Here is a 57,671-nt window from a genome sequence, read left to right on the forward strand (position 1 = left end):
ATGAAATCGAAACGCTCATACCGGCGGAATTGTATTTTCCTAATGCGAAATTCCGCGATGAACCGTATGGAAAACATGTGCTGGTCCTATGGCTCAAGGAACAGGATGCGGGCCCAGAACCGCTCATGTTTCTGGATGATCTTCTCGAATCTCTTGAAAAGGCCTTCGATAAGCACGGATCAAAAATAACATTTACTTATGATGTGCTGGGGCCGCGCAGCTCCGCCACCCTGAGCGCCATGCTGAAGGAATTGCAATCGGTCCAGCCTGACGCTCCAACTTCACCGTTCAACCTTTTGAAGAAGACCCGGTTCTTCTCTCCCTACGCAACGGCGGAGGACACCTTTTTACTGGACTATTCTCCTAATGCACCCCAGCCGTCCGCATCCCACCGAACCGGGAAACAATTGAAAGAGAGCGGAAAAGAGCCGGGAAAAAATAACGAACCGGAGTTCACGAAGGAGACCGCGAAAGAGATCGAAAAAGCGACCGTGAATGGGTTGCTGAGTAAAGCACAAATCAAGCTGATCAGGACGATTAATACCGACGCCGTGCTGGCGGAGCAACTCCTCCGAGAGCTGAAACGCCGCCAGGTGGATCTACAGCCTTGTGCAGACAAACATTGCAATCCACAGGTCGCTCTGATTTCGGAATGGGATACGCTTTACGGACGCGCTTTGCCGCGAACCTTTGCTGCGGTGGCGATGAATAACGGCTCAGGGGAAACCGGCCCCGCGCTAGAGACCGAAATCAATAAATTGCGCAGGGATGCTTGGCCGGGCTGGATTTACCGGCATTCATACCTGGCGGGACTCGACGGCGAATTGCCGGCACGGGGAAGCGATAAGGGCAGTGATAAGGAAAAAGACGGAATTCCCGCCGCGGGGAAAGCATGGTACGGAGGCCTCCCGCAAGGCCCCGAACAGAGCACAGCTCAAAGACCTGAAGGCCGCGGCCAGCTAGACTATGTCATCAGGCTGGCGGCAGCCCTGAAGCAAGAGGAAACCAGGAATGGGGAGGAATTCAAGGCGATCGGGGTACTCGGCAGCGATGTGTATGACAAGCTTCTGATTTTGCAGGCGCTACGCCGTACGTTTCCAAGGGCGGTCTTCTTTACCACCGATTTGAATGCCAGACTGGCCTACCCCGCCGAATGGCATTGGACACACAATCTCATCATTGCTTCGCACTTCGGACTGGAGCTTCAACCGGATCTTCAAACACCGATTCCTCCATTTCGGGACAGCTACCAGACTTCGCTGTTCTATTCCGCTTTATGGGCGTTGGAATACTTTATTTCTGCAGACAACTCGAGTTGTCCGGATTGTTTCCAGTTGAGGAAAAATAAAGAAGATAAGGGGAATAAGGGGGCGAAGAAATTTTCCGCTGACGCGGAACCAAGATTGTACGAGGTCGGGCGCCACGGCGCTTTCGATATCAGCACCGATCTCCATCCACCGCAGCCTGATTATGCAAGCATCCACCCTCCGCGCAGGGATTTGGAGACTTATTTCGACACGGAGCGCAGCCTTAAATGGATTGTGGGGGCGATGGCCACGGCTGCCATACTCGTCCTGGGCATTATGCTGATCAGCAATACGGCGGCGGCCGCCATGCTCAAACTTGCTTCCCTCAAATGGTTCTGGATCACCCTTATTGTCGCAGGTGCGGCAATTTATGGCGCAATTACATGGGCAATGCGGTCGCTGCATGAGGTGGCAAAAAATGAGCCATTGGTACTGACCGAAGGAATCAGCGCATGGCCAACAGCGGCAATCGGCGCCTTCGTGCTGCTTATGAGCCTGGTCTTTCTGTGGTATTCCTGGAGAAGGTTAAAAAATAACGAGATTGCTTTGGCACATGAATTCGGTCTTGAACGACCCGATATGAAAGGAGACGACCCTGAAGGGCAAAGTCGTGAAAGCCAGGGCACCACGCCGGGCGGTAGACTGCCAGACGAACCCCACCGTGCGCTACCGTTCAATGTATTCGGCCGGGCGGCTCGATATTTGATGGGGTTAGAGACTTGGCATCAGCAAGCGCCTGGCCACTTCAGTGCTACGCATCTCTGGTGTGAATACACGACATTGGGTGATCTGAAAAACTTTGCCGCGCGTTGTCTGCCGCAGGTGGCGATCGCTTTATGCTTCACATGGCTCATGATGACATTATTCGGTTTTCCCAACATCCCATGCCGGGGCCAGGCCTGCTTCACAATAAATGATTATGTCATAATACTGAGCCTGGCCGCGATGATGCTCCTTATATTTTATGTGATAGACGTCACCCTGCTGTGTCGGAGGTGGGTCAATTGCATTGCCGTGAACAAAATCGATTGGCCCGATGACACTTTGATAAAAATCGCACGGGAACAAGGCGTGAGTAAAGAAAACCTTGATGAATGGATGGGGATTGAATTGATCGCCGAGCGAACAACAGTCATCGGCAATTTTATTTATTTTCCGTTCATTATCATGTTTCTTCTGGGAATTTCGCGCCATTCCTATCTCGACAATTGGGACTTTCCCGCTGCGTTGGTCATAATCTTTACGCTTAACGCGATACTCATTGTCGGCAACGCTCTGGCATTGCGGCGATCCGCCGAGATGGCCAAACGCGAAGCCATCAAGCGCCTGGAAAGCAGGCTCACCCAGCTATCCAGTCAAACTTCCGGGGAAATAAAGCAGAGGCAACAGATCGAGTGGGCGATTCAAGCAATAAAAAACAATCAGAAAGGCGCTTTCCTCCCTTTTACCCAGCATCCAATATTTGGTGCGGCAATTGCTCTGCCGTCCGGCGGGTATGGCCTCGTGCTCTTGCTCGAATATCTGGCCACGAGTTTCTGATGAAATATTCATGGGAGAACGCGTGATGATCTCGGCTAAACCAGCAATGGATCGAGTGCGCCCAGCGTAACTCATATCAGCGAGATTTTCGACGTATGCACTTACCCATATCGAAAGTCAACCAGTCGTTACCATAGCCCCAGATCGCGGTGAAGCCGGCCCCGCTTTTAATATTTTTACCGCTGGTATCGATCGTCAGGGAGACAATTATCGGCTTATTTCCGGGATGAGCAGTCGGCATCAATTTTCCGATCGCCGTAAGGGTCCTCGAGGACGTATCCTTGAACACTGTTGCCGTGCCCGTGTAGCAATTGGTCCCTAGGCAGGCCGAGATCGTGCGGCTTCCCGGGTTATAGGAAAAGGACCCCGCATGCTGGAAATCGCTGGTGGCTCGTTCGCACTGACCCGTTGAGCACTCATATTTAACGAAAGGCGTGCAGTTGTATTCCTTGGATTGCTGAGTAAACCCCGTCACTGGACGCAATAGCAAGGCTAGCAAAAACGTTAAACCCCCTTGCGGGGCAAATCCTCGCAGCGCGTTCCGTGAGCGCATCCTCCGCTTGAACAGCGTTCGACGCGAATAAAAGAAATAGACCGGGACGAATTGAAGGGATTCTTCGCCCCGGTCAAACTCTGAGTGGACACACGGGTTCACTCGAGAGAGGAGCGTTTAGAACGGGGAGAAAAAGAACACTCCTGTTTGCATATTCCTTCCGGGACCAAAATAGTTCCGTGCGGTTGGACACGTAATAAAGTGCCTCCGAATGAGCCTTCCCCGAGCGTTATCTGTATCGTGCGGAACCGCATTTCATGCCCTGCCGGTCGCGCTAACCTGTATGCCTGTGCGCTATCGAACTGAATACATCAAGTGTTCGGACTAGCATGCTCCGCGAACCAAAAAAACTGTATTTATAATTCTTGAGCAGTGTCTCGAACACATTTCCATAAGTTCAAGGGTGAAACAGGATAAAACAGGGGAAGCATCTTGTATCCCAGGCGAATTACCAATAACGACAATATAATAAATTCGAAAGATCTGCTGGCCCGCATCCATTGGCTGGAAGAGCAGTTGAATTACCGGTGCTCCGATGAGTATTCCGAGGAATTAAAAACGCTGAGAGCGTTTGTGGAAAACATTGAAGCGGTCGCCTCGGTGTTCACTTACGAGCGAGGTTCGGATTTAATTCGCGACAGCTACCTCCAGGAATATATCAAGGCAATGGAAGGATCGGATGCGACGGATGCTTCCGGGCTAGCCCTTAGTCCCGTCGATTTCAATGGGGTGGTTTACTGGCTGCGGGACGCAAGCTGAGACACGCCGATCTGTTTAAACCCTCCAAGACCGGCACTCCCGCCCGTTATGCGTTATCAGTTTTTCCCATATTCCAGCCGATCGGTTTCTTTTTATTCTGAATGCAAATTGACTCCATGAGAAAAAGAGCTATCTTGAAATTGGAGGCGCCGTAACGGCGATGATAGGAGGTACTATGGCAAATCAATTCGAGCTCAGAGGGCACCATATCGAAGTCCATTATACGATCGGCGGCAACCCCGGCTTCACCGCGCTGACGTATAAGGATGAATTTATTTCACGCGCCTTCAAGCCAGGCGATATTCATACTGACCACACGGCGCTGGGCTCGCTGGTCTCGGTCCGCCTAGTGGAGAGATCGACCGACAATTACACTGTTTTTGCTTTTTTGCTACCTGAGATTGAAGTTCCACCCGATCAGACAGGGGACTTCACTACGGTAGGAATACACCAGGAATATAAGGGTAAAGGGTCTGTCTCGATCCCATACAGTCCCCTTAGCATCCCTACAACCTGGCATCCTTTCGTAATGCACGGCACTGCAAAAAACGTAGTCGTCGCGCTGTAGCCGGAAGACATGGCAATGGATGAAAACAAGAACTCTTCCGCGCCTGGCAACGACAAGGAACGGCCCGGCTCCGGCTACCGAAAAAGAGTGATCGTGAAGTTCAAGGATCATGTCCAGTTGCCTCGTGAGGGGGCGGCACGGATGCTGGATACCCTCGGTATCGGGCCTTGGGACGCGCTGGCGGCACGATTCGAAGGGATCACCCTTGAGCCGCTTCTATTCTTCAAGCAGCCCGGGCAGTTTGCAGCGCTAACGGAACGAGCGCGAGCGCTCGACCCTACCTTTCGCCCCGTCAACCTGGATGCCTATTTCGCCATAAACCTGCAGCCCGAGACAAATGCCGAAGATCTGGTCAAAGCGCTCTCCCAATGGGATTCAGTTGCTACGGCTTATGTCGAGCCTCCGCCGGTCGAGCCACCGTTTGTAAATGCCGCGGATGACCCGCGCAGCGGCAATCAAGGGTATCTCGACCCCGCGCCCGACGGCATTGACGCCGAATATGCCTGGAATTTCCCCGGCGGCGATGGCGCAGGCCAAGCCCTGGTAGATTTGGAGTGGGGGTGGACCTTTAATCACGAAGACCTTGCCGCGCACGGCATCACTTTGATTTCTGGCCTGAATCATTCCTTTTTTTTCCATGGCAGTGGCGTGCTCGGAGAAATCGCCGCGGTGGACAATACCGTAGGCTGTATCGGCATCACACCCGAACTGGCTTCCATCCGTTGCGTCGGCCAGCATTTGCCGGGAGGCGGCTACAGCACGGCACAACCGATACTTGATGCGATTGCTGTCATGAGCTTCGGGGATGTGCTGCTGCTTGAAGCGCAAACCAATCTGTTTGGCTACAACCTGGTACCCGTCGAAATTGAACCGGCCGTGTTCGACGTGATCCACCTCGCAACATCACTGGGCATTGTGGTGGTCGAGGCGGCGGGCAATGGCGGCGTCGATCTGGATACGGTCGTCAATCCCGGCGGGCAGCAGATATTCAACCGCACAAGCCCTGATTTTCAGGATTCTGGCGCCATCATAGTAGGCGCGGCGAGTTCCACCGCGCCCCACTCGCGGCTCGGTTTCTCCTGTCACGGCAGCCGCATCGATTGCTATGGCTGGGGCGAGAACGTGGATACGCTTTCTTCCGACTCCACCAATACCGCGACCAATCTGTATACGACGAGTTTCAACGGTACATCCAGTGCCACACCTATTGTGACCGGCGCAGCGCTTGCAGTGCTAGGTCTGGTCCAGGCGGCTTCCGGCGACCGCCTGGCTCCCTGGCAGGTGCGCATGATCCTGGCTGATCCAGCGAACGGAACCCCGTCCCAGAACCCGGCCATGGACAGGGTGGGCGTCATGCCCAACCTACGCGCCATTATCGATGGCAAAATGCTCAACCTGTCGCCCGACGTTTATATCCGCGATTTTGTCGGCGATATGGGCGACCCCCACCTGGGCGCCATCTCATCCAGTCCCGATATCATCCTGCGTCAAACAGTCGTGGCAGATCCCCAGGCCGCATTCGGCGCAGGCAGCGGCACAGAGAATGATATGACGTTGGGGTATGAAGCGAAAGCCGGGCAGGATAATTTTATTTATGTGCGCGTACGCAACCGGGGCGGTTCTACCGCCACTAACGTGGTGGCAACCGTCTATTGGGCTCCGCCTGCCACGCTCCTTACCTCTGATTTGTGGACCCTGCTGGGATCCACCATCCTGCCGACCGTGCCGACTGGGGATCTGTTAACCGTGTCGAATGGCATCACCTGGCCATCCGCCGCGGTTCCAGCGCCTGGGCATTACTGTTTCGTCGGCATACTCGACACGCCCCGAGACCCCGGCCCTGCCCCAGCCGACTTTCTGGACTGGAACAATTTCATTACCTTCATTCGCAGCAATAATAACGTTACCTGGCGTAACTTCAACGTCATCAACAATGTTCCACCCCCGCGCACGGAGCCGCCAGGCTACGTGCCCCTGCCCTTTATGGCGGCAGGCGCGCCAGACAAGGCACGGCGAATGTGGCTGGAGATCGTGCCTCGATTCCCCGCTGGGGCCGAGATCCTGCTCGAACTGCCCGTCGAGTTTGCCGAACTCCTTCACGTGCATCCAAGTTCCGTCCCGTTCAAGTATCCGGACTCGCCGCGCCTGATCCACATCCACATCCATAACTGCGGTTATACCAAATTTCCGGAAGTGGTTTTCCCGGCGAAGGCTCGAATTCCGCTGCGCCTACTGATAAAAATACCGGAAGCCATGCGTCAGCACGAGTTCGAGCTTTTCGCGCGCCAGCTCTATGAAAGGGACGAAGTTGGAAGGGTCACCTGGAGACTGGTGCCGCCGCGTCAACCGCTATAACGGCTGAAATAAGCAATGATCCAATTACCGTAAACTCAGCAAAATTCACGTAATTGGTCTGCATCGACAGCATTGCGCGTATCGAGTGTGCCTCAGCGTACAGACCAGAAGGGCGAGTTCATTTACTCTGCTATCAAAGATGATCTTGCCGTAACCCTTATTTCAGAAGAACAAATAGGAGAACATTTATGAATAACGACGAAATTGTAGACATGCTGAATGGCCTGATCGAAATCTCCCGCGACGGAATGGAAGGCTTCAAGACCTGTGCGGAAGATGTGCGCGATCCCTCGCTCAAGATGTACTTCCAAAATCGTGCGCAAGGTTGCCTGGAAGCCGTTCGTAATTTGACTGCCGAGGTGAGAAAATACGGCGGTGAACCTGATACAAGTGGGAGCGCGGTAGGTGCGCTGCATCGCGCCTGGGTGGATATCAAAACAGCCATTTCAAACCAGGATAATATCGCGGTGCTCGAAGAATGCGAACGAGGCGAAGCTGCGGCCATGATAGCCTATGAAAATGCGCTGAGAGGAGATATGCCGGGCGATCTGCGCGCGCTTCTCGAAAATCAATATGAAGGCGCGAAAAGAAACCATGACCGGGTACGCCAGCTCCGCGACACGGCCCGGCATCATCCCGACCTGGTTTGAATGGCGAGCCGGGCTTCACCCTATTGTTCGGTGCAATATCGAGCAGAGCCCGGCCTGCCTTGGTTGTTCAGGATGGTGGACAGCAGCTCAACCCATTGCGATGGATTACGGTGGTTCTTGGCTTATAGCCTCCCTCATGCTTCCACTCATCCTGCATCTTCAGGTGGTTGGCTTGCCTATTTAACCTATCCACACTTCATCAAAATCCAACAAGACTCATATCTCAACAAATTGGGCTTATTTCGATACCCGGTACAGAGTAAGTGTGCTTTTATCCGTTTTATTCAACGTCGCCGTATTGCCATCCGCACTGATGTCGACCGAGGCCGCGCCATTGTCCGAAAAGCCGGCACAACCGTTCGTGTCATAGGTAAATCCTTTAAATGTCAATGCCTTACTGCCTGTATCATAAGAATATGAGGAAAACTCGATGCCTGGCCCACCGCAGCTTGCATGACCGGCCCCTTCCGCGTCCCCAATTGGATCGACCATCATAAATTTTCCATTGGAAAAGAAAAAATAGGTGGGTGTCTTGATGACAGCCGGATCGGACGCCCATGCTCCAACGATGCCTTTCGGATCATTTTCCATTCTGGAGTAACGGCTCTCCTTGACTTCCGTTTTGATAGGCTCCTTGCTCGAACTGATCTCCAGCGTGCCCGCAATATGGAAGAGCTCGCCGAAAAGGCTGGCCTGCTTCCTTTCTCTTTGAACCGTCACGATATCGGAAGCGATCAAATCGGAACCATCGGTACGAAGCCGCCAGGTTGGCCGCGGATGGGACAATCCAGCCTGTAGATTAGTATCAATTTCCGGTTTGCCAATGAATTTGAATCCGCGGGTATCGAACTCCGATACACTCGCCGCCCCATATTCCACCCCGGCTTTACTGACCAGATTGCCACCGCATACCCGGTTGGCATCGCAGGAATCGTCCGGGGTAGCCTCCCCTTCCAGATACTCACCACCTTTACCGGCTGAAGCGCGGATAACGGAAGCCGCTGCACCGTCGTGTTTCACCCAGATGTTAGTGCTAAGCAGGCTTATCCCTTGCGAAAGAAAGTGGGCATCGGCCTGTGCCTGTGTCTTGGCCGGGCCCGCGACGCCGCCTGCCTCTCTTGCCTTTTGTAACTCGGCAGATGCAGAGAACTCGGCGGGGTCGCTGTCGAGATTGATCGAAGCGCTCACAGCAGCCGCGGCACTCGGCGGAATGGCAATACCATTTTCGGGATTGCCGTCAGCATCCAGAGACTGAAACAGGATAAGCAGGTTATGCAGCCGGGCGCTGCTTTCGCCGGCCAACTCCATGGGCGTTACGATCGCCGCGCCCTTCGGTTTTCCCAGAATGAGGCTACCCAGCTTGAACTCAACCGTGTCTCCATGACTGTATTTGAAAATCCCCTTCTCGTCCGTGGTCCCGGTCGCGCCCGAAGATGCCGCGTATGCCACGCCGCCCACCGCAGTATCCAGCAATCTTCCAGTAGTTGGACCTTTTTCCGCCTTGCCGCCACTACTCGCGCTACTGCTGCTGCCGCCACTCGAGGAGGGGCCCTTGCCATCGCCGCAGGAAGCAAGGCCGAGGACAAATGCCAGGGGCAACAAGGGCGCCCAGTTTATATTTCTTTCCTTCTGACTAAATTTCATTCAGGCGATCCATTCCGTATTTAATTGACGCGTAATGATATCAAACTTTGTCTCTACGGGACTGAAAAGCATCACCTCATCCTCTGCCTGAAAACAATTGCTTGATATGGGTGAGCCCCCGTTGTCTATTGCCGCCGGTGTCAAATGTGGACAATGACATGCAAACCTGGACCACGAATCGTCCTCGTTCGTCCGGAATATCAGGACCTGCGACCAAGAAGTCGTTTGGAGGTCGTTTGAGGTCGTTTGAGGTCGTTTGGAGGTTGTTTTGAATTCGACGTGTTCGCAACTGGGATATAGCCGTAGCGCTACAATTACCCCATGATCAGATTAGGTCATAGGAGCGACATCGCCGCGTAACGGAGGGCCACAACAATAGCGTTATTTCCTTACACCAACCACCGGAGAGACATCGCATGAATAAAAAGAAACTCATTCTGATCATCGCAGCGGCACTATGTGCTGTTCCGGTTGCCCACGCCAGCATCGATCTTATCGCCGTCGGTTCGTTAAATGGCACTTTCTCAGATCTTTCAAGCCAGACATCGGGTCCGTTGGAAAATGGCGTGGCCGGGAATATTCTTGGCGGCCTTGGCTCAGGTTTTGCCTGGGCAGGTGGCAATACCTTTCTTGCCACGCCAGACCGCGGACCCAATGCGACCAGTTACAACTCCCTGGTTGACGATACAACATCTTATATTACGCGCTTTCAAACCCTTCAGATGAACCTGACGGCAACCGCATCAGGGTCGCTGCCATATACGCTCACCCCGACGCTGACCGCCACCACCCTTCTATCCAGTTCGACGCCGTTGACCTATGGTACCGGCGCATTGGGAACAGATGCTACGCATACGCTTGACAGCGGGGTGCCCGCATTGAACGCTGTCAACGGTACGAACTATTTTACCGGCCGCTCCGACGGATTTGGCGCTGGGCCCTCAGGCAACCCGAGCAATGCGCGCTTCGATCCGGAAGGTGTGCGCGTTTCGAACGATGGCAAGAGCGTATTCATCTCCGATGAATACGGTCCCTATGTCTATCAGTTCGACCGCGCTACGGGCCAGCGCATCAAAGCGTTCGAACTGCCCGCGAATCTCACTGTAGCGACACCCGGTCCTACCACCGTTTCGGAGGGCAGCCCGTTTGACACGTCCGGACGGGTAGCCAATAAAGGTATGGAAGGGCTGGCCATCACGCCCGATGGCACCACACTGGTTGGCATCATGCAGGCTCCCCTGCTCCAGGATACAAACAAAAACGTTCGGATCGTTACCATCGATATCGCAAGCGGAGCCACGCACGAGTATGCTTACAAACTGACCACAGGTACGGGTGTCAGCGAAATTGTCGCCCTTAATAATCACCAGTTCCTGGTCGATGAACGCGACGGCAAAGGCCTCGGCGACGGCACCTCAGCCGCGGTCAAGCAATTGTTCAAGATCGATATTGATGGCGCTCAGGATGTTTCAGGCATGAGCGGGGACTTGTCATCCAAGGCAATAAGCAAGACGCTGTTCCTTGATGTCGTGGACAAGCTGCACGGCAACGGTATTGCGTTCGACCAGGTCCCCGCAAAGATGGAAGGTCTGGCCTTTGGCGAAGATGTGGTTATTGATGGGGTCATCAGGCACACGCTGTTTTTTACGAACGATAACGACTTCGTTCCGGGCGTTGCAGGTGACAACAAGTTCTACGTCTTCGCTGTCAGCGACGCCGACCTGGCTACCGTTGGCGCCACCTATACCGCGCAAATGATTTCCCCGGTTCCCGAGCCGGAAACATACGCCCTGATGCTGGCCGGTCTGGGCATGGTGGGTTGGTTGGCGCGCCGCAGGAGGGCTGCCGGAAAATAATTGACTTCTCGAGATTCAAAATGAAGCCTCCGCCAAAAGCGGAGGTTTTGTTTTTTTATCGATGTCTTTTATTCTTTTTGTTGAAAAAATCCGATCCAGGTGGGGTGAAACCGCCGCTCACCTTGACCTCTTCCCCGAACAACCTGTTCTCATGCGCCGCGCAATATTGAACTTGCGGATAAGGCAGGGTTATTCGATAAATCCCTATTGTGTTTGAGGCTATTGAGGTTCAAACTCTTGCATGGTATGCCAAATAATTGCTAAAGATTGGGAGGATCAAAATGAAAAAAAGCCTCTGCTTGATGCTGTGTGGTGTCGCAAACCTGTTTCTGCTGTGTTTTAGTGCCTGGGCGAGCGAAGGGGGTGCTGGCCCCGAGCTTAACGAAGCCCGGCAGGTAGCTCAGTATAACTACGTTATTCATATTCTCGCGATGTTGCTGGTGGGTTTCGGTTTTCTGATGGTGTTTGTCAGGAGATACGGATTCGGGGCCACCACTGGCACATACCTGGTAGTGGCTGTTGGTCTACCCCTCTACATGCTCCTGCGCGCGAACGGAATCTTTGCCCATGAGATCGCGCCAAACACGGTCAAGGCATTGATGTATGCCGAATTCGCGGTAGCGTCCGCATTGATCGCAATGGGCGCCGTACTTGGGCGTTTGCGGGTATTTCAATACGCATTGCTGGCACTGTTCCTCATTCCAGCATATTTGTTGAATGAATGGCTGGTACTGGATAACGGGATGGGCATGACGGCAGGGTTTCAGGACACGGCCGGATCGGTCATTATTCACGCTTTTGGCGCTTATTTTGGTTTGGCACTATCCCTTGTGCTGACTACCGCGCGACAACGCAGCCAACCGATCGAATCGGATGCCACTTCCGATCGTTTTGCAATGCTGGGCTCGATGGTGTTGTGGCTTTTCTGGCCAAGTTTCGCTACCGCCATCGTTCCGTTTGAGGAGATGCCGCAAACGGTCGTCAATACCGTGCTTGCACTGTGCGGAGCCACGCTAGGCACCTATTTCCTGAGCACGTGGTTCCATAAAGGCAAGACCTCGATCGTCGACATGGCCAACGCGGCGCTGGCAGGCGGCGTGGCGATTGGATCGACATGCAATATCGTCTCTCCCACAGGCGCGTTCGGAATCGGTTTGCTCGCTGGGGCTCTCAGCGTCATCGGTTATGTGTTCATTCAGCCGGCATTGGAAAAACGCTTCAAGATCGTGGACACCTGCGGAGTGCACAACCTGCATGGAATGCCCGGGTTGCTGGGTGCGCTGGTCGCCATCTTCGTAGTCCCCGGTATAGCGGGCGCTCAGTTCATCGGTATCGTATTCAGTGTAGTGCTTGCCCTCATAACCGGGACCGTTGCCGGTATGCTGATAAAAGCCACGGGTACAACTCGCCTGGCATATGAGGACGGCGAGGAATTCGCTCATGTCGAAGGTCCGGAAACTGACGATATGGTGAAGCTGGAAGGCGGAACGCATTAGCGCACTGCGCATTAAGGAATGCCTTGCTCAAGTAAGCGGCGGATGCCGCTTACTGTTTACTATTTATCCGCTAAACCAACTCTCGACTCCCAGCAAAGTCGCAAGTGTTGATCGGCGGGTTGTCGGCCTACGCTCCGCCCCGCCCCTGTCCCTCCTCCCCACTGTGACCAAAGCAAGTGACTGCGGGGCAGCCGGCTGCTTCGCCTCTTTAGCGACAACCGCCATTCAAACTTGGTCAGGCGTGACGATTTGTTTACGGGGGCGACGCGCACGTGCGGAAGGTTTGCGCCCTGGGGGATCTAACGTTGAGACTGTAGTTTCAGCTTTTGTTTGAGCGGCTGTTTCCTCCGTTGGTGTTTGGGCAGATGGTTCAGTAGCCGCCTGTGCGTCCACAGCCACGCTAGTTTCTTGTGGCACAACCGCGTTCTTTTGTGCACTCTTGCGTCCCTCGCGCCTTCTGCGAGGTGCCGCATGCTTGCCGCTGTCCTCAGCCGAAGCCGAATCGGTGCGTGTTTCCGGAGGGGTTGGCCCGGCCGCTGTCTCGCCGCCCCCTGTCTCGCCGCCCGTCTTTCCACCAGGACTGCGGTAAACATAGGTGCCCGATTTCTCGTCGCGCCCAAGTTCCAGCAGACCGCGTGCCTGCGCTTCTTCAAGCAAATTGCCGAAGGCGCGGAAACCATAGTAGGACTCGTTGAAATCCGGCTTGCGGCGCTTGATCGCCTGTTTTAGTGTGGACGCCCAAATCTTGCCGCTGTCACCCCGCTCGGATACCAACGCTTCAAAAGTCTCCACCGCGATTTCGATCGCCTTACTCTTGCGTGCTTCCAATTCCTCCTTGCGGCGCCTTTCTTCGTCCGGCGAGCGCTTGGCCGCAGGCTGAGCTTCACGTGTATCGCGTTTGGCCGCCGCGCGCTGGCTCTCGCGCACCAGATCATCGTAAAAAATAAACTCGTCGCAGTTGGCAATCAGCAGGTCGGAGGTCGATTGCTTGACTCCTACGCCGATCACTTGCTTGGCATTCTCGCGCAGCTTGGAAACAAGCGGTGAGAAATCGGAGTCGCCGCTGATAATGACAAAGGTATTGACGTGAGACTTGGTATAGCATAGATCGAGCGCATCCACGACCAGGCGAATGTCGGCAGAGTTCTTGCCCGACTGGCGAATATGCGGAATTTCGATCAGCTCGAAATTAGCCTCATGCATCGTATCCTTGAAGCCCTTGTAACGGTCCCAGTCGCAATAAGCTTTTTTGACCACAATGCTGCCTTTTAGCAAAAGGCGCTCGAGTACTGGCTTGATGTCGAACTTCTCGTACTTTGCGTCGCGCACGCCGAGCGCAACATTCTCGAAGTCGCAGAATACTGCCATGCTGACGTTTTCTTGGGGTGATGCCATATTAAATTTGAGAAGATTCGAATCGTATAGTATGTCCTCGAACCCGGTTACGAGCAATATGTCTCAGCAATGCTGATTACGCAATAGACTTGCTGCTTGCAAAATTTGTGTCAGTTTGTGAGAAAATAGCCTGTTGCAATGGCTATGCGGTAGGAACTTACCGCTTGCTTTTCCTTTAGCCCTCATCCGCGTTACGCTGATAAGGAAATCCATGAAAACGCTTAGGATCGCCTTCTTTTTATCCCTCGTGCTTGGTGTGGCGCAACCTGCTCACGCGCAGGAGCCGACTTCGCGAATGATCACGGAAGAGGCGAAAGCACTTTACGAGAAGGGCGAGTACGGCCGTGCGCTGGTCGCTGCCAAGAAGGCGCTCGCGATGGCGGAAAAAGCGGTTGGGCCTAACCATCCCAATACGGCGACAAGCCTGAACAATCTTGCGGAACTCCACCGGGGTCACGGCCAATACAAGCAAGCGGATCCACTCTACAAGCGAGTGCTGGCGATCCGGGAAAAATACCTGGATTCCAACCATTTGCTTCTGGCGGCGAGCCTGAACGGCTACGCGGAACTCTACCGTGCCCAAGGCCGATACGCGGAGGCAGAGCCGCTCTATAAACGTGCGCTCACAATCCGGGAAAAGTCATTGCGCCCTAGCCATCCCGATCTGGCCCAGACCCTGAACAATCTCGCAGAACTTTATTGTAGCCAAGGCAACTATGCGTGGGCCAAGCCTCTCTACGAACGTTCGCTGCCGATCCGGGAAAAAATGCTAGGGGCCGACCATCCCAGCATGGCAACAGCCCTGAACAATCTGGCAGTGATCTATCACAGTGAAGGCCAATACGCGCAAGCCGACCCGCTCTACAAGCGTGCCCATCGCATCTACGAGAGAACCCTCGGCCCCGACCACGAAAACGTGGCAACAAGCCTGAATAATCTGGCGGTGATCTATCACACCCAAGGACAGTACGCAGAAGCCGCCCCCCTCTACAGGCGCGTACTGGCGGTCCGGGAGAAGATGCTCGGCTTCAACAATCCCGATCTAGCCGAGGTGTTGAGCAATCTTGCCGATCTCTATCAAAAACAGGCTCAATATGAACCAGCCGAACCGCTATACAAGCGCGCGCTGGCAATGCGAGAGAAAGCACTCGGGCCAGACCACCCCGAAGTAGCGAAGGACTTGAGCAGCCTTGCCGAACTCTATCGCGTTCAAGGTCAATACGCACAGGCTGCGCCATTTTATGAGCGGTCACTCGCGATTTTCGAGAAAACGGTAGGTTCTTATCATCTCAACATGGCAGCAAGCTTGAACAATCTCGCGACGATTTATCACACTCAGGGGCAATATGCCCAAGCGGAGCTCTTCTATAAGCGTGCCTTGGGAATCTTCGAGAGATCCCTCGGCCCCGACCATCCTAACGTAAAATTAAGCTTGGACAACCTCGCGAAACTCTATCGCGCAACGGATCAATCCAGTGCAGCCGAGGAACTTGGCCAACAAGTAGCGCGCTTTGAAACCATCCCGCAATGAGAATGTAACGCTCAGGGGTGCGGCGACGTCCTTGGCACCGAATGAATAGCGAATTGCGGTAGAGCGTACGCGGCTGGTTCACGACGTTTAGGCGAGCGCTTAGAAAAGGCGCTTGACCCAACTTCTGGCCACTCATGGCATTGCGGCGTTGCGCAAAACCAAAGCCAACCATAGTGATTCCAAAGAGCGCCAGTGTGCCCGGTTCAGAGACCTTGTTCAGGCGGAATTGGCCGTTAGTTAACGTTGTTTCGAAATTACCTATTCCGGTACAGCCGTCTATTGTCTGACCCGGGAGACAGTTTGAGATTGATCCCCCGCCGAGTTCGGAAATCCCCAACGGGCAGGTTTCCGCTTCTGCCTCGGCTGTAATTGAAGAGATGGCGGTTCCTTGCCCCGTGCCTTGTTCAGGCTTTCTGCCGCTTTTCACCCCCTTTCACCGGTTGCGACGCGTTACTCACCGGCAGTGTATTCATAGATGAGCCCAACCATTTAAAGACCCAAACGCCATGTCATTTCCATTTTTCTGCTCGATGTTCCTGCGGAAAGCCGCCTGAAACTCATCTAACGCCAAATATATGAGTTGGCAATGAACCCCGGGCGGAAAAACATCGCTACGCCGAGAACAGCATAGACTGATCAAATGGAACGGTAGCCGGGATACCTTTGCATCTCCTCACGTATTTTTCAGTCAGCGTATTTCGATAAACCTATTGAAGCGTCAGAGCCTGATGACACAGAACAGTTATATCTCCTATACTCATACTTCGAGCCCAAGATCAATGGGCTGGAGCTCCACCTGTTGCTCAATCCGGCGGCATGTACCCCGGACTATACAATTTATACTGAAATACTGAAGCAAAACCCGACGCATCCTATGCTCGGGGCGATCGAATTAATTCACCGGCACCACCTTAATTTGTATTTTTTCCTTAATTTGTATCTTTAACCATTCGTTCCTGCACCAGAACAAGACTTGGCTAACAGATGACGAGGTTTTGCATGAACCGATTCTCAAAGTGAAATTAAACATCGGGAACCGAACCAAAGGAGGCATCCAATGGAGAGTACAGGCAAGACAAAAAAAGGAACAGCGCTGGCATCGGTGAGAAACTGGCTGGCCACACCGCTGGCTGGAGTGGCCACGCTTCTATATGTTATGTGGCAATTGGTGGTGGAGCAGCAACTTTTCCTGCGCACGTTTCTTGTGGAGCGAATGGGCAAACGCGGTGTAGCGAAACTGCCGCTGGGGTATGGCAACGTGTTGGCGCTGAAGAGCATCATGCTGTGTCAACACCTGTCCCATAAGCCTGACGCGTTACGGGATGTCCGTCGGCGCACGGAGCAGCGAATATTCCGGCGATTGCAAAACCACGGCGTACCGCGCAGGCAAGTTCTGGCAATTTCCGAGTATGGGCCCGGCGAGATTGAGCCGCAGCGGTTTTACCGCGAGCATGTCAAACGGTCCATCCCGTGCGTGCTGCGCGGATTTATAAAAAACGCACCCGCAGACTGGACACTCGCGAGGCTCGCGGAACGATTTCCGAACACTGTCGTACAGGCCTTGGACAAAAACACCAAGAAGATGGTGAATACATCCCTGCGTCAGATCGCTGAGGACCGCCGCCGCAATTTCATCCCGCAGCAATTGCTGCTCGACCAAAACCCGGCTTTTTATAACTATTTTGAAATCCCACGGTCGCATGGATATTTTCCTGTCATGGGCCGGCCGTCGAAACCCGTTCTGAGTTTTCTGATTCTCGGCCTGGGGACGGGATTGAACGCCAACTACCACTGCGAGGAAGGGCCCAATTGGTATCTGGCCGTATCCGGATCCAAACGCTGGACGTTGATCGAGTCGGAATATTCCTGGCTGCTATACCCGGCGGCGCGCGGAAATGGCATGCGACGGTTTGCCGAATTCAGCGCCGATGAAAATGGTGAACCAAGTGATCGCAATGCTTACGCACTCGCGGAATACGCGCCGCGCTATGAGTTCGACCTGCATCCGGGCGATGTTTTGTTTTTTCCGGCATGGATGTGGCACAAGACAATCAACCTGGATGAAGAGGGATTGGGAATTACCTGCCGGTATACCGCGCCAGCGGATGTCTCGAATAGATATTTCCGCGGCTTGCAACTACTCTCGAGCGGTTTCTGGAAAAGCTGCATCGAAGTCATCAGCTGCAGCATACGCGGCAATATTGCCGATTTGGCCGCCGACACCGCCCACAACGAGCAGGAAACCACCTTATACTGAAATGACCTGCCTCTGATGTATGGATAGGACGACTTCGGTTACAGTTTTGGTAGATTGAAACTGGACTCGGGAGTCATTCCGCGTAAAGGATAATTCCCGCAAACTGAAGATATTCGGACATGCCGCCGCACCGGCTGACGTGGCGTTCACGTGCCCGTATTACAGGTTTCAATATTTTACCGATGGAAGCGAGCCTGTAGGTACTCTGTAGTACTGCATTGCACTACTCCTTTTTACTGACGCGCTCAATTGATGGGGACTCGCAACCGATGTTGAATCGGGTAGTCCTGTCTTCAAAAGAGCTGCTGTCCCCTTGATCAACTATAAGTAAATCAACTACAAGTCAATCGAGCTCGACCCGATCGATTATGTCAATAAACCGCAGTTATGCCTCTTTCGGAAACTGGACGCTTGGCCACCCTTTTACGGCGCTGTCAGTTCTGGTTGTGCTCGGTATTCTGGCCGCCCATTACGCAATCGGCCATTTACGCATCGATACCGATACCGGCAAGCTCATTGCTCCCGATGCACCTTTTCAGCAATACCGGCGCCTGTATGAACAAGCTTTTTCACAGGATTTGAGCACGCTGCTGCTGGTGGTTGAGTCGGATACGCCTGAACTGACCAAATCTGCCAGCAGAAGACTGTTGGGTCTGCTCAGCAACAACACGGCTCACTTCAACTCGGCCTACATTCCCGATGACAATGAATTTTTCCGTCAGAACGGCCTGCTTTATCTGGATACGGACGAGTTGCAAACGCTGTCCAACAACCTGTCCGTTGCCCAGCCGTTTATCGGCAGAATCGCACAGGAACCCAATCTGACCGGTTTTTTTTCTATTTTTGAAGACGCGCTGAAGGCCACGGATGAGGCGGCAAAAGACAAGACCCAGGTTGTCCCTGTTGATGTGGCCTCGTTGGCCGACAGGATTTCCCTTGTTTTGCATAAAACGATCAATGGCGAAAATGCCCTGCTCTCCTGGGAATTATTGATTGCCGAGAAGAAAAGACACTCCGGCAAAGAGTTTATCATTGCCTCGCCCAAGCTCGATCATTCGCATATCCGTCCCGCCCAAGGTGCGATCGAGGCTATTCGCAAAGCCGCGACGGATATTCAGGACCCCGGTCTGCCGGCCGTCAAGGTTTGGGTGACGGGCGAGGTCGGCCTTGAAGACGATGAGCTTGCAGGCATGAGCACCGGCACCTTTACCGCCAGTGTGTTCTCCGTTGTCCTGGTGTTATTCATTTTGCTGGTTGCCTACCGATCCATTTTACTCACGGTAGCCACGTTGCTGACCCTGGCCTTGGGCATGATTTTCTGCGGGGCATTCGCAGCCATTGCGGTAACGGAATTAAACCTGATTTCACTGGCTTTTGCAGTATCCAATATCGGCCTGGGCGTGGAATATGCGATTCATTTTTGCTTACGCTATCGGGACAATTTAAAGGATCATGCCGATAAAGAGCTGGCACTACGCAACACTTTCATGACCGTGGGGCCCTCTCTGTTATTGGCCGCCGGCACCACGTCCATCGGCCTTTATGCTTTCATCCCGACTGATTACAAGGGCGTCGCGGAGCTTGGCCTGCTGGCAGGGACCAGCCTGTTTATTTGCCTGTTAATCACGCTGGTTTCCTTGCCGACGCTACTAAAAATCCTGCCGGCGCCGAGGAAGTTCGGGTTGGAGGTAGACCAACATCCGCTCTCAAACCTGTCCAGGAAACTGGCGACCTTACCGCTCCGGTACGCCAAACCGGTTTTCGTTGCCACCCTCGTTTTGGCCCTGATCTCCATCGTATTGGCATTTAATGTGAAAACTGATTTTAATCCGATCGACCTTCGCGACCCTAATACCGAATCGGTGGTCGCGTTCAAAAGATTGATGGCGGACGAGGAAACCACGCCGATGACGTTGAACGTGCTGACCCAGGACAAAAACAGCACCAAAATCCTGCAACAAAAGCTGTCGGCATTAGCTTCGGTTGATAAAACGATCAGTCTTTTTGACCTTCAGCCCACGGACCAGGACGAAAAACTGGCGTTGATTGAAGAACTGGTGCTGATACTTGGCCCGCAGGTACAGCATTTCCCGCAGCTGAAAACGGATGCCGACCCAGCCCCCGGCATCATCCGCCTGATAAAAGCGATTGATACCCTCCTGTCCCAAAAAAGCAGTACCCGGGAGCGGGCATCGTTGACGAATTTAAAAAAGGAATTGCAGGAAATTCTGATCGAGCTTGATGCACGGCTGCAACCCAGCCGAAAGGTTTTCATTGAAAAAATACAGACTGCGCTGCTCGGCACGTTACCCGAAGTCATGCACGAATTATCAGTCAGCCTGGAAGCCAGACAGATCAGTCTGGCCGATCTGCCTCCCGATATTCGGGAACGATGGCTGAGCAATGACGGCTTGTACCGCATCCAGATTTTTCCAAAAAAAAACCTGAACGATCTGACCAACCTGAAAGAATTTATCACCGAAGTCCAATCGGTCGCACCTCAAACAACCGGCCTGCCGATCATATATTGGGAATCGATGAAGGAAGTCGTCCAGGCTTTTGAGGAGGCTATTGTGATTGCGCTGGTTGCCATTGCACTGGTTTTGCTCGCCATCCGGCGCAGTTTTCTGGATACCGCGCTGGTCATGGCAACACTCATACTGGCGGGGCTCTTTACCATGGCAAGCGCGGCGCTCACCAACACTCCCGTTAATTTCGCCAACATCATCGCCCTGCCGCTGTTATTGGGACTGGGGGTTGACAACGGCATACACATGCTCGTAAAGCTGCGCCATTCGCTTTCTGAAGAGGAGAACATCTATGAGTCCAGCACCGCCAGAGCCATTTTTTTTGGAGCTCTGACCACTTCCTCCAGCTTTGGAGGGTTGGCTTTCTCGCCGCATGCCGGTATCTCCAGCATGGGCTTGATCATTACCATAGGCATATTCTGGATCATGGTCTGTACATTTATTATTCTTCCTGCGCTCAGTAAACTGATATTAAGCCATAAGGAAGGTAACCAGCCGCGCTAGGCGGATAAGCCAAGCGGGCACTCGTCCTTGATCGCTTGGCAGGCCAGACTCTAGTCGTTGTCACCAGCGTGCCAGTCCGGCGGAAGCGCAACATGGGGATGGCACAGTCCTGGCATGGTAACGTAAGGACCATCGGACCATCGGCACAACCTATATTCCCGACTTGAAACATAACCATGAGTCGAGGCGGACGTGATTGATCCTGAGTCGATTGATTGTTACTTACCCTTCAGCTTCCTAAAAGCCGCAGCCATAGCGGTATTCGCCACGGGTTCCCGTTTCTGCTCGTGTTTCTGCTCGTTTTTCTGTTGGCGCCGGAATGAATTGTCTTTCCGCTTGCCTTCTTGTTTCGATAAGTCATCGCGCTTGTCCGGTTGCGCTGCGTTATCCGTCAGTCGCATGGTCAGCGTGATTCTTTTGCGCTTTTCGTCGACTTCGAGCACTTTGACTTTGACCACCTGCCCTGCTTTGACGACGCTATGCGGATCTTTCACGAACGTGTCGGCGAGCGCGGAAATATGTACCAGCCCATCCTGGTGCACGCCAATATCGACAAACGCGCCGAACGCAGCGACGTTGGTCACCACGCCTTCCAGCATCATACCGGGATGCAAATCCCTGATCTCGCTCACCCCCTCCTTGAACACCGCGGTTGTGAATTCCGGGCGCGGGTCGCGGCCAGGCTTTTCCAGCTCTCCCAGAATGTCGGTAACGGTCGGTAAGCCAAATTTCGCGTCCGCATACTTGGCCGGGTCCAGCGACTTCAACAGTTTTCCATTGCCGATTACCGTTTTGATGTCCTGGTTTATTTCGGCGAGTATCCTTTCGATCACCGGGTAAGACTCGGGATGCACCGCGGAGGCATCCAGCGGGTTATCGCCGTTTAGAATGCGCAGAAAGCCTGCCGCCTGCTCGAATGTTTTTTCGCCCAGGCGCGGCACGTTGCGCAAGCCGGCGCGCGAGGTGAACATGCCTTTGCTGTCGCGGTAGGCAACGATGCTTTGCGCGGTAGTGCTGCTAAGCCCGGAAACACGCTCCAGCAAAGGCTGCGAGGCCGTGTTGACATCCACCCCCACCGCATTGACGCAGTCCTCGACCACCGCGTCGAGCGAGCGCGCCAATTGGCTCTGGGCAACATCGTGCTGGTATTGACCCACGCCGATGGATTTGGGATCGATCTTCACCAGTTCCGCCAGCGGGTCCTGCAGGCGCCGCGCGATAGAGACCGCGCCGCGCAGCGACACATCCATCTGCGGCAGTTCGCGCGAGGCGAACTCTGACGCCGAATATACCGATGCACCCGCCTCGGATACCACGATTGAAGTCAGCTTGAGCTCGGGGCGCTGCCTGATCAGATCCCTGGCCAGCTTGTCGGTTTCCCGCGACGCGGTGCCGTTGCCGACGGCGATCAGAGACACCCGGTATTTTTCAGCCAGCGTTCCCAGCGCATCAAGCGATCCCTCCCAGTCGTTCCTCGGCTGATGAGGGAAAACCGTAGCAGTCTCCATGACCTTGCCGGTCGCATCCACGACCGCGACCTTCACGCCGGTGCGCAGGCCGGGGTCAAGACCCATGGTGACGCGCGGTCCGGCGGGCGCAGCCAGCAGCAGCGCCTTCAGGTTGCGCGCGAAGATATTGATCGCCTCGGCCTCGGCGCGCTTGCGCAGTGTGCTCATCAGATCGGTTTCGAGATGCGGGAAGATTCTAACGCGCCAGGCCCAGCGCACGGTTTCGCTCAACCACGCGTCAGCGGCCCGGTTCTGGTTACGGATGCCAGCGTGAGCCGCGATACGGGCTTCGCACGGGTTGTATGGGGCATCCCACGTCGGCCTTTCCGCTTCGGAATCCAGCCGTAGCGCGACGTTCAGCACTTCCTCGCGACGGCCGCGGAACAGGGCCAGAGCGCGGTGGGACGGAATCATGCCGATCTTTTCGGAATAGTTGAAATAATCCGCATACTTGGCGCCGGCGTCTTCCTTGCCTTCAATAATCCTGGACTCCACCACGCCATGGTTCAGCAGGTATTCGCGCAGCCACTGCAGCAACGCCGCATCTTCGGCCAGACGTTCCATAGGAATATGGCGCGCACCCTCAAGCGCGGCTTTGGCATCTTGAACGCCGGGATTGTCGCCCTGATTGCTGCTGAAGGCGGGCTTCAGGTATTTTCCTGCCTCTTCCTCAGGTTGCAGCATGGGGTTTGCCAAAAGCGCATCGGCCAAAGGTTCCAGCCCGGCCTCCCGCGCGATTTCCGCCTTGGTGCGGCGCTTTTTCCTGAAAGGCAGATACAGGTCTTCGAGCCGCGTCTTATCTTCCGCATCCGTCAGCAAAGCGAGCAGCGCCGGCGTCATTTTGCCCTGCTCTCCGATGGAAGCAATGATTACGCTGCGCCTGTCTTCCAGTTCGCGCAGATAGCCCAGCCGCTCTTCCAGCAGGCGCAACTGCACATCGTCCAGCCCGCCCGTAGCCTCCTTGCGGTACCGCGCAATGAAAGGCACCGTCGCACCTTCGTCGAGCAAGGCAATCGCGGCGGCCACCTGTGCAGGCTTGGCGGCGAGTTCAAGGGAAATGCGGTGTTCGATGGATGGCAGCATATGAGGATAAATGAGGACAAACCAAGCCACGGCTTTTGCCGTGCGCCCGCGATTATCCCATTTTTGCCAACCCGATTGCCAACCCTGTTACCAACTCGATTGCCAACGCGGCCGGCAAAGGCAGTTGCAGCCCGGCTTTCATCGATAGAAGGGCCAGGCAATTTGTGCGGTCTCTGCACACAAACGCTTCGAACCAAACGATCACCGCGCCAAGGGTACTGGATTTTATGAAAATTCACCTAAAAGAGCCGTGCATGCCCAACGACGGGGCTGATGATTTTCAATGCTCTACTTCTTCTTTGGTGCGTTTTTGGCGTTTTCGCGCATTTTCTGATCCAGCTTGCTCATCTGCTCCGGTGTGAGCACTCCCTCCAGGCTTGCTCGGGTGCCCTGCTGCACCGCTTGCAACTTTTGTCGCTCTTCGTTGAAGATGGCTTCGACTTTACTTTTTTCTGTTTCTAAAATGGCTTCGACCTTGGATCTTTGATCGGCGCTGAGGTCCAGTTCCTTGCTCATGCGGTCGAGTCCCTTCCCGCTATCGGCAGATGCGGTGTCTTTTTGCTGGGTATGGCCGGCGACAGGACTGAGAACAAGTCCGAGTGCCAGCAAAAAACCCGTCAGTTTCTTATTCATCATATTCCCTTATGCTGTAATTATTCCTTACGCTGTAACAAACCGGTCCGCCCGCCGCATTGGGTGGAGCAACGGACTGGGATGGATAAAACCGGGTGATTCCCCTGTGAAGGATATATCTACCCTCCAGACAGAGGGCACGAAAGGTCAGTAAGCGGCTCTGGCTCAAGCCGCTCCTGCGTAAGATCCGGGAAGCCTAGAAAAGACCCGAAATCGAGCGTGTTAATCCATTCGTCAGATCAGCGGCTGCTTCTTCATACTGCAAGTTAACCTTATTGGCCGTGCTGACGACACGCGTACGGTATTTGTTCATGTTACTGACTTTGGTAGAGGTTTGACTTCTTGATCCGCCTATTCCTTGCTTCGCATCCTGCCGACTGTCTTGGCGGACAATTACACCCGCCTCAGCCCGCTCCGCAATTTCAACATCAGTAACAGCCATGTATGTCACGTCCTTCACCGCGGCGCTCGCGACGGTATCCACGAGTCCGAAAGCAGCGACGCCAGCCAGCCCGCCAATCCCGGCAGCACCCCAGCCATCTATCGCAGCCCCGGTCGCAGCCCCTATGGCGGCGCCGGCAGCAGCGCTGCCAGCGGCACCAAAAGCGCCGCCATAACCCGCCCCCAGGGCAGCTTGCGCGGCTGTGGGGCTCGCCTTATCCACACTCAACACGTTCACCTGAAGCCAGTAGTAGGCTTTTTTGGGATCGGGTGTAATGGTATAGCCTTTTCCTTCAAGAACTCTTGCAACGGGTCCGGCAATGTCGAAATTTGCTTTGTCGGAGGTGTTGCGCACATTGAGATAAACAGTCTTCTGGCCGGGTTCAACTGGATCAAGGAAAATGGTATCGCTCATTTTGGTTTGAACGTCCAGATCCTTTTTCGCAATCGACGTGTGAACAGCGGCACAACCACTTAATATCATTGAAAATGCCATGGCGACCGCCAGCGCCATAGTATGTTTACCTTCCCTATAACCCATTTTGTTCCCCTGTTGTTATTAATGATTAAATCGGTTTTGGCGGAGGGTAATAAAAAGTACGTTCACGAGCGTACTCTTGCTCTTATCAGCAACCGCTTGTTCTTCGTATCACGTGCAGTCAATCCATTCGACCTCTGGCAACGTTACCACCAGCCGCCATAAAAAGGACTGTAACCTCCTCCATAATAACCACCGTAATAGGGCCGCATATATCCGCCGGTGTAGCCGAATCCACCCAGCAGTGGAATATTAGGCGCTACATAGCCGCCCGGTGTGCGGGTTGGCGTCCCTCGGTCTGTCGCAGCCTTGAGCGAGGTGGTCAGACTCGCGTCGTCCGGAACGTTGAAAGGCTTGGAAATCGTTTCCTGGTTGAATTGCCTCTGGATCTCCTCCAGATTGGGATCTGCCCATACGGCAGCGCTACTTAAGGAGAGAAACAGCAAAAGTCCGCAGGGAGCATTCTTGTTGCGAGCGGTCATTCAACACCTCCAATAGGGTCAAAACCTGATGGATTCAGGCTCGATTGATTCTCGTTCACTACCGAAACCCGCCAACTCATCCTGGCGCGGTTTGTGTGCCGCTTGTGTGCCACTGCTATCCCAAGTGTACTGCTTATTCGCTAGGTAACGTCAAATTTCCAACCGCTTCGCCTTCCAGTACGCGTACTTCCAATAACTGTCATTTAAGCGGGAAATAATGACCCCTTGCTTCGTCGACGCATGCAGGAACCGGCCGTCCTCCAGATACATGCCTACATGCCGGAGTGTTTTCCCTGTCTTGAAAAATACCAGGTCGCCCGCCTGTAACTGGTCTTTATCCACGTCTATCCCCAGCTCCGCCTGCAGGTCGCTTGATCTCGGCAAGGTCACGCCCAGCTTCGACTTGAATGTCATGTGAACGAAGCCGGAACAATCGATACCGTTCTTGCTTAACCCGCGCAGCTGGTAGCGCGTGCCCCTCCATTCGTCATATTGTGCATAGAGCGCGCTTTTCACGGAGTCCGAATCGCTCAGGTCGAGGTTACCGCCCAGGTCCACACCCACCCGGGGGGCTGATCCTGTCGTATATCCACTCCTCGCCGCACCCCGGTCCGGGGTGCTAGTGCACCCCATGAGCGTTGCAATCGCAACGATTCCAGCCACCCAGAGATTATTTTTCATGAGGTATATTCATCCGTGCACGAGTTCCGGGCTAGTTGATTATATAAGTGCGCTATATCCATTATAGGGAGAGAGCGCGGGCTCTGGGAGGAGTTGCTTTCGCTATCGGTACCCCAACGAGATTAAGATGCTGACATGGGCGATTGCTCGGCCGCGAGGGTGCTCACTCATGCCTGGCCGGCTGCCTTGTAAAAGCTTCTTCGGAGGAAATTCTAAAGACTATGCGCAAGCTCAGCAACAGGAATAATACTTTTTTTCTGCTGCCCATTTAAAATCAGCAGAATCAGCAGAATCTGCATCCTTTTGCCGCGATGGCCTATCTCCCGATCAGCCGGACGAGCCTCGTCTACCTCGTGTGCTGTCCTTTAGCTCATTTCACGAAGTTGAATGCCGGGCGCGGGGACGGCGTATCAGACATGGCGTATAACCGCGCCCCAACACATTATTTGAAATTCAACACTGCGTTGCGGCCGTCATGTCGGATGAGCAGCAACGAAATTCGAATCATACCGAACAATAATGAGAAAGCGCCCGTGCATCGAGATACACGGGCGCTAACGGATAACTGGAGTTCACTTCCCCCGCGAGCAATTCAATTATATGAGCCCGCTAACCAGTACTTACTCCTGCTGTCGTGTCATTCCAGCAGAATTGCGGCATCGGGCGAATTTACTTCCTGGGACATTTCAGGTGGGCAATCGCGGCCAAGCGTTGCCTTCGATTTATCGCTTCCAGGCTGGCTGGTAAACGCATCGGTATTGGGTTCTCCGGCCAACGCAACGGGGGAAGAGAAGCTCGCGGCCACAAGCAGGGTCAGAAACAGCGAATGTACGGTTTTCATTTGAATCTCCTTGATTGCGTGAGTTTAATAAAATGGCCAGCGTCTGGTGATTGAACAACTTTCAAGTGGACAAAACCCGCTCGGCTATCGTGAATCACCTTTTGCTGCACTGGTCGCCATGGTTTATTTATATCACACAAAACCACTTTTTAAAAGTGGTTTTATGCATGGGATGAATAAGAGCGTCTGGCACCCTTAAAAGGTCGTAAATGAGGCTCAAACGAGGCCGGTAGGCGGAATTGTTTCGGTGCCGGGTAGGGAACCGGCATTGAAAATCATACTGAGCCGATCAGGTATGCGCTGTATCGCGGGTAGCTGGCCGGGGGCGCTGCGTCCGACATACAACGTCTGGCGAAGCCTGGCCGCTTCCATGCTCGTCCACCCATTACCCGAAGGGGGGCTAGGGCTTCTGAAAAGGATAGATGGAGCCCAATGACAATATCGTGGCGAGTTCATCCAGAGCGGTGCGGCTCTCGCGCAGCAGGGATGGGTCCGCCAGGTCTCGCGGTGTGATGCGTTCACGATAATTTCTCTCGACCCATGCCTTTAGCTCATCGTAGAGATGCTGATCTAGAATGACGCGGCTGCCCCGTCTGATGGATTCCAATTCCGCTTCGGTAAGAACTACACGAAGTCGAAGGCAGGCCGGTCCGCCGCCATTTCTCATGCTCTGCCGTAAATTTATATAATCGACTCGCTTGATTGGGTTGGCGGTATCCTCCAGGATATGATTGAGAAAGGCCCGCGCCGACACGGACTCCTGGCATTCCGAAGGAGCGAGAAGCATCATTTCCCCGTCGGGCAGACTGATTAACTGGCTGTTGAACAGATAGGTGCTGACCGCCTCGGCGATTGTTATATCCGATTCGCAGGCTCTAATGAAGTGGATGGGTTGATCGGACGCTTCAGCGATTTTTTTCTCGGTTTCGCGCCAATTCTGAAATGCCGCCTCGTGATAGAGGAGGACGTTGCAGTTAGTCACCGCGAGCACATCATTGTGAAAAGCCCCTGCATCGATGGCAACGGGATTCTGCTGTACAAATATTTCTTTCCGGAATTTGACTTGGTGAAGCCGGGCAATGGCTTCACTTGCTTCGAGTGATTGCCGCGCGGGAAATTTCAGTGGCCTGGCGAGCTCTGGATTGGCCGAGCGGCCGAACACAAAAACCTCCAGACCGGTATCCCCATGATCTGAACACAGACGCATATGATTCGCGGCGCCCTCGTCCGCGCAATACAGATTCGGCGGAAGCGGGTCATGGTGCTCGAAATACCGCACATCGCTGAAAACACGCCTTAGAATCGCCGAAGTGGTCGGCGGCTCGATGCTCCGATGAAACTGAGACGGAAGATTGGCCGCAGTCATGTGTACCTTGCCGTCTTCCGTATCGGCACTCGGAGAAACCGTGGCAGCGTTCGCAACCCACATGCTCGATGCCGAGGAGCACGCCCTCAGCAATGCCGGCGCGATCTCGGCCGCCTGACGGATAACCGCGACATCGTCGCCGGAAAAGCCCATCTTCCGAAGCACATCGACCGCCGGTCGGTCTTGCGGGGGCAATATACCCTGCCTGATGCCCAGATCGGACAGATACTTCATCTTCGCCAGCCCCTGGAGAGCGGCTTCGCGCGGGCTTGAGTCGGTTAGCGCGTTCTCGGCCGCCGCAACATTTCCAACTGCGAGCCCGCCGTAATTATGCGTCGGACCGACCAGGCCATCGAAATTGACTTCACGTGCTTTCACTTCATCGCTTTCATAGGTGAACGGTGGCTCCGCCGGGATAAGCTTGAGGCCTTATTGCCCGAAGTACTGATCCGAAGATATGCTGCTCGTGGTCGGTTGGACTGGATTCCGGGTCAGCCTCCGGATGAAGCATCTCACCATATTTTACTCATGGGTAAGTAGTTCTACTTCGTAGTTCTACTTCGGTTCTACGGGAAAGTCTGCTCATGGCCCGTAATTTTGTGCGGAAGGGGAACCGCATTGGCGGCTGCCACTTCAAGTCGCCGGGCTTTCTTCTCCAGGCCCGCAATCACCAGCTTCTGTATGCGCTTGTGCGGAAGGGCCTCACCCGCTGCCCATCGCGAAACGGTGGAGGGTGCGAATTCGAATTCATCGGCGATGGCCCGCCGCGAGACCCCCGCAATGTCGCCGTGCTGAACCAGCCATGAAAATTCGGCCGGGTCGCCGCTCCAGTCCGCGCAATATTGCCTATATTGCTCGATGGTTACCACGATTACCTGTCTCCTTAATCATTGCGGAATGCAAATTCTTATAATATCTATTTCGCTAACTGTCAAGCTGTTACGATCATATATGCAACATCAGGAAGAGAATGGGCTAGGCTATTGAATTTGACCGGATTGCCCTAATATTTGCGGGTTAACCATGGGATAAGCGGGCGAAAACAGGAGGTATAAAGGAATGCCATGAAAAGGCGCCATGAAAAAGGGGTGCCCATTAAAAATGGCAAATGGCGGAATAACGGCTTTCAACCGACGGGAGAGCAGATATGGTGACAACCACCCATGCAACGATCCGAGCCGCGGGCGTGGGCGATATGGCGCGTATTCTGGGCGAGTACAGCGAAGCCATCAAAAATCTTCCGCTGACCGAGTCGGCAAATTTACTGTCGCGCCCCTATAACGAGTTTAAAGCGGCCGTCGAGAATGGACTGTTCTTTGTCATAGAGAATGCGGCCGGCAATTTCATCGCTGGCGCGGGTGCATTCGATCTTGAAGATCCAGCTGCCAAAGAACTTGGGATGTGTTATGTAAAAAAAGAATGGAGAGGCTTTGCGCTGCAAACGCTTCTACTGAATGTCAGGGTTTGCGCTGCCACCTTGGGCCAGGTTCCGGATGCCAGCGCGATCGCTGATTTAAACAAAAGCTATGCGGCACTCATCACCGGGGTGAAACCGGCTAATGAGCGCTCTGCCGTAAACACGACTGAACTTGGGTTCGAATCCCTCGCAGTGCCCCCGCCAGCGCTATTTTCGGCGTGCGCATCCTGCCGGACTCCTCCGGTTTCGGACTCAGGCCGCAAATGCTGTTGTGATTTTTTCTACCTGCCCGATTCCAGGCGCGCGGACGTCATCGAGAAAACCTTGCAAATGACAGACTGGACCAGGTCAAAAAATAACGTCCAGCTAATCGTGTCATTCAGGATCAGGCATTTGCTGGATCCGGATTTCAGGAAAGCCTTGCAAGATATCGTGCCTGAGCTCAGAAGCCGGACAATCTCCGAATAGGTACCGAGGGCCGGTCAGGGCAGGGTGATTTTAATGGCCCTGATCTTGACATGCGTAGTGTTTACATCTTGTAATCCGTCGTCAGCATTTCCAGAAGGTGCCCGGCAGGATCGCGGAAATATACCCCGCGCCCGTCATTGTGATGGTTGATATTCATGTTTTCCGGTTCGAAGGGACCGCTGCCATACGGAATGTTTTCCGCTTTCAGCCGGGTGAATATCTGGTCAAATTCTGGCTCGCTTACCTTGAACGCATAGTGATGAGTTTCATATTTGTCTCGATTATCAAAGTCCAGGGACAGCGTTTCATTCACTCTCACGACAGTGAAATGCGAAAACTCCCCGACATAATCGAAACCGAAGATTCTCGAATAAAACCTGGCGGCCTCAACCTTATTGTGCGCAGGCACAATAGTATGATTCAGTGTGATTGCCATGGCGTCTCCTTCTGTAAGGGCTTATAGGGCTTATAGGGCTTATAGGGCTTATAGAACACATACCTTACCCCCAACCACCGCAACGATCAAGCAAGGTGAAAAACCAAGGAAACGCAACCATGGCCTCGGCTTTCTTCTTCTATCTCTTTCTTGACTCAGCCGAAAAGTAAAATCATCAACTTCGGGTCTTCCGCCGCCTAATCCCGCCTCAGCCTGGCAACATTATCATAGAGCCATGCGACCAACGCCGGCGCATTTGCACCATGATGTATTTCGGAATGGCAACCGGGACAAAGCGCAACAGCATTCGATACCACGTCTGGCCCACCCTCCGCCAATTGCCACACATAATGCAGCTCCAGATAAGGCAGGCCGTCGGCTCCACTAAATAAGGCCGGTTTTTCGCAGCATTCGCACACACCTCCAGCTTGTTGCAGAACCCAGGCCTTAACCGAAGCATCCCGTTGAAAGTGGGTAACCGCCATTCGCCTGGACTTCGGGCTGGGATTACCCTGCGGTCTGCGCAGATTTCTTTGACGGGCCTGCTCTCGTGCCGCGATCTCAAAAGCAACAATGGGTACTCGCCTCTGCCCTTCAATTTGTTCAAGCAGTTTTTCGATCCGGGCCGCGACGCCGGAATCGATGTTTCTTGCCGGTTTGAGACCTGGCAGCCAACCGCGTCCCATAAGCGATAGCACGTAGGAAATGTTTTGCATTCGAAGTTCATAGGCTTTTTCTGTTCGCCCGAACTTTTGCATCAGTTTCCTGTAATACTGCTTTGTTATAAAGAGCCGGCCAGCTCGCTCGTTACGTTGCATCTCGACGTAGGATTCAACCGCGGCTTCCAGCTCTTCCTCGGTCCAGCCGCCGTTCATACAGATAGTGCCCTATACATTATGGATTTCTCGCGGTTATGTATCGCCCTGTTTTAAGGCCTTATTGCAAATTGGCAAACCGCTCAATCTACCGAAATGATCCGCTCGAAGGTTATAACATCGCCCTGGAGTTCATATCTTACACAACTCAGCCTTGAGATTTAAGAGCTAACTAGCCCCTGTGCGCATCGCTTGAGAGCCTTGAACACTCCTCATAGGCTGCACCGAATCAGCTGCCTTCACTAGCAGTCTTGAGAGGGGAAAAACTCTGCAATGAGTGCGTCACCGCACAGAACTTGCCATTCGCCCTTCCTACAATCGGTCCGTATTTGACAGTCATAGGGGTTGTAGGGCTGGGAACGGGCGACCCTGGGCTGGAAGCCAGGGGCTGGGATTTTCCGCGGCATTCCCTTTCCTCCGGGGTATGCGTATGCGTTGGGACGTCCGTCAAATATGGACTAGTAAAGGTTATGAGCGAGAAGAAGAATTTATTCGTCTACTATTTTTCTTATCCTATCGGAGTCTTCCATGAAACCTTATTTCAATTCAAGTACTACCGTATTCAAAATATTGATCGCCCTGACTATTGGCTTAAGTATGGGTTTAACCCAAGCCGTATATGCTCAGGGAGACATGTCTGAAAAATCTCAGTCACAATCAAAATCTTCAACGCCGAAACAACCCTGTGCCGGGCCCAGTGCGATCCAATGCCCAGGCGGGATGAAATGCATAGATGACCCCTCGGACAAGTGTGATCCAACCAAAGAAGGCATCGATTGTCCCGGAATATGCGTGGCGGGAGCACCGGTAAGCAAACTCAAACAGCCCTGTGGCGGCCCAACCGGGATTATGTGTCAAGGCGGCATGATATGTGTCGATGATCCGTCAGACAACTGCGATCCCACCAAAGAGGGGATTAACTGCAAGGGTATATGCATGAGCAAATAGCAGAAGACAGCCAAAGCAACCGCGCTGGCTGCAACACATTCAGGAAGACGGACACCATGCATGGCTGTGCGTCTGGAAAACAGAATGGCTGGATTAATTCACAAAAAAAGGAGCTGAGCAAAATGTCTAAATGCGTCACTTATGTAAGAGATACCGAAGGCAAAATTGAACGTAAGCCGACTGTCATCACCAGCTGTCCGGACGATTCCATGGAGCCGTACAAATATGAGGAACCTCTTGTGGGATTTCCCGAATCAAAAGTGTATTGGGCAAATGAAGTGGGGCCCAGCGTGGGCATAGCGCCAATGACTTCCTGAATCCCTGGTTTTATATAGCGACGGTAACACGAACGGTTACCGTCCGTACGGGGGGCACATCTTTTTGCCAGGGCCGTCTTAAGAAGAACAGCGCCTCGGCCTCCCCTGGTTCCAGCGCGTCGATGATGAAGGTATGTTCCACGCTGGTGGTTTGCAGCGCGGAGGGATGGGCGGCATCAGGTGCATCTGGTGCTTTAGGTGGGCTTTCAGGAAGAACAGGCAAGACGGGGCGGATGGCGATTACGCCTGGGGGTCCGTTTATCTGGAACTCCCAAACGTATCCAGCGCTGCCCAGTCCGCCGAGTACCACCCGATACTCGGCGCCGGGATGCAATACAAGTTCAGACGACGCTTCCAAACACCACTCCTTCGTGCCAGGCCGCACCGTCGCGCCAATAATGCTGAAGCTTGCTGTCGATGCGGAGAACGATGACCTCCAGGTTGAAGCCATAGCTCCCCTCCACCAACGAGACCACGGCCAGGACATTATGTCCGAAAGTCGCGCTCTGGCGCCACAGCATGTCGGACTGGTTCCGCCACCAGTGCTGCACCGCTCCGCCAACAGCCACGCATAATTCAAAGTTACCGACTGCTTTCTCATTGCCTGCCCCATATGAGCCTTCGATCATGCAGGGCGGGCTGCCGATTCCGCTACCGAACTCCGGACCGGCATGCCACACCATCCCACGATCGTTATCGCGCCACCAATGCTGCATCTTGCCGGAACTCAGCACACAAACCAGTTCAAAATTGCCGGGTGCGCCATAATGGCTCTGTATCAGACTCGCACCACTGTAAGCGACATTACTCCCGAATTTGACACCATTATGCCAGCCGCTGCCATCCCTCCACCAATGATTGAGCTTGCTATCCGAGGTGCGCACCACGACCTCAAAATTACCTGGCGCGTTATAGTTGCTCTGGATAAAGCCAGGGATGCCCGCGGCATCGGTGGGGCCGAATAAACCGCCGTCGTGCCAAGGGCCTCCTGGCTGTTGGTACCACCAATGATGGAGACGCCCGTTCGTCGTAAGATGCACGGATTCGAAGTTGCGGTTGAAGGTGGTGGAGATAAAAGTCGGACAGACAGCCGCGTCGTTTCCAAAACTCAGACCTTGATGCCAGAGAAGGCCGGGTGCATTGTTGTCGCGCCACCAATGCTGGATCACGCTGCCGGGTCCTGTGGCCAATAATTCGAAATTACAGTGTGTGGCGCCATTTCCGCTTTCCAACATGCCGCCATTGTGCATGCGTCGTTTCGTCCATGGGTCGGGATTGACATTGGTCAGCCCAATCTTGGCGCTGCTGTCGATATCGACCTCCCCATAGCCGATCTTGACAAAGCCTGAATCACCCCAGCCGGAGCCCCATGAATTCTTGACGATCCAGCAATTCAGGTCATCATCATAACCGACGACCAGCATGACGTGCCCCCCCTCCACCTTGTTGGGATTGCCGCCGACCATGGCCTGTTTGTGGTAGACGCCGGTGCCGTAATAGAAAAAGTCCGTCCATACAGTCATTCCGCATACCAGCGGCCCGACCGTATCCAGCCATTTCTTCTGATCGGACACACTGCCCACATGTGTATAAGCCGGTATTCTTACCGAACGCCCCGAACGATCAGGTGTTGGCGTATAGGCAACCGCGTCATAGGGCCCGCCACCAGTGCCTCCGCAACCCGAGCAACCCGAGGCTGTCACCGGCCAGGCAAAGCATCCGGGATCAGCGGCGCTATTATTCTTTATCCAGTCCAGGGCGTTTTCCGCGTTGCCACACTGGCAACAGGTAGCATGCATGCCCTTGTGGACATCGCCTTCCGAATACCATGGCCATACGCAGTGCTCGATGCGCACCATTGCCTCGACCAGCGCCACGGCGGCGAACAGCCAGCACGCCTCGCAGCCGTTCTGGTCGCGTATGCTCGTAATCCATGGCCAACCCCACCTGTTGCGCCAATCGACGCTTGAAAGTGTGGGTGCGCCCGCCGGGGCCCCGCCTTCCAAGGTAGCTATCCCCCGAATGGAACCGATCAGCGATTCTGGCCTGAGTGGCGCTGCAATGATGTTTTGAGCCACCCGACGTTGAAAAACGAAGGGGTTGCTCGTACGCTCCGCCAGCAGGGCCTTGAAGTCCAGCAGCCTGATACGCTCGGCCGGCATGAATTTGTCCGACAGGCCGCCCAGCCGAAACACGAGCGGCTCGGTGATATTCAGCAGACGATCGTTTACTCTCCAACTTGCATTATTTGCTTCAAGTGTTTCTTCGAGATCCAGAATGATAGACATTTGCCTTCCCTTTTTTGAAAGTATGCCGTACGAAAATCTCCTTACCACGACTGTACAGGCAGGACCTGATGCTTCTGAAAGCATAGTTCATAATCATCGCTTTGCTGGTTAAGTCAACAGCAAGGCAACAACTACCTGGGACATATGGAAAGCCCGGGCATGACTCAAGCCATCAATGACTTTGGGGGGAGGTGGTCAGATGGTCCGGCACAATTGGAGCCACGAATGCTTTTATTACCGGCCCGAGCAGCCTGGGTATGACCGATCTGGGACTCTGGGTGGGAATCTGGGGAAGTGACGGTTACGCTTCCGGCATCCGTGACGCCGGCCAGGGGGGTGGGATCTTCCATGACGGCCACAGGAGCTCATCATGTTTTTACACTGGCCCCTAATGGCGAGGGCATGACTACCTCAACATGTTGCCGAATCTTCCGGCGGCCCTAATTCGATTGGGGCCAGCGCGATGAACAACATGAGCAGTTCATCCATCTAGCTTCGTCGCTTGTATCCTTCCAAACTTCCAGCTTATACGTTGATGGTAACGGGTCTTGCGCCTGCCGGTTTCAGGGGATGTGGAAGCCTGCGATTGGATCGTACAATTCTCGGGTTTACGTTTGCGCTAATTCGCTTACCTGGGCCTGTCGAGCCAGCAGAGCCCCGTTTCAGGCTAAACTCGGTTTACGGTATGGGGAGCTCCAATGGGCCGCTTTAACCCGTGTATAGGATACACGCAGTTCTTTGGGCCGAAACAGCGAAAAGCTGCATGGGTATTGGACGCGCTCCTGTCTTACGAAGCGTTTTCCCATCCATATACCCGGGTTTTCCGCTGATGAAGCAGCGTTCTATGTTGAATCAATATTTTGCGCCTGTTTATTTACGCAACTTGATTGGCTGATTGACCGGCTGATTGAAGGGAAGATCGTCCCGCCGAACGCCGGGCCATTATCAGACCAAATAAGCCAAGACCAAGAAGCGCCAGGGTTGTGGGTTCGGGAACGCTCGACTGCGGCAATTGCTGGGGTGTCGGCACAAATAGCGCTTGATTCGTCAGAGCATTGTTCCCGATGTTTATGTAGCCTGAAGCGGCGAGTTCCGAATATTCGTCATCGTCCCGACCTTTTATGGTCCAGGCTCCACCTTGGATGCTGAGTTCAAAGGATTTTCCGTTAGATGTAAAATCTTCTACAAAAAAGAGGCCATTGAACACGCCGTTTTTAAACTGTATTGATGGACCTCCTAAGACGTGCGGGTCATTGAACTCGAACTCTAGCGGCTTATTTCCGAAGATAATATCGAAGATAACGTCATTGGATGCACCGGTTACCGATCCTAATGGGACGTTAACGAAGCCGGTACCCGATGCTGGGGTGAGACTTTTGTCAAAAAGCAAATGACCACTTACGGAGCCAGCTGCACAACCACTGCAGGTATTTGTTCTTTGTAAGCCAAGTCCGCTACCTAATTCCTTTACCGTCAGGACACCTCCGCTGAATCCGGCTGTGGTATATATCGGTAGTGCTTGGGAAGAAGGTATGCCTGCCAAGACCAACACAAAAGTAATCGCAGCACCAAATAATTTGCTCATCATTTCCCCTTTATTAAACGGCTATTGACCCAGAGCCGCATCGTACCTGATCGTCGAATAATGGCTATTGGACTAAGGTACATACTCGACAGGGTTTAACGATGAGGATGCAGCCGAATATAAAAAACTCGGCGTGGGATTCATTTACAAGACTCCGGATGGAATCCCCTTACAACCTTAAAGGGGCAACAAACAACCAAATCATCCAGAAGGATAAAGATATCGGTGCCGCAAATGACGAGCCTGCCCGCCGGCCCTTCCTTTCAAATGAACAAACGGCTGAGACGCATCATCCCTCAAAGTGTCACCTTTGCTTCTGGCCTTGCGCTGTCACGAGCCCGACATATTCTTATGTGATTATTGTCGCAACGCCTACCCTCTTGAGGCGTCGTTGGTGTCTAATCTTGTGGATACCGCAGCCCGGCAGAGCCTTCTCGCCGGACTTTTTTATTGTTCTCTCCCCTTCCCTGCCGTTGACACCCCATGCTGATTCTCAGGTTTAACGCCCCCGCAGGTATTACTAGACGAGGGAAACGTGGCACTTTACAAGTATGAGCAAAATGTAAAAGCCAGGCGGTGTTACAGGATGACCTTTAATAATCTTGAAAAAATCGTTATCCTTGTGTCGAGAGCCCGTTCCAACTTGTAGAAACCTGTCCATATCGCAGCCATTGGTGGTCGATTATGAAATTAATCAATCCTGAAAATATACCGTTGTCACAGCTAAAGTTGGCTTGGGATTACTCGACTGAAGGCAACATAGAGTTTGATTGGACGCTTATAGAAGAAATTTGCGATGCAAGCGGGATTGAGGTTTCTGAGTTCCACGACGAGCGCGGAGACGATGTCTGCGGTCTAGTCCACCAGTGGTATGCAGAGCATCTAGCTCACGGTGGGGAAAAAGATCCAGTCATGGAAGAGATAATTCTGCAGGCAAAAATCGAAGAATCTCTAAAGTAAAAGCCCCGACCACAAACTGACGGCAACTAATCAGTATTGCCGTCATGCAGTGCCATACCGCTCGCTTGATCAAAAACGCCTTCGAAATCAAGGAATGGCGGCTTGTTAATTGCTGGGTTGAATATTTTCGGCTCGGTACTGGCATCGAAAGACTTCGCGCTATCATGCGTAGCCGTACCCAAGGGCGCTTGGGTCAATCACCTGTCCAACAATCCACGACTCCGTCCAAGGGGATGGCTCGTTTGGTGCGTGAAATATCAACGTAGAATTCAAATCTCGGCCAGAGAAGCCGCTAGCGGGGAGATAGGGGGCTATCGTCGGATGATGCTTTTTCCATCGCTCCCACAGCAAATCCAGAAATGCATGGTGCAGAAAGAAGACCGGATCGTTCGGCGATGACGCATCGGCCATATTTCCGCCAATCCAGCGATGAACAGGGTTATGAAGTACCCCCGACGCAACCAGCACGAAGCAAGAGGGGCCTGCCCAATATGGCGTCCTGGCGATACCGGCGGAGATGTCCGTAGCGACTGGAAGCCAAGAATTTGCGTCCTCCCCGAACTCACGTCTTAGGCCAGGGTCTCCACGATTATCGTCCCAGACGCGAACTTCAAAGCGGCCGGTCGTATACGCAAAAGGACCGATCGTAACCCGACCCCCTTGGGCCCCATCACCATCTCCTCCAAGGAAATCCGGCGTGAACGGGTTGCCCGTACCAGAGAAGTTCCAGTCCCAATACGGCAGCGTGATGGAAGCATCGTTGGCAACAGCCTGAAGAGTCAGTTCAAACTGCCTAAGCAGAACACGATGCCATGGGAAAAAAAGTGAGGTCCCATGAGGCATTGGCTCAAACATGGCGGGTCCAGTCATCGCGTTCTTGTGTACCTCTACGAAGTCGTCATATCGCTTCTGTTTTCCCGGATGCAAAACGCTATCAACATCATTCTTCAGTGCCAGCACAGCATCAACAAACGCCGTTTTTTGCGTAGGGCTCAAGTCCTTATGATTGTGACGGATATCCAAGTGGGGCCTCCAAAGTTAAATAACGTAGAGGTTATTTCGTCTGATTAGGGATGCTGCCGCAAAGATTATTCCCTCTGGCGTAACAGAGGGCAAGGATTATAATTTATCCTGCATATAGTTCGTTGCGTGGCCCGATTAAACTGTATCTCTCCAAATTAATCGACATTTCTTCCATCGCCCCACTCACGATCACATCCAAGTGTCATAGACCTTTTTCCGAATCTCGATTACCGTTTCATCCCGGCACTTCAAATCGTACCGAATAGCGCGGTATCCAATGTTCGCACCGAAATAGCACAACGGTAGCCTGGGCGCCCTCGCTTGCTTAACGAGGTTGACGTCGAAATTACCTGTAATCTTTGTAAGGCGATGTTTTACTATCGGTAGTTTCAATGAGTGACAAGCGCTGATTCATCGACTTAATTGCGTTGAAATCGCTATATTTTGTGATACGATAAAACCACAGGTACGCAGATATTTCCCACAATGATTTGTTAATTCACAATGTTGTGAATGGAGTTAATCATGCCAGACCTAGCGGGCGAACTCAGGCAACTTGCTCTAAATTGTGCGAATGAAATAAAAAAGCAGAGCCCGAGTGATCCTGATAAAGTAGCTAAGATATATAGCCGAGCTAGATCATTCGCTGGGTCCAACTGCCCGATGTGTTGGGCGGTGGACGGGAAACTGATTTCGCTACAAATCACGGCATCTTGCGCAAGTAAGCATACTAATTATTATGAATGTGAAAAGTGTAGGTTCAGTGGGGTTTTTCCAAAACCAACAGTTCTGGAACGTAATTAAGAAGCGGTCATCCATAGCCGTTCATGCTTGATATCTCGCGGGACCAGTCGGGCCGGACATAGCTTTCTGAGCCGTACAACGACGAAGGATGTGTTTTCATGGCTACGTATGCCTGTCGACCGATTTTACTAACGCGCTTCTCCAACTCTTCCGCCATCTACGCCATAGCCCTTCCCCCGATGACATCCAGCGCGCCATATACTTTTCGCCGAATTTTAACCCCTATGGCCCCCCGGCACATTAAATCGTACCGAATTGCGATAGCCGATGTTCGCGCAGAAGTAGCACAGCAGCAGTTTGTATGCCTCGCGCTTGCCATGTACTCATTATTGTTTGCTGAAGCTTATTACACTGGACATCAGATTCAGGAATAGGGATCGGCGATTTCCTTTCAAGTTCATGGGTGAAAGATATCCCAGCGCGCTATGACGTCGCTTGGGTTATATCAGCCTTCGAGGAAAATAACTGGCGAAACAACCTCCGCGCCGCGCTGGACGAATCATGAAAAACATAACGCCGTTATTGCTTGTAGCAGCATTAATCCTAACCATTTATTTTGCTAACCTAACTTTCGGAGGCTTTTTTAAATGAAGGTTTTCTGAATTGCAGGGCGCGCTCTGAACTATTGGGTTGCCATAGCACATCACGACTAGCCGTTATGGTGGCTATCCTATCTTCCTTCCAATGCTCTGCGGTCAACCCATGATTGAACCGACCGGCCGTAACCTTGCTTTCCTTAAGGCGCACGGGCTTACCGCCATATCCGAGCGACAACATATCCGATTGGCCCAGAATGGAGCGCCAGTACGGTTAGCTTCGCTGCTGCTAAATAGCTCATCCATCCGTTTCTCGCAGGCTGCTTTCGTATCTGGGGAGCGGATGAACTTAGCGGCCTCTGAATTGCCCTTCTTGCCTTTCGGGCGCAAATTACCCGTGCTTTGGCCGCGAGCGTTGGGGTCGTGCTGACTGGAACCCGTTTCAGGATTGGCCGCGAATGCGGGCTGTTTTCCAGCGACAGCGGATGCGGGTTCGCTCCATCCCCCAGTGCCCCCACCCCGTTTGCAATATTCCCTACCTTCGCACATCCGCAATGTTCCGAAGGACATTCGTGGCTTTCTGATCAGCCTTCTCGAATGCTTTGCCTTGCAGTGGAACCAACCATTCTCTACGGCGGAATCAGTACGCTTGCCTCCATCGACTTTTGGGCGAGGGATGGCGGACAGTCTTTACCGCCCTGCTTGGCAGCAGCATGGCACTTGATGAGTAATCTACGAGAGGGCGGACGTTCGAGCGCTCGTCAGATTTCGAAGATGCAAAGATTGAGCTTCAGCGTTGGCGGAATCTTCTACCCTTCCGGCGGCTCCAGACTTAGGCCCGACATCATGATGATTTCCAATGACGCGAGATGGCTCAGGTTGGACGCTCTTGCTATGACGTCGTGTTCCTGCATAAGCTGATACTGGAACGCGTCCTCGTAGGTATCCTTCACCAGAAGATTCACGACTCTCTCCGGCCACCCTGTCATCCACCGGTTTGCGATCTCAATCCCGACCCGTCCCGATTGCAAAATCATTTCCAAGACGTGATCCGAGTACATTTCCGTTTTGTATAGTGATTGCACTTTGGCTCTCCTGATTGATTTCAGGCGTTTTACCATACAGTCCCAGTTCTTGCTTGATTAGATGCGCCCCACGCTCAACCATCGCATCCTGAACCGGCCTGATTTCAACGGATCCACTCGGCCCGCCACGGCAGCAGCGGCCTGCAAAACCGCTGCATTGCCGTCGGCCGCCATATCCTGAATGACGGTGCCATTCTGATCACGCGCATTAACTACCTGGCCTTGCTTGGCTCCATACTGCACGCCGTGGCAACCAGGATCACATCCGAGCCTCGCGACAACGGTATCCATGGTTGAAAGATCGGGCCGGGTATCGATGATGGTGATGGTTTCGCCCAACATATTCGCGGTTACCATACTGTTTCCTTTTGGACTCATGGGTGTCTGGATGGGTAGCGCCCCAACCGGGCCGGAAATTGCTCCGGAGACAGAATCATAGTTGGCAATCAGATTGATCGTCTTGAGCACGACGTGATCATTCATGTCGACAATGGTTACCGTACTGTCGAGCAGATTAGCAACATAATATTTGCTCGCATTGGGCATCATCCCAACCGCAATAGGATGACCGAACCGGCTGCCCGATGGCAGATGGAGTCAATCCGGTCAGATGGAAATCAAACTGAGTGGTATCACCGGTAAACACATTTGGAGTTGCCATTTTTTTCCCATAATGGCTCATCCAGTGTGCATGGTGATTCCCCGTCCGATATTGATGCGCCATTCGATCCCCGTTGCGAGCGGCGCCAACACCACCACGGAGTCTGTATCGTATAACCGTTAACGGTAACCTGCACTGAATGAGTCAACCTTCCAATGTGAGCCCGAAAAAAAAAGATTAACTCTGGATGAGGCCATTTTTGCAGCGAAAGGTTGCAAATGCGAATAATACGTATTACTATTTGAAGAACTGTTGGTCTTTCTGTCAGCAATAACCACTCGTCTGTTCGCTTTGAGGCGACTGAGTGGCCGCCCGCGTTGATCTGAGACGCTGACTGACTGCGTCGCGAGTTGCCTTTCGTGAACTGGTGCTACCGGCCACAAGCTGTCGCCCGCCGAATCCCTGTTTTGCCGCTGGTCCGGACGTGCAACTGGAGTAATCTTGAGCAAGCGCGGCTTGAGTTGCCGTGCTCGAAAGGTGCCGGCACGCCAGCCAGGGTAAGGAAGAACTAAGTGCCACCGAGCTTCACTGCTCTTCGCGCGCCCACTTCTCTCGCCGTTCTCGCTCCTTGTCGCTCGGCGCGTCCTGCGCAAAGGATCCAAGCGGGATCTCGCCAGCCATCACATAAGTGCTCATCACCACGCCGGTGGTCGAGTGGTGGCATTGCGTGAGCCGCAACGCTCCCGGCTTGGCCCCGGTTTCGAACAGGCGCTTGCCCGCGCCGAGCAAAACTGGAAAAGTCCAAACGTGATACTCATCGATCAGGCCGGCCGTCTGCAGCGCCTGGATCAGCGCACCACTGCCGATGATTTGAAGGTCTGGTCCATCTTGGGATTTCAATGTAGCGACGGCCGTGCCGACATCACCATTGAGCAGACCCGAGTTCTGCCAGTGCAGCGCCTTCAGCGTGCGCGACGCCACATGTTTGCGCGCTGTGTTCAGGGTTTGCGCCGTCGGGTCGTCGGCTGGCTGGTAGGGCCAATAGGCCTCGAATATCTCGTAGGTCTTGCGCCCAAGGACCAACTCTCGGTCCTTGCCATCGAAGCCCGACATGGGCATGGAATGTCGCATGACTTCGTCCCAATAGTGGAAGATCCAGCCGCCGAGCGAGAACCCGCCGGAAGGATCCTCGGTGGGTCCACCGGGCGCCTGCATGATGCCGTCCAGCGATATAAATGTGGATGCAGTCAGTTTTCTCATGGCGTCTTCTTTGGGTGTTCGTCAGGTACGACGATCGAGAAGTGTCCTCATCGACAAGTGTAGTCCAGCCGCACGGCTTTGAGCTTAGGTATGAACCTCGAGCCAAAGCTGGACTCGAAGCGTGGGGGCTCATGCCAGCACAGCCTACCCGCGCACCGCCGCCTCGATCGTGGCGACGTCGATCTTCCGCATCTCTATCATCGCCGCGAACGCGCGCTTCGCTACATCGCCGCCCCTGGCCATCGCGTCGGTCAGGACGCGCGGGGTGATCTGCCACGACAGGCCCCATTTGTCCTTGCACCAGCCGCACGCGCTCTCCATGCCGCCGTTGCCGACGATCGCATTCCAATAACGGTCGGTCTCCGCCTGGTCGTCGGTGGCGATCTGAAAGGAGAATGCCTCGCTATGCTTGAACATGTTCCCGCCGTTGAGGCCAACGCACGGCACGCCGCACACCGTGAATTCGACCGTCAGGACGTCGCCCGCCTTGCCGCCTGGAAAGTCGGACGGCGCCCGGTGCACCGCCCAGACCGTGCTGTCGGGAAAGGTCTGGGCGTAAAAGCGAGCGGCCTCTGCCGCATCATGGTTGTACCACAGGCAGATCGTGTTCTTCATCATCGTTATTCTCTCCTATTTGCCGCCGACCAGGGAAAAGTCCGCGCCGAGCGGATTGTCGGAGCCTTGATTAGGGCCGGCCCCGTAGCTATCAAGTAAGATGGCGAAGTTGTGAACGCGTAGCTTAGTCATGGAGACTCCTTTCTCAATTGATCGTGGCAACAAAAAGAGGCGATGGTGCGGCACTATTCACCACATAGTCGAATGGAAACCCGGAAATCGACAGCCCGAAACAGCATTATCAGTCGGATCGACGCGGCGCGCAAACGACCGTTTATGCAATGAAGCGAATCGCATCTGAAATAAAGGCATTGCCTGTTGCATAATATATTGCATGATTACAACCATCGGCACCAGGTTTTTGCAATCATCCGTGTCGCGTCTCCTGCAGGGTGTCAAGATTCCTTAATTGGGTTTTACGTTCCAGTGCCCCCTAAACCCCTGATGTTGCCATTGAATCCGATCATTGGTCCACTACTGAAGCTTCATATTCCGTCGGATATCGAGCAGAGTGGTTCAGAAATAATTACTCACGAATTGAAATGTTATGGTATAACATTTCAATTCAATTGACTCCCTTGTAATGAATATCGCGCTAAAATGAGCCGCAATCCTTCAGGGCATAATCATAAAAAATGCATTAATGAAGCATTAAGCATGGCAGGACAGTTGTGCATGACGCGGGGTGTACGCTTGACACCCATTCGCTACCAAGTGCTGGAGTTGATTTGGGGCAGTCACAAAGCCGTCAAGGCCTATGATTTACTGGACCGAATCAAGCCCTTGCAACCGATGGCAAAACCGGCAACGGTTTACCGGGCACTGGATTTTTTGATCGAACAGGGCCTGATTCATCGAGTGGAGAGTCTCAATGCTTTTATTGGTTGTAGTTACTCAGGTCAGCAACATGAGCAGTTGCTGCTTATCTGTAAACTCTGCCACGAGGTAGAGGAGCGGGCTGCCGAGAAGGTCATGAAAACATTGGCCAGGGAGATGAAGCAGCTTGCTTTTGTCGCACATAGCAAATCCATAGAAATTCATGGTATTTGCATAAAATGCGCGCAACCGATGGTCAATCAAACCTGATACTCGTTTCAATTAGCTAATGAGAGTGTGAGAGCGGTTTTCAAAATAATATATGTTACGTTATAATATAACATATACTCGCCAAATGCTTGCCATCATTAAATGCTCGCCATTATTTTTTGCTCTCAATTCCTCATGAAAAAAAGACTTCCCATATTTTTATTGACAAGCGCAATTGGAACCACTGTCAGTGCGGGTGACGCGGTGGACAATAGGACTCGGAAATCAGACCAAACAGTCGCCGGTGAAAATGTAGACAAAAATAATGTTCTCGAATTGGAGGAAATGGTCATTACCGCGCCGTTGCGGAAGAAAGCGGCAGATATCGCATTGCCTGTCACTGTCCTGAAAGGTAATGAATTGATCATGAAAATCGGGCGCAGTATCGGCGAAACTTTAAAAGACGAACCAGGCATTACCAGCCAATCATTCGGCCCCGGCGTAGGCACTCCGGTCATTCGCGGACAGGCGGGGCCGCGCGTACGCGTGTTGAATAATGGTATCGGCAGTAACGATGTGTCGCAATTGAGCCCCGATCATGCCACCAGCGTGGAAGCCATTCTTGTGGACCGTATCGAGGTGCTGCGTGGACCGGCCACGCTGTTGTATGGTAGCGGGGCCATCGGTGGCGTGGTGAATGTCATCGATAACCGCATTCCGGGCAGGCTTTTCAGCAAACTGTTGGGCGGAGCGCTTGAGCAGCGTTTCGATTCGGCGGCCAACGAATCCACCACGGCCATGAAGGTGGAAGGGAGCAAGGGCAGCCTGGCCTATCACCTGGACGGCTTTTTCCGCACCCGCGGCAACCTCAGCATTGGTGGCCACGGCATTGATGTCAATGCCGCTCAGGCTATGGACCCCTCACTCACGGTGGTACAAAATCCAAAAGGGCATATTCCCAACACTTCTGCGCATGCTATCAGCGGTTCGGCCGGAGTTTCACTGGTAGGCGATCCCGGCTTCGCCGGTGTTTCTATCAACCGTCTGGAAAACAACTATGGAATTCCTCCCGACGGCAGTGGCGGGTCTAATACTCGTATCGATCTGAAACAAACCAAATACGACTTCAAGAGTGAGCTGATTGATCCGCTCCCGTTTGTGGAGGCGTTGCGCACACGCTTGGGCTATACCGATTACAAGCACACGGAGCTGACCGGTTTATCGGGAGAGCCATTGGCGCCGGGGACTGCATTCGCCAACAAAACCTACGAAGGCCGTGCGGAATTGACTCACCGGCCAATCGGACCTTTCTACGGCACCATCGGCTTTCAGGCTACTGCCAGCAACTTCGCGGCCTTCAATTTCGAGCTCGGCAATTCCAAAACCATCGTGCCTAAATCCCTGATTAACAGTTACGGCGTATTCGCGGTGGAATCGTTCGACTATGGGCCGGTAAGCTACCAGCTGGGCGGACGCGTGGAGCAGACTTCCATTAATCCGCAAGGACAAAACTCCCTGCCTGGCGCTCCGCTCGCACCCTCCAGCCTTAACTACACCCCCACCAGCGCTTCGGTTTCCGCATTATGGAAGCTAAATGAACGTCATAAAATCAATCTGGGAGGTACCCGTTCACAGCGTGCTCCGCAAGTGCAGGAACTGCTTTCCTTCGGTTTCCATGATGCCACTCGAAGTTTTGATGAAGGTAACGCCTCGCTTAAAATGGAAACGTCATATAATCTGGATGTGGGTTACAAGTTGAATACGGGCTGGATTCGGGCCGAATTTGATTTTTTCAATAACTGGGTCAATAACTACATTTATCAGCAACGGACCGGAACGGACGTGTTTCAGGACGAGGTTTCAGGTGGACCTCTCGCCTGCAATGGGTCGCAACCTGCGGATGCTTCTTGTCAGGCAGTGCTGCAGAGCCGGCAGGCTGATGCCGTTTTTTGGGGATACGAGAGCAAGCTCATTTTCCCATTGTTGAGAAACCTTTACGGACTGGTCGATCTCACGCTGTTCAGCGATTATACTCGAGGCCGATTCTCCAGCGGGGGCGACGTGCCGCGGATGCCGCCATTGCGTTTCGGTTTTCAACTTGACCATACCAGGAATCAATGGACAAGCAACCTGCGGCTGACGCGCGGGGAAGCCCAGAATCATCCCGGTCTCAACGAAACTGCCACCCACGGTTACGTACTGCTTAATCTCAGCACGCAATACAGGATCAAGACCTATCGAGGTGTGGAGATGATGATATTCGCTAAAGCCAACAACCTACTCAACGAAAACATCCGCAATTCTGTCTCGTATCTACGCAACTTTTCGCCGGAACCTGGGCGAAGTGCTCAAGTGGGTATTCGCCTCACCTTCTAAGTCAATCAGAGGGAAACGCCAAATAGGCTTGCGGTTTCCACTGCCTCCATGGAATATTTGTTCGGAGGAAATGCGATGGGCCTAGCCTCTGCCATGAAAGCGTGGGCACATCGCATTGTCGAGGAGCTCCAGGCGCAGACCCACAGCGTCACATCCCAGAAGGTCTGCATAACCATTCGAAAGCAGAAAAATATCGTCAAAAACAGCTGGACTGTAGTAGTTTAGGTTTTGAAATGATAAGCAGAACACAAGTCTGACAGGTTGTTTCGATCGGTGAAGCTCACGCGTTGCAGAATCCAAACCGCCGACGTTCGCGGCTTCCAGATATCTCCTGTTAAGAAGAACTTGCCGATGAGCGAAAACGAAACGCATCTTGCCGCCTCGCCTTCACCCATACCTGCAAAAGAGCTATCTCTCAGCTACCAGCTCTGACAGCCCCATCCGACCCGCCAGCCCCTTTTTTATTGAGGCAATTTGGCGGCGAGTACATCTACATGCTCAATCTGTGGCGACTCTGCTAATAACTCGGCAGCGTTAGCCATGAGCGCCGCCGCAATCGGTCCGGCCAAATGTGCTGACCGTCCTGATTCGTCAGGGAAGGCATCAAAGATGCCGAAAGTCGATGGTCCCAACCGTAACGCGAGCCAGATCGGCGTGGCAGCTTCCTGATTAGCAAGAGGGAGGGCACTTTCGAGGAAACTGGCTACAGCGGCTTCTTTTCCCGGTTTCGCTTGCAAGCGTACTAACAAAGCAACTTTTACCATGGTGATTTACCCTTTTCAAGTTGAACTACGAGAAACAAACTTTAATGATGATGTTGATTCCTGCCAAGTGGCAAGATTGACAATAATGATACTATTATTGCCATTCTTATCTATATCCTGGTACTCGATAAAGTTCTCAATGCCATTCTGTACGTGGCCGAGCACGGCTGCAAATGGCGCGGTCTGCCAAGGCGTTTTGGCAACTGGCATACGATCTATACGCGCATGGAAATCAACGGCTGTGAAAGAGATGGAAGTTAACTGTTAACTGAACTTTGCTAGAACGCCCTTGGCACTGCCGGGGCATCCATCCCTCGAAATCAGATGGGACCAGCTTACCTGCCTTCTCGGCGAGATACAGTATCACCGCCGCGCATTCGGCGACGTGAAACTATCATCATCGATAACTGGCACCTGAGGGAAACAGCTGATCCGGCTATAGGTGGGACCGTCGAGTTCGCCGTCCGTGTGATCAAGGGCGTGGACGCGATAGGGTAACCCTACTTCCTGGAGCGCCCATTGCGCCCTGAGGTCGCGCGTCTCGCCGATCACGGTGATAAACGCGTCCGAAGCGACAGAGTGATCATACTTTCCTCCAACGTTGCTTTAGCTTACGCAACGGGTTCCAGTTTGGACAAGGCGGTGGGGAGATATTCCGCAACTGTCGGATGAATATGCATTGCGCGCTGCACTACCGTATACGGCGCCTTCGCATACATGACGTCCAGCAAAACCTGAATTACTTCATCGCCTCCGGTGCCAAGAATCGCAGCACCCATAATGTGTTTTGTTTCCGCATCAACAGAGATTTTGATGAAACCTTGCGTCTCACCTTTCTCAACGGCGCGGCTCACTCTGCTCATCGGAAGTTTCGTAGCGAGTACAGGGCGCCCAGACTTCCGTATTTCGGCGTCCGTCATGCCGCATCGCCCTAGCGGTGGATCGGTAAACAAAGCGTACGCCTGGATCCGGTCTGACACGCGGCGATGGTCTGAGTTAAGAAGATTATCGGCGACGATCTCATAGTCGTTGTAGGAAGTATGTGTAAAGGCACCGCGGCCGTTGCAGTCACCCAGGGCCCAGATGCCGGGCACGTTTGTTTGCAGTTGATCGTCAACGATGATGTAGCCGCGTTGGTTGGTCGCAACGCCGGCCCGGTCGAGACCCAGGTCGTTCGTGTTGGGAGTACGTCCCACCGCTAGAAGAACATGCGTGCCTACTACTTCCGGCGGACCTTCGTCGCATTCCATTCCAACGGCGATACGACTGTCACGCTTCGCCAGTGATATACATTTCGCATTTGTCCGAATCCCTATCCCCTCCATCTCCAGGATCTCACGCACGGCGTTGGAAACATCTTCGTCTTCTCGTCCAATCAGGCGCGGTCCCATCTCTATGATCGTGACTTCGCTCCCGAAACGGCGATACATCTGACCGAATTCCAACCCGACATAACTTCCGCCGATGATGACAAGATGCTCCGGGAGGAAGTCGATATCCATCATTGAAGAGTTTGTGAGAAATGGTACCTCATGAATCCCCGGCATCGCGGGAACAGAGGCGCGCCCGCCAACGTTGATGAAAACCTTGTCGGCTTGCAGCACCTCATCGTTGACCACGACCGTATGGGACGACTGAAAGCGGGCATGGCCCTGGATGACCGTGCAATTCTTAAGTCCTCGCAACCCTTCCTCGACGCCCTTGTTCGACCGTCCGGAAACTTCATCCTTGCGTGCTTTGACGCGTTTCATATCAACGCGCACATCGCCGTTGCCAGCAAAACCATACTCGGCACCGCGGCGAGCAACATGCGCTGCGTACGCGCTGGCGACGAGCGTCTTAGTCGGGATACATCCCGTATTCACACATGTGCCGCCAAACTTGTGGCGTTCAATAATGGCGACAGTCATGCCCACGGCCGCAAACCGCGCAGCCAAAGACGGGCCTGCCTGGCCGGTCCCGATGATGATTGCATCGAAATGCCGCGACACGAGGCACCTCCTTTAAGGAAGATCCCAGGCCATCTTGGGCCAGCGCACCAATGCAGTGCTCGCCGGAGCGCCGCCGCTGACGACGATTATTTCGTAATCATTCACTGAGGCAGCTCTTTGCCGGACTGCTCGCGCACCATGTACTCGGCGTACCAGTCCGGCCAGTTCTCGTCGGCTTGCCCCGTCCGTGCTTCGTGCTGTCCGTGCGCGGCCGCCGCACGCCGCAGCGCGCTCGCCAGATCGTTCGCCGACGCGAAGGTCGTCGTCGCGGGGTCGACGCGTCCGGGCAGCCGTGTTGTGACCTCCTGGAACAACCAGCCGTTGCCGTCCGGATCGCGAAACGAAGCAAACGAGCGGTAGCTGCGATGATCGGGATCCGGACCACTGACCCGGAGCCGACCAAACAGGTAGGGCTCGTCCGTGCCAGCGTATACGCCGGCGGCGTCGTGGAACACGTCACTGATCTCCACGCCCCGACCGAGCAGCTCGGCGCGGATAGCCGCGATATCGGAGACGATCAGGTACAGACCCTGGGCGGAGCCGGGGGCCGCGGCGGTGACGTTCTTGCCGAAAATGATCGAGCATCCGGAGCCAGGCGGCGTAAATTGGATCACGCGGTAGTCTTTATCGCTGGCAAAGTCGGCGTCGAGCCGCCACCCGAGCCTCCCGTAGAACTCCTTCGCGCGGTCTAAATCCGAGACAGGGATGACGACGATCTCGAACTTCATGTCTACTTTCGCGACGCCGGTCGGGTCGTTACTGCGGATTTCAGTCTGCGCATTTGCCATGTTCTTTCCTCCGCTGTGTTTTAACTAAATCGAAATTCAGATTTGTTCAATTCAAATACCAACACAATCACGTCCCCTTAAGGCGTGGCGTTCGAGGCCTAGCGTTCGAGCCGCTCCATGGACTTGTTGGCATCAGGCTAGTTTTGTCGATTTCATTCTAACGACCGAGGAGTTTGCCGCCATAGCGCGTGGGATGTAGTAGATCAAGAGGTTCAACTTTACGTCGCCTTGGGCTGCTTCGCATCGCTCATTGAATGTACCTTATTGAATGTTCCTTGTTGTCACCTTACTGGCGTGATGGCCTATTGTCAAAATAATAGACATACCGATTGTTACCATCGCTAGTATGGTGGATGCCGCGATCGGGCGCTGATTCGAACACGTGATAGCCCAATTTGGCGAGCGCGGCTGTAGCTGTATCACGCAGACGTCTTCATCTGACAGCTCGCCAGTTGAATGCGCAGCTAGGTGGCTAGGTGGTCAGTGGTCCCTTTGCACTGGAACTCTTTGTCGAGCTTAACGGATTCGATACGAGCGAGCCTGTCCGCTTCTTTTCGGTCTTTGGTTTTAAGGCTGAAAACGATCTGAGAGGAAGGATAAAAGCTGAGGAGGTCTTTAGGGACGCGCCTGCGGAAATAGTAGGTTCCGCTACGGTTAAATACATGAGTTTGAGAAGCCACATCCATTCTCCAAGTGTAACAGTTGTGCGACACTTGGAAACTGAACCTGTTGATTTGCCTGACTGTTGTTTCTTATCAAGCACCTGAGGATGAGCTGGCGTCCCCAAGGGATTCGGCGAAATCCCCACTATTTTTAAACGGAGGAACATTACGATTAAGCCAGCGAAACAGCTTAAGAAACAACGTGCTATACTCGCCTGATGCTCCCACACCAAGTCTTCCTCTTCATCTGCTGGTCGATACTGGCGCTATCGGTTGTCTGGGCGCTGGTCAAGGGACTGTGGCAGACGTTTTTTTCTTGACCTTCTCGTTCAAGGATTTCATTGTCAGGGTTATCAGATCGTCAATTAACCTGACTTGCCCCTTCTCCGCCCCTTTCTCAACGAGATCGCGCTTGCGCTTGCGTAGTTCCTGAACTCTCTTTTCAGCGGCATTGGCCGCACCGATGAGTTCCCATTCCGGATTCTCACGCTTGTACTCGGCAACGTCCTCACGGTTCTTCATCCGCCCTTTGATCTCGGCTTCATGGCCGTTGATCCGCTTCAGGTTGTCGTAGAACTCGTTGCCTTGGGATGACTGCCCCCGGGTATCACCGTAGAACCTTCCTAAAAGTACAGTCTTATGTGGCGGCAAATCTTCCCCGGTAAATGCAGAAGTAACCATCTGCTCGGCTTTTAGATATTCCCGCCCAACTCCGCCCGTTGCTTGCGCAATCAGATAGTCAATCTGATCCGGGGTTGGACTGAACATGCCAGGCTGATACTTCGTTCCACCGCTGATCTTGTTGATCCCTTCGGCCAGCAACTTACTGAACACGCTCGCCGTATCCTTCGCCCGGGTGAATCCGGGAGTCGGGTTCATGGAATTGAAATCTTCCCGGGAAATCGGCTTGCCGGTCCAGTCCTTGTTTTCGGCCAATGCGGCCAGCGGATCTATTGCGGTCGGGGAAATTGTTTGCAGCGACATGCCGGCGTTACCAACGGGATTGAATGCATCGAGAATCGAGTCCATCAGCTGGATAGTGCGTTTCGCCGGATCCTTGAAACCGGACATGGCAAACTCTGTGGTAATGCGCCCTATGTTCGGCAGTACGTTAAAGCCCAGCGGCATGGGAACGGAAAGATACTTCCCGTCACCGATCGGCAGAATCAGGCTGCGCGATTTGACGAACTCAGGCGGTTCTTCGTCATCCCCCATCCCCGACATAGCCAGGAGCATGGCTTGCATACCGCCAAGCAAGATCCCTCCAGTAATTATCTTCTTGCCAGCCGGGCCTTTCATCGTTTCAGCCAGTCTCGCGGTGCCCTGAACGGAAGCGTTGAAGAAGGCGTACAGCGCACCTATCTGGCGACCCGCGGCACCGCGTTTATTGAAGTTGACCGTAAGATTCTTGGCCAGGCTCGCCGCCTGCTGCTTGCTCAATCCCTGCTCGAGGCCGGTCTTATAAGCCGCCAGGCGCACCGCGTTTTCCATGGAATCGTTATAATCCGATAGCCATTCGAACAGCGGCTTGACGGCCTTATCCGCGAGCACCTTCTCCGGCGCGTTCAGGAGGCCCCCGGCAGTGATAACCTTCCCGATGCGGGTGGTTTGCCACCAGTCGGGGTTAAGCCCTTTCTCAAGCGCTTCCGCGCGGTCCTGGGCATTCTTGTACATATCCCGGAAACCAGTTTTCCCGCCTTCCTTCTGGAACTCTTCCCAGAGTTGGGACCATTTATTATTGACCGCATTGCCCTTGCGCACGCCGCGCATGCTTTGGTAAATGGCAAGTAATGCTGGACCGGTGCGGGATAGGACGATTTTCTGCTTGCCAGCCAGCGGCGTCGAAGACAGGTTAAGAGCGGCGCCTTGAACGTCCCGGGTAAGGTTCACTATCCCGAATATCGGGTTGTACTGGGTATTGATCGAGGCAAAGTACCGGGTGACGATCGAAGAGGCATTCAGCACAACGCCTACATCGTCCTGGTCGAGATTCTTCAAAGACAATGCCATGCGTTTCGCTCGAGGGTCATCCTGGAACACAACCGAGCGTTCCTGAATATTCCCCTTGGAGTCGGGTATCCGGGCGACAATCACATCATCACGGCTTTTGTAAGTCGGATCGGTACGCTCTTCCACCAGTCCAGTCGATTTGTTCACGTCGCGAATCGTCGGCGGCACATCCACTTTCCAGAAATCAGGATTGGGATTCTCTTTCGCGAGTCCGACAAGAGCCGTAGCCACGCGATTCTTTTCACCGCGGATAATGTTCTTCTCGCGCTGCTGCGCGATGTTGGCCAGGATGTCCACGACAGGCCGCTTTGATCCAGTTGCGCGTTTCGCTGCATTGCCTTTCACCGAGAAACCCTGCCCGGTCCCGTTGCCGAAAGCATGATCCATATCCTCGCGCATCAGGGGCACATAATGCTTATATGCGCTCTCCCAGGTATCGATGGTTTTCTGCGACTCCAGACCATAATCCACCAGCACTTGACGGGATCTGGCATTGATCGCATCAACACGTTTGGCCAGGGCCTCATACAGCTTCTTCTTGTCGGGATCGAGACTCGCCAGATAGTCACGCGCATCCTGAGTGTCCATGCCTGATCCACCATCCTGCATATCAGGATCAGGATTGATCTTGGCAATTTGCTTGTTGCGCTCTTCCGCGTGCCGGGCCCAGAGGTATTCTTCAAAGTCTGCCAGCTTCACGCCATTGATGCGCATGATCTTGATAAGCGGGTCCAGCTCGGTATCGATGAACTCTTTTACGCGCGTTGCCGAACGGCCATGGAATAGTTCCTCTTGCAAGTACGCATTGATATTGTCCGCTATCTGCTTGCCCGTTGCCTTGATCGCTTCGGTGACGCGCTTGAGGTCGATGTTTTTATCCTGGAGGGCATGCAGGATCGTGTCGAGGCGCGACGGTTCGGGCGCATCCCAAGAGGCGTTATTGCCCGGTGCGGAGCGGGAGAAACGGATGTCGCGATTGTTGGAGTCGAATTCGCCATTATTGCCGGTGGCGGATTTGATTTGGGTTGGTCTGAACACGACATAATTACCGTATTCATCGACAATACCGTCGTGTCCGCCTTCGATCACTTGTTGACGAATTGCCTCAATCTCTGCGAGGTCGGTAAGTTCGGTAGACCATACGCGCAGGGGGTTCTGTATAGATAGAAACACCGGATAGACTGTTGGTGTAGTTTCCTTAAGTGCTACGCGCCATAGTGTTGGCGTACTGCCTGTCCTCGCTGAAGTACACCCCCAGAGATGCGGATTCGTAGGTGCCGCGCGTTCCGGACCTAGACGGATCGAAAACAAAGAATCCGCCCCCCGGGGTGCCGTGATAAACGACCAGCGGTTCCCCGTTCTCATCCACCACCTTGGAATCCTTAAACCATTTGCGGAATGCTGGAGTGTCGGTTTGGGAGTCCCGGCTGAAATGCGGATCATCCTTGACTAAGTCTGTTTCCCCAGATATTCTCCCTTCAAAGCTCCGCGCTTGAGCCAAGCCGGGCAATTGCAGCCCGGAACGTGCCAAGACCGCGGGGCTTTTTTTCGGCCCCTTCCCGCTCTTCACGAATCGCCGCGCCGGGATCAGAAACCGATGAATGATTTCCGCATCCGTCATCTTCATACTGGCCAGAGCGGGAACGTTCTTCCTGAGCCAGGCACGAACGATGGCGATTGCACGTTGCACCATCCCTATCTGGGGATTGGTCTGTGCCAGTTCGGCGAGTACCTCTTCCGCAGCTATCAGCCGATCTTTCTCGACCGCCATGTCCAGCCCGTACTGCACCGCCTTGTCCTCAACCTTCGAGCGCCATCCGACTACGACCTGCTTAAGAATAGGCTTCAATTCCTCGCCAAACGCTCCGCGCAAGCCGAAGTGCCCCAGCGTTTCATGGAACACCACACGAACAATGTCCCTCGGGGCTGCGCATCTCAGAGGCGACGATGTACACCTTGCCGTCATAGAAGAACCCTTCCGGCTGCCCTACCGCGCCTTGGGACATCTGTTGCGAATTTGTTTCGCGCACGGCATCAGGGACAGCCGAATCATTCATGTCGCTGACAACGACCATTTCAGGCGCGTTCTTCCATGCTGAAGAGATGGCATCGACAATGGTCTGAACAGCGGATTTGTGCTCGCCAGAAACGACAAGGCCACCGCTATGGGTGGCCTGTGTCTTCTTGAATGCCGCAGCTTTTAAGCGCTGGCGGATGGCGGAGATTCGTTCGGATTCAGCCTTTCTGGAGAATATGCCTTCGAGCTTGCCCCTTAGTACAAGTGCACTTGACCTGTTGAGAACTTGTTCCAGTATTCCGGGTCTTTCGCTGCCCTCGCTTGATATAAGGGACTGGATGAGTATGCCGCGACGCATTGAAGCCTTACCTGCTCTTGCAGAGCCGCCCAATCCAGTTGCTTCTGCGTGGGTGAACCGGTCAAGCCCAACGGGTCGTCCAAGTCTATCTGTGAACTGTCTGTTTGCGAAGTCATAGCGATAGCTCGTTATCTCTGGAAATTTGTTATGCAATGTTTCGATGAAAGTATGGATCAAAGCGCGCGTCTTTGCAACATCATCCCCGCTCCAATCCAGCGGAGGAACCCCGTTTTTCGGATCACCCGCTATCTGTTGCGGCGCGGCTTCAAGATGCTTGACCGTGCCGAACCGCAGAGCAGAGGACAACATATTGCTGGTGCGCCGGATCAGGGAATCTGCGGTTAATCCGGCAGGGTCGCCGATGAATTTCCGTTTTGTGTTATACGCCCAGTTCGCCACTGCTGCATACACCGCTTGACCGCGTTCGCCAGTCGAAAAATGGCTGACATCGATGAAGACCTCTCCGTTGTCGCGCTCGTAGACATAGAACTGCTTGCCGTTCGGCAACTTGAATACATAGCGGTGATCTGCGCCAGATTCATCCCTTTCATCTTCCCGCGTTCCATCGCCGACATATACAGCATCAGGGTAGACTTCTGAAAATACGCCTTTAAGCGATGTCTTGTGGCTTATCGCGTGCCTGAACAACTCATCAACGTCCGCGAGTTCAACGAGAAAGTCATGGGCGAACGCCACGTCTTCCTTGTTTGGAGTGCGACTGAATTTAGGCGTACGCTTCATTGCTTCAAGGGTACTATGAAAATCTTCATACCGGCGACCTTCCCATCCGAGAAGCTCGCTCCCATAAATGCTGGGATCATCTGCCTCTATTATGCCGCGTTTTGGCATTCCCCGAGATTGCCCTTCCGTAGATTTCGGTTGATCTTCCGTTTTGGGTTGACCGAAAGACTCAAGCTCTTTGTCTTTGGCGGCATCGCGCTCTGCCCGCCTTCTTTCCCATTCCTCAGATTTCTTTTGTTCCTCTGGGTTTCCGGCCAGCGCCTTTTTAGGCTGCCCAAATCCGTGCCGCTCTTTATATGCAGCATTCTTTTCTTTTTGACTTGATCTGACCGTCTCTTCATGCAAGCCAATAAGGTGATCAGCGCTTCCACTCATAATTGCGCGCTGTATATGGCCGAAGTCAATTTTTCCGCTTTCCTTTCTGTACGCTTCGATAACGGCCTTGTTTTTAACCATTGAGGCGCGGAGCTTATGCTGTTCGTTTTTTTTGCGCTTGAGATAGTACACGCCCACCCATCACATCCTGAACCGGCCTAACCTCAGCGGTTACATCCGGCACGGATTTGGCAGCAGAAGCCGCAGTTTGAGGAGGAGCCATCTCTTTGCGTTGATCGGGAATTGCCAATTCTCCCGGCTGCGCATCAGCGCGTGATTCTTTCGCCTTAACCGCCTCCCCGATCTGCCTCAATAACTCAGCAGTTTCAGCGTCCACTTTCTTCATCCCGGTAGCCTGCACCCGGAACCATTTCGATTCTAGAGCAGCATCCGTGCGCTTGCCGTCTATGACTTCTTTGGCGCGAGCAATGGCGTTATGCAGGCCGCGCTCCTTCCCGGACTGCTTCGCCGCAGCCCGGCGCTTGATGAGGGATTCTATGAGGGGGCGGAGGCCATTGTTGCCTTCAGATGTCTCCTGTGATAGACTTATTTCGGGAGTGGGGGCAGGACTAGCCGTGACATTCCTCCCTTCATCGCTGGTAGTGCCAGTCGTAGTATCGGCGCCACTCCTCTTCTCATAGGCTGTCATCAGCCACGTTTTTTGATCCCCATCCCAATCCAGTCGCACTATAGCGCGGTGATCCTTTGATTCAAGAATTACCCTGTTCTTGGAGCGCGTCTTGACATCCATCGCGTCAATCGAGGATTGCAAATCTTTAAGAAGATCGGAGCGCCCTTTGGCAACGAGCTTCGCAATTCCAAAACCATCC

General features: G+C 53.6%; 48 protein-coding genes and 1 pseudogene (2 of these 49 cut by a window edge). 16 read left to right on the forward strand and 33 right to left on the reverse strand.

The window, feature by feature from the left end:
* A protein-coding gene (locus BMX00_RS09785; RefSeq protein ID WP_090828843.1) for a hypothetical protein crosses the window boundary here: on the forward strand, positions 1 to 2,846 show its 3' portion. It extends 520 nt beyond the left edge of the window; the window shows 2,846 of its 3,366 coding nt (coding positions 521-3,366); its start codon lies off the left edge, out of view; its stop codon occupies positions 2,844 to 2,846.
* A 76-nt stretch (positions 2,847 to 2,922) separates the two neighbouring features.
* Here BMX00_RS09785 and BMX00_RS14750 read toward each other — a convergent pair whose 3' ends face one another.
* On the reverse strand, positions 2,923 to 3,087 hold the full coding sequence (locus BMX00_RS14750) for a hypothetical protein (protein WP_218141531.1): 165 nt from the start codon (positions 3,085 to 3,087) through the stop codon (positions 2,923 to 2,925).
* 744 nt (positions 3,088 to 3,831) lie between these two features.
* Between BMX00_RS14750 and BMX00_RS09790 the strand changes: the two genes are divergently transcribed.
* The 4 genes from BMX00_RS09790 to BMX00_RS09805 all read left to right on the forward strand — a co-directional run bounded on the left by BMX00_RS09790 (position 3,832) and on the right by BMX00_RS09805 (position 7,731).
* Positions 3,832 to 4,158, forward strand: coding sequence for a hypothetical protein (locus tag BMX00_RS09790; RefSeq protein WP_090828844.1), 327 nt, complete (start codon positions 3,832 to 3,834; stop codon positions 4,156 to 4,158).
* Between the two features lie 175 nt (positions 4,159 to 4,333).
* Entirely contained in the window at positions 4,334 to 4,726 is a 393-nt protein-coding gene (locus tag BMX00_RS09795) for a hypothetical protein (RefSeq protein WP_090828845.1), read from the forward strand.
* Between the two features lie 15 nt (positions 4,727 to 4,741).
* Positions 4,742 to 7,081: a S8 family peptidase gene (locus tag BMX00_RS09800; protein WP_177171828.1), complete on the forward strand. Its 2,340-nt coding sequence runs from the start codon at positions 4,742 to 4,744 to the stop codon at positions 7,079 to 7,081.
* Between the two features lie 188 nt (positions 7,082 to 7,269).
* Positions 7,270 to 7,731: a ferritin-like domain-containing protein gene (locus tag BMX00_RS09805; RefSeq protein ID WP_090828847.1), complete on the forward strand. Its 462-nt coding sequence runs from the start codon at positions 7,270 to 7,272 to the stop codon at positions 7,729 to 7,731.
* Positions 7,732 to 7,968: 237 nt separating this feature from the next.
* Here BMX00_RS09805 and BMX00_RS09810 read toward each other — a convergent pair whose 3' ends face one another.
* Positions 7,969 to 9,375, reverse strand: coding sequence for an adhesin (locus BMX00_RS09810; RefSeq protein WP_090828848.1), 1,407 nt, complete (start codon positions 9,373 to 9,375; stop codon positions 7,969 to 7,971).
* Between the two features lie 416 nt (positions 9,376 to 9,791).
* Between BMX00_RS09810 and BMX00_RS09815 the strand changes: the two genes are divergently transcribed.
* Together BMX00_RS09815 and BMX00_RS09820 are read left to right on the forward strand one after the other, a co-directional pair.
* Positions 9,792 to 11,231, forward strand: a complete 1,440-nt coding sequence (locus BMX00_RS09815) for an FxDxF family PEP-CTERM protein (protein ID WP_090828849.1) — start codon at positions 9,792 to 9,794, stop codon at positions 11,229 to 11,231.
* A 281-nt stretch (positions 11,232 to 11,512) separates the two neighbouring features.
* Positions 11,513 to 12,727: an ammonium transporter gene (locus BMX00_RS09820; RefSeq protein WP_090828850.1), complete on the forward strand. Its 1,215-nt coding sequence runs from the start codon at positions 11,513 to 11,515 to the stop codon at positions 12,725 to 12,727.
* Between the two features lie 225 nt (positions 12,728 to 12,952).
* Here the strand turns inward: BMX00_RS09820 and BMX00_RS09825 are convergent, their stop codons facing one another.
* The gene (locus BMX00_RS09825) at positions 12,953 to 14,122 is read right to left on the reverse strand and encodes an NYN domain-containing protein (RefSeq protein WP_090828928.1); all 1,170 of its coding nucleotides are present in this window, start codon (positions 14,120 to 14,122) and stop codon (positions 12,953 to 12,955) included.
* Positions 14,123 to 14,333: 211 nt separating this feature from the next.
* On the opposite strand from BMX00_RS09825, the gene BMX00_RS09830 reads away from it, so the two are divergent.
* Complete coding sequence (locus BMX00_RS09830; protein ID WP_090828851.1) at positions 14,334 to 15,653, forward strand: tetratricopeptide repeat protein; 1,320 nt, start codon at positions 14,334 to 14,336, stop codon at positions 15,651 to 15,653.
* Here the strand turns inward: BMX00_RS09830 and BMX00_RS15110 are convergent.
* Positions 15,538 to 16,080, reverse strand: a complete 543-nt coding sequence (locus BMX00_RS15110) for a PEP-CTERM sorting domain-containing protein (RefSeq protein WP_143053079.1) — start codon at positions 16,078 to 16,080, stop codon at positions 15,538 to 15,540. The genes BMX00_RS09830 and BMX00_RS15110 overlap by 116 nt on opposite strands.
* Positions 16,081 to 16,710: 630 nt before the next feature.
* Here BMX00_RS15110 and BMX00_RS09835 point away from each other — a divergent pair.
* The gene (locus tag BMX00_RS09835; RefSeq protein WP_090828852.1) at positions 16,711 to 17,910 is read left to right on the forward strand and encodes a cupin-like domain-containing protein; all 1,200 of its coding nucleotides are present in this window, start codon (positions 16,711 to 16,713) and stop codon (positions 17,908 to 17,910) included.
* A gap of 368 nt (positions 17,911 to 18,278) precedes the next feature.
* Positions 18,279 to 20,942: an MMPL family transporter gene (locus tag BMX00_RS09840; protein ID WP_090828853.1), complete on the forward strand. Its 2,664-nt coding sequence runs from the start codon at positions 18,279 to 18,281 to the stop codon at positions 20,940 to 20,942.
* Between the two features lie 218 nt (positions 20,943 to 21,160).
* On the opposite strand, the gene BMX00_RS09845 is transcribed toward BMX00_RS09840, so the two are convergent.
* The 9 genes from BMX00_RS09845 to BMX00_RS09880 form a co-directional block, all read right to left on the reverse strand.
* On the reverse strand, positions 21,161 to 23,533 hold the full coding sequence (locus tag BMX00_RS09845) for a Tex family protein (protein WP_090828929.1): 2,373 nt from the start codon (positions 23,531 to 23,533) through the stop codon (positions 21,161 to 21,163).
* Between the two features lie 288 nt (positions 23,534 to 23,821).
* Entirely contained in the window at positions 23,822 to 24,169 is a 348-nt protein-coding gene (locus BMX00_RS09850) for a Spy/CpxP family protein refolding chaperone (RefSeq protein WP_143053080.1), read from the reverse strand.
* A 193-nt stretch (positions 24,170 to 24,362) separates the two neighbouring features.
* Positions 24,363 to 25,148 carry a complement resistance protein TraT gene (locus BMX00_RS09855; protein ID WP_090828855.1) on the reverse strand — a complete coding sequence of 262 codons (786 nt, stop codon included), beginning with the start codon at positions 25,146 to 25,148 and terminating at the stop codon, positions 24,363 to 24,365.
* Positions 25,149 to 25,291: 143 nt separating this feature from the next.
* Entirely contained in the window at positions 25,292 to 25,627 is a 336-nt protein-coding gene (locus tag BMX00_RS09860) for a hypothetical protein (protein WP_090828856.1), read from the reverse strand.
* 150 nt (positions 25,628 to 25,777) lie between these two features.
* Positions 25,778 to 26,308 (reverse strand): NlpC/P60 family protein, encoded by a 531-nt coding sequence (locus tag BMX00_RS09865; protein WP_090828857.1) that lies wholly within the window; start codon positions 26,306 to 26,308, stop codon positions 25,778 to 25,780.
* A 637-nt stretch (positions 26,309 to 26,945) separates the two neighbouring features.
* A complete protein-coding gene (locus tag BMX00_RS09870; RefSeq protein ID WP_090828858.1) occupies positions 26,946 to 27,149 on the reverse strand; it encodes a hypothetical protein in 204 nt (67 codons plus the stop codon).
* Positions 27,150 to 27,365: 216 nt separating this feature from the next.
* Positions 27,366 to 27,521 carry a hypothetical protein gene (locus BMX00_RS14575; RefSeq protein ID WP_177171829.1) on the reverse strand — a complete coding sequence of 52 codons (156 nt, stop codon included), beginning with the start codon at positions 27,519 to 27,521 and terminating at the stop codon, positions 27,366 to 27,368.
* 28 nt (positions 27,522 to 27,549) lie between these two features.
* Positions 27,550 to 28,893 (reverse strand): N-succinylarginine dihydrolase, encoded by a 1,344-nt coding sequence (gene astB, locus BMX00_RS09875; protein ID WP_090828859.1) that lies wholly within the window; start codon positions 28,891 to 28,893, stop codon positions 27,550 to 27,552.
* 188 nt (positions 28,894 to 29,081) lie between these two features.
* A complete protein-coding gene (locus tag BMX00_RS09880; protein WP_090828860.1) occupies positions 29,082 to 29,384 on the reverse strand; it encodes a hypothetical protein in 303 nt (100 codons plus the stop codon).
* Positions 29,385 to 29,662: 278 nt separating this feature from the next.
* Between BMX00_RS09880 and BMX00_RS09885 the strand changes: the two genes are divergently transcribed.
* Positions 29,663 to 30,400 carry a hypothetical protein gene (locus tag BMX00_RS09885; protein WP_090828861.1) on the forward strand — a complete coding sequence of 246 codons (738 nt, stop codon included), beginning with the start codon at positions 29,663 to 29,665 and terminating at the stop codon, positions 30,398 to 30,400.
* A gap of 61 nt (positions 30,401 to 30,461) precedes the next feature.
* On the opposite strand, the gene BMX00_RS09890 is transcribed toward BMX00_RS09885, so the two are convergent.
* Together BMX00_RS09890 and BMX00_RS09895 are read right to left on the reverse strand one after the other, a co-directional pair.
* The gene (locus BMX00_RS09890; protein WP_090828862.1) at positions 30,462 to 30,836 is read right to left on the reverse strand and encodes a VOC family protein; all 375 of its coding nucleotides are present in this window, start codon (positions 30,834 to 30,836) and stop codon (positions 30,462 to 30,464) included.
* A 197-nt stretch (positions 30,837 to 31,033) separates the two neighbouring features.
* Positions 31,034 to 31,711: an HNH endonuclease gene (locus tag BMX00_RS09895; protein ID WP_090828863.1), complete on the reverse strand. Its 678-nt coding sequence runs from the start codon at positions 31,709 to 31,711 to the stop codon at positions 31,034 to 31,036.
* Between the two features lie 1,070 nt (positions 31,712 to 32,781).
* Here BMX00_RS09895 and BMX00_RS14380 point away from each other — a divergent pair.
* Positions 32,782 to 32,976, forward strand: a complete 195-nt coding sequence (locus BMX00_RS14380; RefSeq protein WP_143053081.1) for a hypothetical protein — start codon at positions 32,782 to 32,784, stop codon at positions 32,974 to 32,976.
* 10 nt (positions 32,977 to 32,986) lie between these two features.
* On the opposite strand, the gene BMX00_RS09905 is transcribed toward BMX00_RS14380, so the two are convergent.
* From BMX00_RS09905 to BMX00_RS09915, 3 genes are all read right to left on the reverse strand, one after another.
* Entirely contained in the window at positions 32,987 to 33,334 is a 348-nt protein-coding gene (locus BMX00_RS09905) for a protease inhibitor I42 family protein (RefSeq protein WP_177171830.1), read from the reverse strand.
* The gene (locus BMX00_RS09910; protein ID WP_090828866.1) at positions 33,318 to 35,264 is read right to left on the reverse strand and encodes a C1 family peptidase; all 1,947 of its coding nucleotides are present in this window, start codon (positions 35,262 to 35,264) and stop codon (positions 33,318 to 33,320) included. The genes BMX00_RS09905 and BMX00_RS09910 overlap by 17 nt, the downstream gene beginning before the upstream one ends.
* Positions 35,265 to 36,138: 874 nt before the next feature.
* On the reverse strand, positions 36,139 to 36,852 hold the full coding sequence (locus BMX00_RS09915; protein ID WP_245728007.1) for a PEP-CTERM sorting domain-containing protein: 714 nt from the start codon (positions 36,850 to 36,852) through the stop codon (positions 36,139 to 36,141).
* A gap of 681 nt (positions 36,853 to 37,533) precedes the next feature.
* On the opposite strand from BMX00_RS09915, the gene BMX00_RS09920 reads away from it, so the two are divergent.
* Positions 37,534 to 37,809: a hypothetical protein gene (locus tag BMX00_RS09920; RefSeq protein ID WP_090828868.1), complete on the forward strand. Its 276-nt coding sequence runs from the start codon at positions 37,534 to 37,536 to the stop codon at positions 37,807 to 37,809.
* Between the two features lie 162 nt (positions 37,810 to 37,971).
* Here the strand turns inward: BMX00_RS09920 and BMX00_RS09925 are convergent, their stop codons facing one another.
* The 5 genes from BMX00_RS09925 to BMX00_RS09950 form a co-directional block, all read right to left on the reverse strand.
* Positions 37,972 to 38,832 carry a tyrosinase family protein gene (locus tag BMX00_RS09925; RefSeq protein WP_090828869.1) on the reverse strand — a complete coding sequence of 287 codons (861 nt, stop codon included), beginning with the start codon at positions 38,830 to 38,832 and terminating at the stop codon, positions 37,972 to 37,974.
* A 2,149-nt stretch (positions 38,833 to 40,981) separates the two neighbouring features.
* Positions 40,982 to 41,257, reverse strand: a complete 276-nt coding sequence (locus BMX00_RS09935) for a hypothetical protein (protein ID WP_143053082.1) — start codon at positions 41,255 to 41,257, stop codon at positions 40,982 to 40,984.
* A gap of 57 nt (positions 41,258 to 41,314) precedes the next feature.
* Positions 41,315 to 41,806 (reverse strand): YncE family protein, encoded by a 492-nt coding sequence (locus BMX00_RS14580; protein ID WP_177171831.1) that lies wholly within the window; start codon positions 41,804 to 41,806, stop codon positions 41,315 to 41,317.
* A gap of 637 nt (positions 41,807 to 42,443) precedes the next feature.
* Positions 42,444 to 43,118, reverse strand: coding sequence for a dihydrofolate reductase family protein (locus BMX00_RS09945; RefSeq protein WP_090828872.1), 675 nt, complete (start codon positions 43,116 to 43,118; stop codon positions 42,444 to 42,446).
* Between the two features lie 144 nt (positions 43,119 to 43,262).
* Positions 43,263 to 43,736 (reverse strand): VOC family protein, encoded by a 474-nt coding sequence (locus BMX00_RS09950; RefSeq protein ID WP_090828873.1) that lies wholly within the window; start codon positions 43,734 to 43,736, stop codon positions 43,263 to 43,265.
* Between the two features lie 597 nt (positions 43,737 to 44,333).
* Here BMX00_RS09950 and BMX00_RS09955 point away from each other — a divergent pair.
* Complete coding sequence (locus tag BMX00_RS09955; protein WP_090828874.1) at positions 44,334 to 44,819, forward strand: transcriptional repressor; 486 nt, start codon at positions 44,334 to 44,336, stop codon at positions 44,817 to 44,819.
* Between the two features lie 135 nt (positions 44,820 to 44,954).
* Positions 44,955 to 47,135, forward strand: a complete 2,181-nt coding sequence (locus BMX00_RS09960) for a TonB-dependent receptor (RefSeq protein ID WP_090828930.1) — start codon at positions 44,955 to 44,957, stop codon at positions 47,133 to 47,135.
* A gap of 81 nt (positions 47,136 to 47,216) precedes the next feature.
* On the opposite strand, the gene BMX00_RS09965 is transcribed toward BMX00_RS09960, so the two are convergent.
* Positions 47,217 to 47,507, reverse strand: a complete 291-nt coding sequence (locus BMX00_RS09965) for a DUF1826 domain-containing protein (protein WP_090828875.1) — start codon at positions 47,505 to 47,507, stop codon at positions 47,217 to 47,219.
* 89 nt (positions 47,508 to 47,596) lie between these two features.
* Positions 47,597 to 47,899: a putative quinol monooxygenase gene (locus BMX00_RS09970; RefSeq protein WP_090828876.1), complete on the reverse strand. Its 303-nt coding sequence runs from the start codon at positions 47,897 to 47,899 to the stop codon at positions 47,597 to 47,599.
* Positions 47,900 to 48,028: 129 nt separating this feature from the next.
* Between BMX00_RS09970 and BMX00_RS09975 the strand changes: the two are divergent.
* Positions 48,029 to 48,127: pseudogene (locus tag BMX00_RS09975) on the forward strand (transposase); the annotation flags it as partial.
* Between the two features lie 135 nt (positions 48,128 to 48,262).
* On the opposite strand, the gene BMX00_RS15115 reads toward BMX00_RS09975, so the two are convergent.
* The 8 genes from BMX00_RS15115 to BMX00_RS10010 all read right to left on the reverse strand — a co-directional run.
* Positions 48,263 to 48,451 (reverse strand): thioredoxin domain-containing protein, encoded by a 189-nt coding sequence (locus tag BMX00_RS15115; protein ID WP_177171832.1) that lies wholly within the window; start codon positions 48,449 to 48,451, stop codon positions 48,263 to 48,265.
* A gap of 59 nt (positions 48,452 to 48,510) precedes the next feature.
* Complete coding sequence (locus BMX00_RS09980; RefSeq protein ID WP_090828877.1) at positions 48,511 to 49,890, reverse strand: FAD-containing oxidoreductase; 1,380 nt, start codon at positions 49,888 to 49,890, stop codon at positions 48,511 to 48,513.
* A gap of 101 nt (positions 49,891 to 49,991) precedes the next feature.
* Complete coding sequence (locus BMX00_RS09985; RefSeq protein WP_090828878.1) at positions 49,992 to 50,678, reverse strand: VOC family protein; 687 nt, start codon at positions 50,676 to 50,678, stop codon at positions 49,992 to 49,994.
* A gap of 464 nt (positions 50,679 to 51,142) precedes the next feature.
* Complete coding sequence (locus BMX00_RS15120; RefSeq protein WP_425433888.1) at positions 51,143 to 51,364, reverse strand: DUF6538 domain-containing protein; 222 nt, start codon at positions 51,362 to 51,364, stop codon at positions 51,143 to 51,145.
* A 264-nt stretch (positions 51,365 to 51,628) separates the two neighbouring features.
* Positions 51,629 to 54,523, reverse strand: a complete 2,895-nt coding sequence (locus tag BMX00_RS09995) for an LPD38 domain-containing protein (protein WP_090828880.1) — start codon at positions 54,521 to 54,523, stop codon at positions 51,629 to 51,631.
* Between the two features lie 25 nt (positions 54,524 to 54,548).
* A complete protein-coding gene (locus BMX00_RS10000; RefSeq protein WP_143053083.1) occupies positions 54,549 to 55,256 on the reverse strand; it encodes an ADP-ribosyltransferase-containing protein in 708 nt (235 codons plus the stop codon).
* Positions 55,243 to 56,922 carry a hypothetical protein gene (locus BMX00_RS10005; protein WP_177171833.1) on the reverse strand — a complete coding sequence of 560 codons (1,680 nt, stop codon included), beginning with the start codon at positions 56,920 to 56,922 and terminating at the stop codon, positions 55,243 to 55,245. The genes BMX00_RS10000 and BMX00_RS10005 overlap by 14 nt, the downstream gene beginning before the upstream one ends.
* A gap of 13 nt (positions 56,923 to 56,935) precedes the next feature.
* Positions 56,936 to 57,671 carry the 3' portion of a putative barnase/colicin E5 family endoribonuclease gene (locus BMX00_RS10010; RefSeq protein WP_090828883.1) on the reverse strand. The gene runs 2,045 nt beyond the window's last position, so only the last 736 of its 2,781 coding nucleotides appear in the window; the start codon falls outside the window, past its right edge — the gene reads right to left on this strand; it ends in the stop codon at positions 56,936 to 56,938.

It is taken from the genome of Nitrosovibrio tenuis (assembly GCF_900109785.1).
In the GTDB taxonomy this organism is placed as follows: domain Bacteria; phylum Pseudomonadota; class Gammaproteobacteria; order Burkholderiales; family Nitrosomonadaceae; genus Nitrosospira; species Nitrosospira tenuis_A.

Excerpts from the sequence above, each read along its gene's own strand:
- BMX00_RS14750 (WP_218141531.1), bottom strand. The coding sequence starts at position 3,087 with ATGCCGACTGCTCATCCCGGAAATAAGCCGATAATTGTCTCCCTGACG.
- BMX00_RS09795 (WP_090828845.1), top strand. The coding sequence starts at position 4,334 with ATGGCAAATCAATTCGAGCTCAGAGGGCACCATATCGAAGTCCATTAT.
- BMX00_RS09800 (WP_177171828.1), top strand. The coding sequence starts at position 4,742 with ATGGATGAAAACAAGAACTCTTCCGCGCCTGGCAACGACAAGGAACGG.
- BMX00_RS09805 (WP_090828847.1), top strand. The coding sequence starts at position 7,270 with ATGAATAACGACGAAATTGTAGACATGCTGAATGGCCTGATCGAAATC.
- BMX00_RS09810 (WP_090828848.1), bottom strand. The coding sequence starts at position 9,375 with ATGAAATTTAGTCAGAAGGAAAGAAATATAAACTGGGCGCCCTTGTTG.
- BMX00_RS09815 (WP_090828849.1), top strand. The coding sequence starts at position 9,792 with ATGAATAAAAAGAAACTCATTCTGATCATCGCAGCGGCACTATGTGCT.
- BMX00_RS09820 (WP_090828850.1), top strand. The coding sequence starts at position 11,513 with ATGAAAAAAAGCCTCTGCTTGATGCTGTGTGGTGTCGCAAACCTGTTT.
- BMX00_RS09825 (WP_090828928.1), bottom strand. The coding sequence starts at position 14,122 with ATGGCATCACCCCAAGAAAACGTCAGCATGGCAGTATTCTGCGACTTC.
- BMX00_RS09830 (WP_090828851.1), top strand. The coding sequence starts at position 14,334 with ATGAAAACGCTTAGGATCGCCTTCTTTTTATCCCTCGTGCTTGGTGTG.
- BMX00_RS09835 (WP_090828852.1), top strand. The coding sequence starts at position 16,711 with ATGGAGAGTACAGGCAAGACAAAAAAAGGAACAGCGCTGGCATCGGTG.
- BMX00_RS09840 (WP_090828853.1), top strand. The coding sequence starts at position 18,279 with ATGTCAATAAACCGCAGTTATGCCTCTTTCGGAAACTGGACGCTTGGC.
- BMX00_RS09845 (WP_090828929.1), bottom strand. The coding sequence starts at position 23,533 with ATGCTGCCATCCATCGAACACCGCATTTCCCTTGAACTCGCCGCCAAG.
- BMX00_RS09850 (WP_143053080.1), bottom strand. The coding sequence starts at position 24,169 with ATGATGAATAAGAAACTGACGGGTTTTTTGCTGGCACTCGGACTTGTT.
- BMX00_RS09855 (WP_090828855.1), bottom strand. The coding sequence starts at position 25,148 with ATGGGTTATAGGGAAGGTAAACATACTATGGCGCTGGCGGTCGCCATG.
- BMX00_RS09860 (WP_090828856.1), bottom strand. The coding sequence starts at position 25,627 with ATGACCGCTCGCAACAAGAATGCTCCCTGCGGACTTTTGCTGTTTCTC.
- BMX00_RS09865 (WP_090828857.1), bottom strand. The coding sequence starts at position 26,308 with ATGAAAAATAATCTCTGGGTGGCTGGAATCGTTGCGATTGCAACGCTC.
- BMX00_RS09870 (WP_090828858.1), bottom strand. The coding sequence starts at position 27,149 with ATGAAAACCGTACATTCGCTGTTTCTGACCCTGCTTGTGGCCGCGAGC.
- BMX00_RS14575 (WP_177171829.1), bottom strand. The coding sequence starts at position 27,521 with ATGGAAGCGGCCAGGCTTCGCCAGACGTTGTATGTCGGACGCAGCGCC.
- BMX00_RS09885 (WP_090828861.1), top strand. The coding sequence starts at position 29,663 with ATGGTGACAACCACCCATGCAACGATCCGAGCCGCGGGCGTGGGCGAT.
- BMX00_RS09890 (WP_090828862.1), bottom strand. The coding sequence starts at position 30,836 with ATGGCAATCACACTGAATCATACTATTGTGCCTGCGCACAATAAGGTT.
- BMX00_RS09895 (WP_090828863.1), bottom strand. The coding sequence starts at position 31,711 with ATGAACGGCGGCTGGACCGAGGAAGAGCTGGAAGCCGCGGTTGAATCC.
- BMX00_RS14380 (WP_143053081.1), top strand. The coding sequence starts at position 32,782 with ATGTCTAAATGCGTCACTTATGTAAGAGATACCGAAGGCAAAATTGAA.
- BMX00_RS09910 (WP_090828866.1), bottom strand. The coding sequence starts at position 35,264 with ATGTCTATCATTCTGGATCTCGAAGAAACACTTGAAGCAAATAATGCA.
- BMX00_RS09915 (WP_245728007.1), bottom strand. The coding sequence starts at position 36,852 with ATGATGAGCAAATTATTTGGTGCTGCGATTACTTTTGTGTTGGTCTTG.
- BMX00_RS09920 (WP_090828868.1), top strand. The coding sequence starts at position 37,534 with ATGAAATTAATCAATCCTGAAAATATACCGTTGTCACAGCTAAAGTTG.
- BMX00_RS14580 (WP_177171831.1), bottom strand. The coding sequence starts at position 41,806 with ATGATGCCCAATGCGAGCAAATATTATGTTGCTAATCTGCTCGACAGT.
- BMX00_RS09945 (WP_090828872.1), bottom strand. The coding sequence starts at position 43,118 with ATGAGAAAACTGACTGCATCCACATTTATATCGCTGGACGGCATCATG.
- BMX00_RS09950 (WP_090828873.1), bottom strand. The coding sequence starts at position 43,736 with ATGATGAAGAACACGATCTGCCTGTGGTACAACCATGATGCGGCAGAG.
- BMX00_RS09955 (WP_090828874.1), top strand. The coding sequence starts at position 44,334 with ATGAGCCGCAATCCTTCAGGGCATAATCATAAAAAATGCATTAATGAA.
- BMX00_RS09960 (WP_090828930.1), top strand. The coding sequence starts at position 44,955 with ATGAAAAAAAGACTTCCCATATTTTTATTGACAAGCGCAATTGGAACC.
- BMX00_RS09965 (WP_090828875.1), bottom strand. The coding sequence starts at position 47,507 with ATGCGTTTCGTTTTCGCTCATCGGCAAGTTCTTCTTAACAGGAGATAT.
- BMX00_RS09970 (WP_090828876.1), bottom strand. The coding sequence starts at position 47,899 with ATGGTAAAAGTTGCTTTGTTAGTACGCTTGCAAGCGAAACCGGGAAAA.
- BMX00_RS09985 (WP_090828878.1), bottom strand. The coding sequence starts at position 50,678 with ATGGCAAATGCGCAGACTGAAATCCGCAGTAACGACCCGACCGGCGTC.
- BMX00_RS15120 (WP_425433888.1), bottom strand. The coding sequence starts at position 51,364 with ATGGATGTGGCTTCTCAAACTCATGTATTTAACCGTAGCGGAACCTAC.
- BMX00_RS10005 (WP_177171833.1), bottom strand. The coding sequence starts at position 56,922 with ATGGTTAAAAACAAGGCCGTTATCGAAGCGTACAGAAAGGAAAGCGGA.